At 45.4% G+C, this 57,671-nt stretch carries 37 protein-coding genes (1 of these 37 running past the window's edge); 28 read left to right on the top strand and 9 right to left on the bottom strand.

The window, feature by feature from the left end:
• Both GXO74_09990 and GXO74_09995 read right to left on the bottom strand, forming a co-directional pair.
• Nucleotides 1-374 (bottom strand): diphosphomevalonate decarboxylase (locus GXO74_09990; GenBank protein NOZ61998.1); only part of this gene is annotated, 374 nt, incomplete at its 3' end.
• Between the two features lie 180 nt (nucleotides 375-554).
• A complete protein-coding gene (locus GXO74_09995) occupies nucleotides 555-1,976 on the bottom strand; it encodes a sodium:solute symporter (GenBank protein ID NOZ61999.1) in 1,422 nt (473 codons plus the stop codon).
• Nucleotides 1,977-2,390: 414 nt separating this feature from the next.
• Here GXO74_09995 and rfbB point away from each other — a divergent pair, with 414 nt between their 5' ends.
• The 26 genes from rfbB to GXO74_10125 all read left to right on the top strand — a co-directional run bounded on the left by rfbB (nucleotide 2,391) and on the right by GXO74_10125 (nucleotide 42,789).
• On the top strand, nucleotides 2,391-3,395 hold the full coding sequence (rfbB, locus tag GXO74_10000) for a dTDP-glucose 4,6-dehydratase (GenBank protein NOZ62000.1): 1,005 nt from the start codon (nucleotides 2,391-2,393) through the stop codon (nucleotides 3,393-3,395).
• Between the two features lie 161 nt (nucleotides 3,396-3,556).
• A complete protein-coding gene (locus GXO74_10005) occupies nucleotides 3,557-4,900 on the top strand; it encodes a nucleotide sugar dehydrogenase (GenBank protein ID NOZ62001.1) in 1,344 nt (447 codons plus the stop codon).
• A 268-nt stretch (nucleotides 4,901-5,168) separates the two neighbouring features.
• Nucleotides 5,169-6,569, top strand: a complete 1,401-nt coding sequence (locus tag GXO74_10010) for an undecaprenyl-phosphate glucose phosphotransferase (GenBank protein NOZ62002.1) — start codon at nucleotides 5,169-5,171, stop codon at nucleotides 6,567-6,569.
• Nucleotides 6,570-6,668: 99 nt separating this feature from the next.
• Nucleotides 6,669-7,937 carry a serine--tRNA ligase gene (gene serS, locus GXO74_10015; protein ID NOZ62003.1) on the top strand — a complete coding sequence of 423 codons (1,269 nt, stop codon included), beginning with the start codon at nucleotides 6,669-6,671 and terminating at the stop codon, nucleotides 7,935-7,937.
• A gap of 116 nt (nucleotides 7,938-8,053) precedes the next feature.
• A complete protein-coding gene (locus tag GXO74_10020) occupies nucleotides 8,054-8,437 on the top strand; it encodes a cytochrome c maturation protein CcmE (protein NOZ62004.1) in 384 nt (127 codons plus the stop codon).
• A 94-nt stretch (nucleotides 8,438-8,531) separates the two neighbouring features.
• Nucleotides 8,532-10,541 carry a heme lyase CcmF/NrfE family subunit gene (locus tag GXO74_10025; GenBank protein ID NOZ62005.1) on the top strand — a complete coding sequence of 670 codons (2,010 nt, stop codon included), beginning with the start codon at nucleotides 8,532-8,534 and terminating at the stop codon, nucleotides 10,539-10,541.
• 29 nt (nucleotides 10,542-10,570) lie between these two features.
• On the top strand, nucleotides 10,571-11,542 hold the full coding sequence (locus GXO74_10030; GenBank protein NOZ62006.1) for a hypothetical protein: 972 nt from the start codon (nucleotides 10,571-10,573) through the stop codon (nucleotides 11,540-11,542).
• Between the two features lie 90 nt (nucleotides 11,543-11,632).
• Nucleotides 11,633-12,337 (top strand): heme ABC exporter ATP-binding protein CcmA, encoded by a 705-nt coding sequence (gene ccmA / locus GXO74_10035; protein NOZ62007.1) that lies wholly within the window; start codon nucleotides 11,633-11,635, stop codon nucleotides 12,335-12,337.
• Nucleotides 12,334-13,011 carry an ABC transporter permease gene (locus GXO74_10040; protein ID NOZ62008.1) on the top strand — a complete coding sequence of 226 codons (678 nt, stop codon included), beginning with the start codon at nucleotides 12,334-12,336 and terminating at the stop codon, nucleotides 13,009-13,011. Before ccmA ends, GXO74_10040 begins: the two co-directional genes overlap by 4 nt.
• 153 nt (nucleotides 13,012-13,164) lie before the next feature.
• Nucleotides 13,165-15,396 (top strand): PAS domain S-box protein, encoded by a 2,232-nt coding sequence (locus GXO74_10045; protein NOZ62009.1) that lies wholly within the window; start codon nucleotides 13,165-13,167, stop codon nucleotides 15,394-15,396.
• 39 nt (nucleotides 15,397-15,435) lie between these two features.
• Complete coding sequence (locus tag GXO74_10050) at nucleotides 15,436-16,362, top strand: diacylglycerol kinase family lipid kinase (GenBank protein NOZ62010.1); 927 nt, start codon at nucleotides 15,436-15,438, stop codon at nucleotides 16,360-16,362.
• A 17-nt stretch (nucleotides 16,363-16,379) separates the two neighbouring features.
• Nucleotides 16,380-18,542, top strand: coding sequence for a glycogen debranching protein GlgX (glgX, locus tag GXO74_10055; GenBank protein ID NOZ62011.1), 2,163 nt, complete (start codon nucleotides 16,380-16,382; stop codon nucleotides 18,540-18,542).
• A 288-nt stretch (nucleotides 18,543-18,830) separates the two neighbouring features.
• Complete coding sequence (locus tag GXO74_10060) at nucleotides 18,831-20,237, top strand: MBL fold metallo-hydrolase (protein NOZ62012.1); 1,407 nt, start codon at nucleotides 18,831-18,833, stop codon at nucleotides 20,235-20,237.
• A 244-nt stretch (nucleotides 20,238-20,481) separates the two neighbouring features.
• Nucleotides 20,482-21,546, top strand: coding sequence for a phosphoesterase (locus GXO74_10065; GenBank protein ID NOZ62013.1), 1,065 nt, complete (start codon nucleotides 20,482-20,484; stop codon nucleotides 21,544-21,546).
• Between the two features lie 219 nt (nucleotides 21,547-21,765).
• Nucleotides 21,766-23,457: an alpha-glucan family phosphorylase gene (gene glgP / locus GXO74_10070; protein ID NOZ62014.1), complete on the top strand. Its 1,692-nt coding sequence runs from the start codon at nucleotides 21,766-21,768 to the stop codon at nucleotides 23,455-23,457.
• A gap of 453 nt (nucleotides 23,458-23,910) precedes the next feature.
• On the top strand, nucleotides 23,911-25,200 hold the full coding sequence (locus GXO74_10075) for a PAS domain S-box protein (protein NOZ62015.1): 1,290 nt from the start codon (nucleotides 23,911-23,913) through the stop codon (nucleotides 25,198-25,200).
• Between the two features lie 243 nt (nucleotides 25,201-25,443).
• Nucleotides 25,444-30,561 carry a PAS domain S-box protein gene (locus GXO74_10080; protein NOZ62016.1) on the top strand — a complete coding sequence of 1,706 codons (5,118 nt, stop codon included), beginning with the start codon at nucleotides 25,444-25,446 and terminating at the stop codon, nucleotides 30,559-30,561.
• Nucleotides 30,558-30,995 carry a response regulator gene (locus GXO74_10085; protein NOZ62017.1) on the top strand — a complete coding sequence of 146 codons (438 nt, stop codon included), beginning with the start codon at nucleotides 30,558-30,560 and terminating at the stop codon, nucleotides 30,993-30,995. The genes GXO74_10080 and GXO74_10085 overlap by 4 nt, the downstream gene beginning before the upstream one ends.
• 217 nt (nucleotides 30,996-31,212) lie before the next feature.
• Nucleotides 31,213-32,625 (top strand): PAS domain S-box protein, encoded by a 1,413-nt coding sequence (locus tag GXO74_10090; protein NOZ62018.1) that lies wholly within the window; start codon nucleotides 31,213-31,215, stop codon nucleotides 32,623-32,625.
• Between the two features lie 346 nt (nucleotides 32,626-32,971).
• The gene (locus GXO74_10095) at nucleotides 32,972-34,522 is read left to right on the top strand and encodes a hypothetical protein (GenBank protein ID NOZ62019.1); all 1,551 of its coding nucleotides are present in this window, start codon (nucleotides 32,972-32,974) and stop codon (nucleotides 34,520-34,522) included.
• A 453-nt stretch (nucleotides 34,523-34,975) separates the two neighbouring features.
• Nucleotides 34,976-37,198, top strand: coding sequence for a BamA/TamA family outer membrane protein (locus tag GXO74_10100; GenBank protein NOZ62020.1), 2,223 nt, complete (start codon nucleotides 34,976-34,978; stop codon nucleotides 37,196-37,198).
• 123 nt (nucleotides 37,199-37,321) lie between these two features.
• Nucleotides 37,322-38,812, top strand: a complete 1,491-nt coding sequence (locus GXO74_10105) for an alpha-L-fucosidase (GenBank protein NOZ62021.1) — start codon at nucleotides 37,322-37,324, stop codon at nucleotides 38,810-38,812.
• 212 nt (nucleotides 38,813-39,024) lie between these two features.
• On the top strand, nucleotides 39,025-40,095 hold the full coding sequence (locus tag GXO74_10110; protein NOZ62022.1) for an NAD-dependent epimerase/dehydratase family protein: 1,071 nt from the start codon (nucleotides 39,025-39,027) through the stop codon (nucleotides 40,093-40,095).
• 32 nt (nucleotides 40,096-40,127) lie between these two features.
• Nucleotides 40,128-40,973 (top strand): DUF4097 family beta strand repeat protein, encoded by an 846-nt coding sequence (locus tag GXO74_10115; protein NOZ62023.1) that lies wholly within the window; start codon nucleotides 40,128-40,130, stop codon nucleotides 40,971-40,973.
• A gap of 18 nt (nucleotides 40,974-40,991) precedes the next feature.
• Entirely contained in the window at nucleotides 40,992-41,975 is a 984-nt protein-coding gene (locus GXO74_10120) for a DUF4097 domain-containing protein (GenBank protein ID NOZ62024.1), read from the top strand.
• 214 nt (nucleotides 41,976-42,189) lie between these two features.
• Entirely contained in the window at nucleotides 42,190-42,789 is a 600-nt protein-coding gene (locus GXO74_10125) for a hypothetical protein (protein ID NOZ62025.1), read from the top strand.
• A gap of 53 nt (nucleotides 42,790-42,842) precedes the next feature.
• On the opposite strand, the gene GXO74_10130 is transcribed toward GXO74_10125, so the two are convergent.
• The 3 genes from GXO74_10130 to lspA all read right to left on the bottom strand — a co-directional run bounded on the left by GXO74_10130 (nucleotide 42,843) and on the right by lspA (nucleotide 45,565).
• Complete coding sequence (locus GXO74_10130; GenBank protein NOZ62026.1) at nucleotides 42,843-44,177, bottom strand: amino acid permease; 1,335 nt, start codon at nucleotides 44,175-44,177, stop codon at nucleotides 42,843-42,845.
• Nucleotides 44,178-44,297: 120 nt separating this feature from the next.
• On the bottom strand, nucleotides 44,298-44,480 hold the full coding sequence (locus tag GXO74_10135; protein NOZ62027.1) for a hypothetical protein: 183 nt from the start codon (nucleotides 44,478-44,480) through the stop codon (nucleotides 44,298-44,300).
• A 542-nt stretch (nucleotides 44,481-45,022) separates the two neighbouring features.
• Nucleotides 45,023-45,565, bottom strand: coding sequence for a signal peptidase II (gene lspA, locus GXO74_10140; GenBank protein NOZ62028.1), 543 nt, complete (start codon nucleotides 45,563-45,565; stop codon nucleotides 45,023-45,025).
• A 293-nt stretch (nucleotides 45,566-45,858) separates the two neighbouring features.
• On the opposite strand from lspA, the gene GXO74_10145 reads away from it, so the two are divergent.
• The gene (locus GXO74_10145) at nucleotides 45,859-48,072 is read left to right on the top strand and encodes a prolyl oligopeptidase family serine peptidase (GenBank protein NOZ62029.1); all 2,214 of its coding nucleotides are present in this window, start codon (nucleotides 45,859-45,861) and stop codon (nucleotides 48,070-48,072) included.
• A gap of 108 nt (nucleotides 48,073-48,180) precedes the next feature.
• On the opposite strand, the gene GXO74_10150 is transcribed toward GXO74_10145, so the two are convergent.
• A complete protein-coding gene (locus GXO74_10150) occupies nucleotides 48,181-49,314 on the bottom strand; it encodes a xylose isomerase (protein NOZ62030.1) in 1,134 nt (377 codons plus the stop codon).
• 478 nt (nucleotides 49,315-49,792) lie between these two features.
• On the bottom strand, nucleotides 49,793-51,667 hold the full coding sequence (locus tag GXO74_10155) for a PAS domain-containing protein (protein ID NOZ62031.1): 1,875 nt from the start codon (nucleotides 51,665-51,667) through the stop codon (nucleotides 49,793-49,795).
• A 293-nt stretch (nucleotides 51,668-51,960) separates the two neighbouring features.
• Between GXO74_10155 and GXO74_10160 the strand changes: the two genes are divergently transcribed.
• On the top strand, nucleotides 51,961-55,248 hold the full coding sequence (locus tag GXO74_10160; GenBank protein ID NOZ62032.1) for a protease: 3,288 nt from the start codon (nucleotides 51,961-51,963) through the stop codon (nucleotides 55,246-55,248).
• 212 nt (nucleotides 55,249-55,460) lie between these two features.
• On the opposite strand, the gene GXO74_10165 is transcribed toward GXO74_10160, so the two are convergent.
• Nucleotides 55,461-56,573 carry an alanine racemase gene (locus tag GXO74_10165; protein NOZ62033.1) on the bottom strand — a complete coding sequence of 371 codons (1,113 nt, stop codon included), beginning with the start codon at nucleotides 56,571-56,573 and terminating at the stop codon, nucleotides 55,461-55,463.
• Nucleotides 56,574-56,666: 93 nt separating this feature from the next.
• On the bottom strand, nucleotides 56,667-57,671 hold the 3' portion of the coding sequence (locus GXO74_10170; GenBank protein ID NOZ62034.1) for an amino acid decarboxylase. The gene runs 456 nt beyond the window's last position; 1,005 of the gene's 1,461 nt are visible here — the last part of the coding sequence; its start codon lies off the right edge, out of view; the stop codon is at nucleotides 56,667-56,669.

A 57,671-nucleotide genomic window follows, 5' to 3' on the forward strand; every position in this document is an offset into this window, starting at 1 on the left:
GACATTTTCAAGTCAAGCGCTCCGTTCGCAGCAACTGCCAAAGCAGCAAATCCCGAAGCCGAAGATGCCAGCCCGGCGCCAGTGGGGAAATTGTTTTCGCTTTCTACCCGGGCGAAAATCTTCATTCCTGCACGCTCGCGGAAAATATCCAGCAAACGGGAAACGCGTTCCGCAGGTTTGCCGGTAACTTCTCTGGAATTAATGATTAGATGATCTCTGTCAAGATTCGGATCAAAATCAATCTTTGTCCGGGTGAACAGATTTTTTAACGTTACAGAAATCGACCCAACTGCCGGCAAATTGAGTTGGACGTCTCGCTTTCCCCAATATTTTACTAACGCGATATTTGCGTGAGCGATTGCTGTTGCTTGCATTTTTTTCTAATTTTATTTTAACCACCAAGGCTCAAAGACACGAAGATTTTTTCTCTGTTACAAGATATTTTTCCTTTGAGTCTTTGTGTCTTGGTGGTAATTTTTTTAGAGTTTGTTTGCGAACAAAAAACTATTGAAAAATAATAATGTTTCGCTTTAATTTTTATTTTCAAAAACCGATCAACCGATCGTAAACAAACCAATTACAACGTAAAATATCACCGCCAGACTCGCCGCTGTGAGCGCGTAAGGCAATTGAGTCCTGACATGATCTATCGGGTCACAGGCGGTTGCCATGGACGAAATTATTGTCGTATCCGAAATCGGAGAACTGTGATCGCCGAAAACGCCGCCGCCCATGACAGCGCTGACCATCATCGGCAGATTAAGCCCAAGATTCAGCGCCAGCGGCACAGCGATAGGCATCATAATGGCGAACGTGCCCCACGACGTGCCTGTGGCAAAAGAAATGATACACGCCACGATGAAAACCATGGGAATGACAAGCACCGGGTGAATCGCGGCAGTGGCAAGACCGGAAACGTAAGGACCTGTTCCCATGACTTTGCACGTGGCGCCCATGGAAAAGGCGAAAACCATCAGCAGTCCCATGGGAATCAAACCGCCCATGCCTTTCATCACCAGATCCAGCGACTCCTTCAAAGCAAAAATTCCCTGAATTTTGTAAATCACACCGCCGACAACAATGCCCGTCAACACTGCCCAGAAAACTGCCGTGGAACCGGAACCGTGAGTAATGTCGCCGTTGCCGGTGACGAGCAAGCCGATGGGAACCATGCTCACCATCGCTGCCAGCGGAAGAATCATGTTGACGGCGCGCGGTTTCACGCCTTCTTTGATCGGCATGGCAATAGTTTCTTCGGAAACGAGCAATTGTGCGTCGTCTCGGATGACTTTGCCGGTTTCTCGCGCACGTTTTTCCGCTGCTGCCATGGGCCCGAAATCTTTTTTAGTGATAATAATGAACAAAACCAACGCAATGGTAAACATAGCGTAAAAATTTGTGGGGACGGCTTTCAGCACCGTAAAAAATGCATTATCGACTTGCTGCGCTACCAAGAGTCCCGTGAGTACCGCGCCCCAGCCGTTAAACGGAATCATCACGCACACCGGCGCCGAAGTGGAATGGGCAATGTAAGCCAATTTTTCGCGCGGCGCTTTGAAGCCATCGAAAATCGGTCTGCCGATCGCGCCGATGACCAGATTAATCAAATTGCTCTCGATAAAAATAATCACGCCGACAACCCACAGCATCAAACTGGATGTGCGGCGATTTTTTGCCAGCCCTTTATTACGGATGAGATTAATAAATCCGGTCACGCCGCCGGAATGCTGCATCATGATGATCAACGCGCCGACCATCATGCTGAATAAAATGACTTTCGTATTTCCCGAATCTTTGAAAACGTCAATAATCGCCTCCAGAGCGTCGCGCAATCCGACAAGCGGATTGAAGCCGTTCATTGCCGTCCAGCCGAGCCAGATGCCTAAAAACAGAGAAGGGTAGACCTGTTTGGTTAAAATTGCTAGCAAGATCGCCAGTAACGGGGGGAGTACAGAAATCCAGCCATAGGTATCCAAAATCAGTCCCTCATTATGTTTTTCAGATTTTGCCGTTAAATTTTGATTTCATAATAACGAATTTATTGCAAAAATGCAAGAAAATTCCTGAATTTTCAGGAACGAACTTCTGCAATTTTTAGGAAGCGCAGGTATTATTAGTCCAATTTAGCGTAATAATTCAGCCGCAGTGGGACAGAGTTCACAGAGAAAACCAATTTTTTGATTTATTCCTCAATCAAATATTTTTAATAAGGCGCAACTAAAGCGGACATCTTTTTTTTAAATTAAAAAATATTCAGAACCCTTTGAAAGGTAGCAAGACGAATTATATCATTTTTTTGACAATTAAATCATTGACTTTTAATTATTTTTTTAATACATTCAGGCTTGTTTTTCAGCATGTTAACCCCATGAAAAATAAGGGAAAATATCATGGCAAAATTTTTGGTTACCGGTGGGGCGGGTTTCATTGGCAGTAATTTTATTCATTATTTATTTGAAAAATATCCTGACGCCGAGGTTGTCAATCTGGATAAATTAACTTACGCCGGGAACCTTGAGAATTTAAAAGACATTGAAAATAATCCGCGGTATCGATTTGTCAAGGGCGACATTTGTGATGCGAAAATTGTCGATCCCTTGATTGAAGAGGCGGATCTTGTGGTTAATTTTGCCGCTGAGAGTCATGTGGATCGCTCAATTGGCGCGCCGGACGATTTCATTAAAACGGACATTTACGGGACGTTTGTGCTGTTGGAAGCTGCCCGAAAATACGGCGTCAAAAAATTCATTCAGATTTCTACTGACGAGGTTTACGGCAGCATCGATGACGGCTCTTTCAAGGAAACTGACGCTTTGATGCCGTCCAGTCCCTATTCGGCGTCAAAAGCCGGTGCGGATCGGCTGGCATATTCCTATTTTGTCACTTACAAAGTGCCGGTAATTATCACGCGCTGTTCCAACAATTACGGTCCGTATCAGTACCCGGAGAAATTAATTCCGCTGTTTGTGACTAATGCCATTGAGGACAAAAAATTGCCTATTTATGGCGACGGGAAAAATGTGCGCGATTGGATTTACGTGATGGACCATTGCGATGCGATTGATTTTGTCATGTCCAACGGAAAAGACGGCGAAGTTTACAATATCGGCGCCGGCAATGAACGCAACAACCTGGAAATTACCGAGATCATTCTTTCCACGCTGGACAAACCAAAAGAACTGATGACTTTTGTCAAAGACAGGCCAGGCCACGACCGCCGCTATTCAGTGGATTGCAGCAAATTACACGCTGTGGGCTGGAAACCAAAACATTCGTTTCAGGAAGCGATGAAGCTCTCCATTGAATGGTACAAAAACAACCGTCCCTGGTGGGAAAAAATCAAGAGCGGCAAATATTTGGAATATTACAAAAAACATTATCAAATTGAAGAATGAAGTTTTAATTCATAGTTTAGAGCTTGTAGTTAGGAGTGAATGAAGCTGTTTAATTGAACATAAAATTTTGAACTCCAAACCCAAAACTCTGAACTACAAACTATAAACAATGAACTCTAACAAAAAAGTCATGATGTACTAAATTAAAATGTGGAGAAGCTATGGGATTACGAAAGAAAATTCAGGACAAAAGTGCAAAGATTGGCATCATCGGACTTGGTTATGTGGGATTACCTCTGGCAGTAGAATACGCCCTGAAAGGTTTTGACGTGACGGGCATCGATGTGGACGAGCGAAAGAAAAAATCAATCGATCAGGGCAAAAATTACATTGAAGACATTACTCCGGACAAGTGGGACGCAGTAATGAAGGGCGGGCACTTTTCAGCAACAACGAACTACAATGACATTCCCGATCTGGATGTCATTTACATTTGTGTGCCCACGCCATTTACTCCAAATAAAGATCCTAAAATTGATTATATCGTTGAATCAGCGGAAGGCGTTGCCAGCGGTCTGCGAAAAGATCAGTTGGTCATTTTAAAATCAACGACATTCCCGGAGACAACGGAGAAAGTTGTGCAGCCGATTTTGGAAAAGACCGGTTTGAAAGTCGGCGAAGATTTTTATCTGGCGTTTTCGCCGGAACGCATCGACCCGGGCAACAAAAATTTTACCACGGAAAATACGCCCATTGTCGTTGGCGGCGTCACTGAAAAATGTACTGAAATCGCAGAGTTTGCCATTTCCCGGATCGTCTCTCATGTGCACGTTGTCTCCAATCCCAGAGTCGCGGAAATGGAAAAATTGCTGGAAAATATTTTCCGCAGCGTGAACATTGCGCTGGTGAATGAAATGGCGCGTCTGTGCGACCGCATGGGTGGCATTGACATCTGGGAAGTGATCGACGCCGCGGCCACCAAGCCGTTTGGTTTTATGCCTTTTTACCCTGGCCCCGGAATTGGCGGACATTGCATTTTGGTCGATCCTTACTATTTGGCTTGGAAAGCGCGCGAGTATGATTTCCACACTAAATTTATCGAGCTGGCTGCCGAAACAAATGAAGAAATGCCGTTTTATGTGGTCGGTAATATTCGCCGCGCGTTGGGAAACGTCAATTCATCCATTCAACGCGGCAAAGTGTTGATGCTGGGAATTTCTTTCAAAAAAGATGTCGACGACACGCGTAATTCTCCGGCGCTGAGAATTATGGAATTACTCATGCAGCGCGGCGTGAAAGAATTGAATTACCACGATCCTTACGTTTCCGAAAAGAAAGTCGGAAATAAAGTTTTCAAATCAGTCCCGTTGACAAAAGAGACATTGCAGGGACACGACGTTGTTGTCATCACGGCTGACCATTCTGCTCTTGATCCCAAATTTATCGTGGAACACGCCCGGGCAATTGTGGACACGCGTAATTTGACAAAATTTACCAAAAATGAACTCCACAAAATTGTTAAACTGGGTTCGGGACGCGGATTTTACACGGACATTAGCAAATAAAATCTGTTCGTCAAATGTTAGGGAATTGATAATTTTTAGCGGCGACGTGTGCTGATGCGTCGCCGTTGAATTTTATTGCCGAGACAATTGAAGATTGTTGCAAGCCATAAAAAATTAAATAACTGGCTTGACAATTTGCCAGTTTGCCGTTGAACAAAAAGTTGTTGCATCAGTTAAATGTGAGGAAAAGCGGCTGTCAAAAGTCTGTTCTGGCAGGCGTTACGAAAATCTTTGAATCGAATTCACAGAAAAATTGTTCGTCTGATTTATGCCAAAACCTATTGAGAAAATTCTCCTTTTCCTGAGCGATTTCATTGCCATCAATTTGACCTATGTCATCTGGGTCGTCTTCCGTCAGAACCTTGGTTTTTATGTGGAAAATGAGCTGGGGCAGAACATCGTCATGATGTTTGTCCTTTTCATTTTCTGGGCGCTGTTGTTTTTCTTTTTCGGCATGTATCGCTCGTGGTACGCCCAGTCGCGCTTCGATGAAATGGTGACAGTTTTCAAAACAGTGACCATCGGCGCAGTTATCATTTTTCTGATCACTTTTGATCCCACCGTGGATCTGGAAAATCCGCCTTCGTGGAGTCGTATGATCATCATTTCTTATTGGGCTATTTTATTTGTAGCCGTCAGCGCCGGGAGAATTTTTCTGCGTACGGTACAGCGGAAATTGCTGGAAAATGGCATTGGTCGCCGCAACACGCTCATCGTTGGCTGGAATTCAAAATCGCACGAGCTTTATCAGAAGCTAAAAAATGCGCCGGCTCTTGGCTACGAAGTGGTTGGCTTCATCTGCCATTCAAAAAAACACGTGGAAGAAAAGTTTGAAGCCACGACGGTTCTCGGTACGCTCAAAGATTTGCCGCGATTAGTTCGGCAGCGAAAAGTGGAAGTGCTCATCATCGCGGTAAAATCTGCCACGCCCAAACAGGTGATTAACATCATTTCCCGTTGTGACAATTTGCCGGTCAGTTTGAAAATTGTGCCTGACCTGTACGACATCGTCATGGGTTACGGCAGAACCAATCAAATTTACGGCATTCCGCTCATCGAAATAATGCCCCAGTTCATGCCGGAATGGGAAAAACGCGTCAAACGCGCCATCGACGTCGCGGTATCGTTGTTTGTCATCTTCGGATTTTTGCCGTTGTGGATTTTAGTGGCCATCGCCATCAAACTTGACTCACGCGGACCTATTTTTTTCAAACAAAAACGCGTGGGGCAGTACGAAAAGATTTTTCAAATTTACAAATTTCGCTCCATGAAATACAAAGCGGAAAAAGAGACCGGCCCTGTCTGGGCGAGCGAAGACGACCCGCGCATTACTTTTGTCGGTCGAATTTTGCGTAAGACGCGCATCGACGAAATTCCCCAGTTCATTAACATTTTGTTCAATGACATGAGTCTCGTGGGCCCACGACCGGAGCGTCCCTATTTTGTCAAAAGATTAAAAAATGAAATTCCGCTTTATTCCAGAAGGCATCGCATGAAACCGGGGATTACCGGCTGGGCGCAAATCAAAGGCGGCTACGATGATTCCATCAAAAATGTGAAGAAAAAATTAGAATACGATCTTTATTACCTGGAAAATATGTCGCTGAGAATGGATTTGAAAATCATGATGCGAACCGTTTACACGATGATCGCCGTCAAAGGGCGATGAAATTGGCTTTTGAAAAAATTTACATTGACATTTTGAAAAATTTCATTTATTTTAGTGGATAATTTGAAAAGCTGAATTTACACACAAGAGGACGAATCGATGCTGGATCTAAAATTTATTCGCAACAATCCCGATAAAGTTAAACAAGCCATAGAATTGAAAAATGACTACGCTGACATTGACAAACTGCTTGAATTGGATCAAAAACGGCGGCAGATTTTGACTGAAGTGGAAGCGCTGAAACACAAGCGCAATAAAGTTTCCGACGACATCGCTCAACTGAAACGCCAAAAACAGGACGCCGCAGATCTCATTCAGGAGATGAAAACAGTCTCTGTAAAAATTAAAGAGCTGGACGAAGAAGTCCGGCAACTGGAAGGGCAAATTCATGAAATTTTGATTCGCATCCCCAACGTGCCTCACGAGTCCGTGCCCATTGGCAAAGATGAAACCGCAAATGTAGAAATCAAGCGCTGGGGCGAGCTGCCGGAGATGGATTTTCAGCCGCTGCCCCATTGGGAAATCGGAGAAAAGTTGGGGATTCTCGACTTTCCCGGCGGATCGAAAGTTTCCGCTTCTTTTTTCATTAATTACGTCGGGCTGGGTGCGCGGTTACAGCGAGCTTTGATCGCATTTATGCTGGATTTGCACACGCAAAAACATGGCTACACAGAAGTCTATCCGCCGTTCATCGTCAACCGCGACAGCATGTTTGGCACGGGTCAGTTGCCCAAAATGGAAGAGGACATGTACCATATTCCGGAAGATGATTTGTTTCTCATTCCCACTGCCGAAGTGCCAGTGACCAATTTGCTCCGCGATAAGACTTTGACGGCTGAACAACTACCGGTTTACTACACAGCTTACACGCCCTGTTTCCGCCGGGAAGCCGGGACTCACGGCAAAGATACGCGCGGGTTGATCAGAATTCACCAATTCGACAAAGTGGAAATGGTCAAATTTGTCAAGCCGGAAGATTCGTACGATGAATTGGAAAAATTGCTGGGTAATGCCGAGGAAGTGCTGCAATTGTTGGAATTGCCCTATCGCGTGTTGAGTCTGTCCACCGGCGATCTGAGTTTTGCAGCGGCAAAATGTTACGACATCGAGGTCTGGGCAGCGGGAATCGGCAAATGGCTGGAAGTTTCCTCGTGCAGCAATTTTGAAGATTTTCAGGCGCGGCGCATGAAGATTCGTTTCAAACGGGATGCGAGCGCAAAACCCGAATTTGTGCACACGCTGAACGGATCCGGTCTGGCGCTTCCGCGAACGGTCATTGCAATTCTGGAAAATTACCAGACTGATGAAGGCACGGTCATTGTCCCTGATGTATTACGAAAATATTTGGGAACCGAAGTCATTAAATGATGGTTAAAACATTTCATATTGTCAAATATTTGCAGCTAATATGTTACCTGAAATATGTTGCAAAATCAGCACGGTAAATAAAATAATTTTAAGATCAACAAAAAAGAAGGAATGCGATGAATAGGAGAATCTTAATCGGCACGATAATTGTCGTGATGGTCGTTGGCTATCTTTTTTGGTCCGGCATGAAAGACTCAGCGGTTTACTTTCACACCGTCGGTGAATTTTTTGACCGTCAGGAAGAATTAGCCGGAAAGGGCACGCGCGTCAACGGAGATCTGGTGCCTGATTCCATCAAATTTGACGCGGAAAATCTCATTCTCACCTTTCAAATTACCGATGGCGCAAAAGTTCTCAATGTTCGTTACCACGGAGTTGCGCCTGACACGTTTTCGGAGGCAGTCTCCGTTGTGGTCGCAGGGAAATACGTTGACGGCGTTTTTCAGGCGACGCAACTTATGACCAAATGCCCGTCAAAATACGAAGCGAAAAAAAATTAGCTCTTAAATTTGTTCAGACCCCGCATTTTCCATCAACGGGGTTAATTTATCTAATTTTGAACCATAGCGAATCTATTTAATTGGGAGAATTAATTTGCAGTTAGGATACATTTCTCTGCTGTTAGCTTTTGTGTCCACCGCTTTTACCCTTTGGGCATCAGCTACCGGAATTCGTTTGAAAGATGAGTCTCTTATCCGCAAAGCGCGTCTATCGGTTTACGGACAATTTTTCTTTGTTTCAATTGCGGTCATTTTACTCATTTACGCGCTGGTGACGCATAATTTCTCGCTGCGATATGTCGCGGAATACACAGATCGAAAGCTCCCGCTATTCTACGCATTTTCCGCATTGTGGGCGGGACAGGCAGGATCGCTGCTGTTTTGGACGTGGCTGTTGACTATTTTCAACGCTATTTTTGTCTTTAAAAATCGCCAGCGAAAGGAAGAATTACATCCCTACGTTTTTGCCATTACCAGCGTTGCAACTCTTTTCTTCCTCATTCTGGTAGTTTACTCGACAAATCCATTCGAGAAACTGCCGCACCCGCAAGCGGACGGTTTCGGGTTGAATCCGCTGCTGCAAAATTTTGCCATGATTTTTCATCCGCCGACGTTGTTTTTGGGTTTTGTTGGGTTCACAATTCCCTTTGCTTTTGCCTTGGCCGCGCTCATGAAAGGCGATCTTTCCAACAAGTGGCTCAATGAAAGCCGCAACTGGAGCCTTTTTGCCTGGATTTTTCTCACAGTGGGGAATTTGTTAGGCGCACAGTGGGCGTACGTTGAATTGGGCTGGGGCGGATACTGGGCGTGGGATCCGGTGGAAAATGCCTCACTGCTCCCCTGGCTCACGGGGACGGCATTGGTGCACTCCATCATGGCTCAACGCGCAAGAAATATGATGAAAGGCTGGAGCATTTCGTTGGCTGTGCTCACTTTTCTGCTGACTATTTTGGGCACCTTCATCACTCGTAGCGGAATTATTTCTTCAGTGCACGCTTTTGAAAAATCCAATCTGGGCATATTATTCATTATTTTTATGTCAATCATCCTCATTGTCTTTCTGGCGTTGGTGATTTACCGCCGATCGTCTCTGAAATCCGAGGAGAAAATCTCTAATTTCCTGAGCCGCGAATTCATATTTCTGCTGTTAAACAGCGTCATGATCATTCTGATGGTGACTATCCTTTGGGGAACGATGTATCCTGCTTTTACTGAGCTTTTTGTAGGACATCAAATCACGCTCGGCGAGCAATTTTTCAATAAAATTTCCATTCCCTTCGGCATCATTTTGCTTCTTTTGATTGCTATTTGCCCGCTGTTTCTCTGGCGCGAGACGCCCAAAAAGGCAATCCTTAAAAAATCGGCGTTTTTATCCGGGGCGACAATAATTTTCATGATACTGCTTTTTGTTTTAGGCATACGGCACATCGCTTCTCTGCTCACTCTTGGGGTGAGTTTTTTCGGCATCGTTGTTATTTTTACTGATTGGTTTCAAAATAGCGTCCGACTTCGAAATGACAAAAAAATCGGCTTCGCCAGGGCGCTGTGGGAACAATTAAGCCGGCACGTCCGCCGTTACGCTGCCTATCTCATTCACCTGGGCGTCATTTTGATTTTTATCGCCATCGTCGGCACCACTGCTTACAAGCAAGAAAAACAGGTCACGATGAAAAAAGGCGATAGCACGACAATCGGGAAATACACGCTCACTTATGAAAACATATCTCAGAGTCATGACAAGGCAAAAGATATTCTTCTGGCGCATCTATCTGTTTTCAAAAACGGGAAGAAACTCGGCGATTTGACTCCGCAAAGATTTTTTTATCGCTCCACCGTGCGCGAGACGCAAGTGAGCACCGAAGTGTCTCTCCGCTCCACTTTGCTGGAAGACCTTTACATTTCTCTGGCCAGTTTTCAGAAGGACGAATCAGCGACCTTTGTCATCATGATCAATCCCCTGCAAAACTGGATGTGGATCGGTGGCGGCTTGATGACGCTGGGAATCATTATCATTTTCATTGACATCCGCCGACGACGAAAATCCCAAACATCAACAGGAAAAAGCAAAAACAAAATCAACAAAAAGCAACTCAAGAAAAAATAAATCTCGAAATTAAATTAATGGAATCAGCCATGAAAACAAAATTAGCAATATTACTATCATTTTTTCTTTTCGTCTTTGCCCTGTCATCGTACGCGCAAACTGGAAAAATATGGGGTTATGTATTCAACGGAAGCGAAGACAGTTCCCGAGTCGCTAATGCCAAAGTGGAGGTTTTGGTTTACAAAGGCCATCAACTCATCGATGATTCGTCTCATGTGGCGCAGACCGGCAGATCGGGCAAATTCACATTCTCGAATTTGAAAATCGACACGACGCTCATTTATTATCCGCGCACGAATTTTCATGACGTCATCTATTACGGCAATGGCGTTCGGATAAGCAAAGAAAACACAAAACAGCAGACGGATATTGTTGTCTATGACAGCACAACAGATAAGAGCCACATCAGCATCCAGATGGATCATATTTTTATTGAAGAAAAGGAAAAAGTAATCACGGTGCGCGAAATTCTTCTTTTGCAAAATACCGGGACAAAAACTTTCACAGGCTCCCCCCTGACTGAAGGCGGTCACTTTCACGTCTTCGAGTTTCCTTTGCCGGAAAAATTTGAAAACGTACAAATTCTCACGCCGCAGTCTCAGGGAAGCATGACCGTCGAAGGCAATATGTTGATAGATACCGGACTTTTTCCGCCGGGAATGAGACAGTTGTCTTTTCAGTACGACGTTCCTAATCCGGGAAAATCCTGGCATTTTTCGCGCCCGATTACATTTCCGACGGGAAGCATAAATATTTTTCTGTCGCAGCCCGATTTGATCGTCGAAGGCCCGGGGATTGTTCCCATGGGTGATTTTCCCATTCGAGACGTCAGTTATCAGCGCTTTGCGGTGCAACACGTCATGCCTGGGATGCCGATGGAAATCACGCTGAAAAATTTATCCGCGAAATCAATAGACATTAAATGGATTGTGCTGGGAGCCGTTGTCCTGCTGCTTCTGATCGGATTCGGCTACACCATGTTTAAAGCAGCAAAAAAATAACGCAATAATGAGCAACGGGCGGCAAGAACGAATTGTTTTCTGCTGCCCATTTTTTATGAAGAATATTTTTCATTTTTTACTCAAAAATAAATGATTCGCATTGAAAAAATAACAAAAACTTTCGGTTCATTCTTTGCGCTGCGCGGAATTGATTGGGAAATTCGCCCAGGCGAATTCTGGGTTGTGGTCGGTCCTAACGGCGCTGGCAAAACCACGCTCATGAAAATTATCGCCACGCTGTCGCATCCCAGCAGTGGGAGTATTGCTCTGGGCGACACGGATTCGCGGAATAAAATTTCCACGCGGCGAAAAATCGGCTTTATCGGACATCAGAGTCTTTTGTACCCCAATCTAACGGCGGAAGAAAATTTGAAATTCTATGCCCGCATGTACCGATTGTCAGACGCGAACGAACGAATTCGCGCGCGGCTCACCCAGGTGGACCTGTCGGACAGAAAAGACGATCTGGTGCGAAATTTTTCCCGCGGCATGCAGCAGCGACTTACTATTGCCCGGGCGCTGCTTTCTGATCCGGAAATTATTTTGCTCGACGAGCCGTTCAGCGGATTGGATCAGCAGGGCATCGATTTGTTCAATGATTTACTGAAATCCCTCATCTCGCCGAAACGTATTATCATTTTGATCACACACAATCTGGCGCTCGGCTGGGAATTAGCCACACATTACGCAATGATGTCGCGCGGCAAAATTGTTGAAAAACAAATGCGCGGCGCCATTTCCTTCGCTGATTTCAAAGATAGGTACCGAAAACTGACCGGGGGGGGTGAGGCGTGAAATCACTTTTCCCCATTCTGACCATTGCCTGGAAAGACGTACTCTCAGAGTTCCGCAGCAAAGAAATCCTGTCGTCCATGCTCATTTTTTGCCTCATTGTGGTGATTATTTTTAATTTCATGCTGGAACCGGGAAGCGCCCTCATTAAAGAAATGGTCGCCGGAATTCTTTGGATCGCCATCACCTTCGCCGGCATTTTGGGGCTCAACCGTTCCTTCATTTACGAAGTTGATCAGGGATGCTTGCTCGGACTTCTGCTCTGTCCCGTGGATCATTTTGTCATTTATTTCGGCAAGATGCTGGGCAATTTCCTTTTTATGATAATAATGGAAATTATTTTGGTTCCGCTCATGGTAGTGCTTTTCAATTTGTCCATTTTGTCAATTATTGCGCCTTTGAGCTTGATTTTGCTGCTGGGAACGCTGGGGTTTTCTGCTGTCGGCACGTTGCTTTCCGCTGTTTCGGTCAATACACGCGCTCGGGAAATTTTGCTTCCCATTCTGCTGTTTCCCGTTTCCGTGCCCATTCTCATGGCAGCCGTCAAATCTACCAATCATCTCCTGCAAAGCGGAGCGCTCTCCGAAGCTATTCCCTGGATAAAATTACTCATCGGTTTCGACATCATTTTTCTGACTGTCTCCTCTCTGCTGTTCGAATATGTGGTCGAAGATTAGCGCACGAAAACTGGGTGTCACGAGCCATTTTCCCTCCATTTGAATTAATAACTTGACTAATTAGTTGGTTTTATTTATATTGATAAAAGAAAATGACAGTGTTTGAAATTTGGAGAATCAAATTTTCTAAAATGATTTGAAAGAGATCGTTGAATGAATAAAAAAGAAACAAAAACAATTTCCGACGAAGAGAAAAATTCACGTTTCGCTAAAATTGAAATTCACAAAAAAACAAGAACATCCCGCAGCACAACCCGCGCCGCTGAAATCGAAGAACGTTACCGACAATTTGTGGAAAATTCCCTTGAAGGTTTGTTCATCGTGCAAAATAATCGCATCCGTTTTTGTAACCAACGATTGGCGGAAATTTTCGGGTACGCGGACAGTGCCGAGCTAATCGGCGCCGATATCAAAAATCTGGTGGCGCCGCAGGATTGGGAATTAGTGCAAACGAAAATTCAAAACCGTCTCTCCGGTCAAACTCAGCTAGTACATTACGAATTTTTAGGCGTGAGAAAAGACGGCGGATTTATTTCGCTGGAGACATTGGGATCGCGCATCATCTACCACGGGAAAGCCGCAATTCAGGGGGTCATTCGCGATATGACTCAACACAAGCAATCTCAATTTGCCTTGCAGCAAAGCGAAAAAAAATTCCGCTACCTGTTTGAAAGCTCGCCGGACGCTATTTATGTGCTTAATGCGGAAGGCATTTTATTGGATGTAAACTTAGCTGCGTCTCTGCTGCACGAAATGGGCCGGTCTGAATTGCTCGATCGTCATTTTTTGGAATTTGTCCACCCGGAAGCTCGGGAACAGACACGCGAAGACTTTCCGGCTTTGCTCTCCGGCGAAATTAATTATTACGAAACATACGTTCGCACCGACAGCGAGCTGAAAGTGCCGGTTGAACTGCGCTCGCGTCGCGTTATTTTTTCCAGCGAAACTCACACCATGTTTTACGTTCGCGACATCAGCGACATCGTGAGCGTGGGCAGGAGCTTTATGGAGAGCCAGCGCGCTTTGTCCAATTTCATGAGCAATTTGCCCGGCATGGCGTATCGCTGTTTGAATGATAAAAAATACACTATGAAATTTGTCAGCAACGGCAGCGCCGGGGTCACTGGCTATCCGCCGGAAGATTTTCTCGGCAACAAGCGTGTCGCTTACGCCGATTTGATTCTGCCTGAGTTTCGAGATTATGTTTGGCAGGAAATTCAGACGGCGGTTGCACAGCGCAAGCCATACCAGTTGGAATATCAAATTTTAGCCGCCAACAATGGCAAAAAATGGGTCTGGGAACAGGGGAGAGGCGTATTTGACGGCGACAAATTGGTTGCGTTAGAGGGAATCATCCTTGACATCACGCAGCAAAAACAAGCGGCAATTGCGCTCCGCGAAAGCGAAAAACGGTTTCGGTCGTTGATTGAAAATGTGCCCAGTATTGCGGTCGTAGGCTACGACCCCGATCATCGCATTTTTTTCTGGAACAAAGCGGCGGAACAATTTTTCGGGTTCTCTGCCGACGAAATTTTCAATCGGCCGCTGGAAGATGTGATTTTTCCGGAGAGTAACCGCGAAGAAATGAGGAAATCGATAGACGAGTGGCTCAAACAGGGAAAGACAATTTTGCCGGGCGAAACCAGTCTGCTCCGCAAAAATGGCTCCACCTTCGAGGCGCATTCCAGCCATGTGATGCTGCGCAACAGTCGGAATACTCCTGAATTGTACTGTCTGAACGTCGATTTGACAGAGTTGAATAAAACAAAAAAAGACTTGCAGCAAAGTCTGCACAAACTCAAACAAGCGCTGGACGGCACTATTCGCGCGCTCACGGCAGCGGTCGAAATGCGCGATCCGTACACCGCCGGTCATCAGGTCGGCGTAGCCAAATTGGCGTGCGCTATTGCCCGGGAACTAGGCTTGCCCGACGAGCAAATCGAAGGATTGCGCGTTGCCAGTCTCCTGCACGACATCGGGAACCTCAATGTTCCGGCGGAAATTTTGAACAAACCAGGCCAACTGTCCGAAATCGAATACTCATTGCTCAAAACGCACCCAAAATTTGGCTATGAGATTCTTCGCACCATCAGTTTTCCCTGGCCCATTGCAAATACTGTGCTGCAGCACCACGAACGTCTCGACGGTTCCGGCTACCCGCAAGGCCTGAAATCTGACGACATCATGCTGGAAGCGAAGATTATCGCCGTCGCCGATGTCGTGGAGCCGATGTCCTCGCACAGGCCGTACAGACCCGCGCTGGGAATCGACAAAGCGATTGAAGAAATTGAGTCCGGAAAAGGAAAGCGGTACGATGCGAAAATTGTCGATGCCTGCGTGCGGTTGATCCGGGAAAAAGGGTTCCGTTTTGATAATAATCACTGATTTTAGCACAATTCGGTCTGACCAAAAGAAGGGAACATCATGGCAGAAAATGACAGATGGGGATTCATCATTAATCCGGTTGCCGGAAACGGGTTTGCCGGCGAATACGCTGCGACAGTTCAGGAAAAAATAAAACAGCGCTCGCTCGCGGCGCAAATTATTTTCACTGAAGGAAAAGGCCACGCCACAGAAATAGCCCAAAATTTTTTAAAACAAAATATCAACCACATCATTGCCGTGGGCGGAGATGGCACCTTCAACGAAACAATTCAACCGCTTGTCGGCAGAACCAACGTTATTTTCGGCGCGATCTCCGCCGGAACGGGCAACGACTTCATTCACATTCTTGGTTTTTCTGATCATTTTACCGACGAGGATTGGGAAGCTTTCTGGCGTAAAAACATTATCGCCATGGACGTCGGAAAATGCAACGACCGCTATTTTTTGAATGGCATGGGACTTGGATTTGACGCGCAAGTTGCTGTTGAAAATTACCAGCCGGAAGACGGCCAGTCTGCAAAAAAAGGAAGCAAAAACAAATATTTATGGCATATTTTGAAAACGCTGGTGACTTACCGCGAGCAAAAAATGACCATCCGGCACAATGGCGAAGAAAAAATCAGCCACACATTTCTGAACACTATCGCTAACGGTCGCCGTTTAGCCGGGGGATTTTATCTGACGCCGACCGCCGTCGCCAACGACAATTTTCTCGACGTCTGCCGCATGGAAAAACTTTCGTTACCCAAAAGATTGCAGAAACTCATCCGCGTGATGAAACAGACGCATCTGGACGATCCGGAAGTGGATTATTTTTTGACCAAAGAAATTTCCTTTGAATTTGAAAATGAAGCGCCGGCTCATCTCGACGGCGAACTCTATTTTAATTCGAAATTCAATGTCTCCATCAGACCTCAGACTTTGCGGGTAATTTACAATGCGAATGGGGCTCATTATTTTATGTAACAACAGAATCCTTTTTTATGCCTGAAAAAATACAAACTTTCACTGACAAAAAAATAGCGAACGGCTTTGCTGAACCTCAGGGAGCCACAATTACCGAACAGGGCGTTAATTTTGCTGTTTATTCTCAATACGCGGAGCAGATTTTTTTACTCCTGTTCGACAAAGCCGATGCGCCGCCCACAGATATTATTTCCATGCCTGGCAAAACAAGCAATGTCTGGCACGTGCTGGTTCACGGCGTCAAACCAGGCCAGCTTTATGCGTTCAAAGCCACGGGAAAATACGATCCGAAAAACGGCTTTCGTTTTAACCCGCACAAATGTTTGCTCGATCCTTACGCTCGTGCGATCACCGGAAAATTTGTCGATCAGCAGGGGTTGCTATTTGCTTTTGACACAGCATCCCACAAAAAAGATTTGCAAATGGACGAACGGGATAACACTTTGCTCGTCCCCAAAGCTATTGTCACCGACGAAAATTTCGACTGGCAGATGGACAAACCGCCAGCGATTCCGTTCGAGGAACTGATCATCTACGAAGCGCATCTCAAAGGATTTACCGCGCACAAATCTTCGCAGGTCTCGCATCCCGGCACTTATCTGGGTTTCATTGAAAAAATTCCCCATCTGCAAAAATTAGGCGTTAATGCTGTGGAATTACTGCCCATTTTTGAATCTCACACGCAACATTGGCTGCGTCAAAAAAAATTGGTCAACTACTGGGGCTACGACAGCATCGGTTTTTTCGCGCCGGAATCATCATATTCCACTGACGAATATCCGGGCTGCCAGACGCGCGAATTTAAAATGTTGGTGCGGGAGTTGCACAAAGCAGGCATCGAAGTGATTCTGGACGTGGTTTACAATCACACCGGCGAGGAAAACGAGTTGGGGCCAACGATTTGTTTCCGCGGCATCGACAACCAGACCTATTACGCGCTTGAAGGCCCTGCCAACGCACCCTATCGTTTTTACCGCAATAACGCCGGGACGGGGAATATTCTGAATATTGAAAATCCCCAGGCGCTGCGCTTTGTGCTTGATTCGTTGCGCTATTGGGTGAATGTAATGCACGTCGATGGCTTCCGCTTCGATCTGGCGACGATTCTGGGGTACCAAAAAGGGACTTTTCAGCCGCACAGTCCCTTTTTTGAGAAAATTAAATCCGACCCTGCACTGAAAAATGTCAAACTCATTGCCGAGCCGTGGGATTTGACGACCTACCAATTGGGGAATTTTCCGCCAAAATGGGCGGAATGGAACGATAAATTCCGCGACACAGTCCGGCGCTTTGTCCGGGGAGACGAAGATCAAGTTCGTGATTTAGCTTATCGCATTTCCGGCTCCGAAGATATTTTTGGCAAGAAAAATTCGCCCTGTCACAGCATCAATTTTATCACGGCTCATGATGGTTTTACGCTACGCGATCTTTTTAGCTACGAGAAGAAGCACAACGAAGCCAATGGCGAAAATAACCGCGACGGAATGGACGAAAATTTTTCCTGCAATTGCGGCGTCGAAGGCGTTGCTGACGATGCGGAAATTTTGGATCGGCGTAAACGCTTAGCGAAAAACGCTGTCTGTTGTCTGCTGTTTTCCATTGGCACGCCCATGATTTCCGGCGGCGATGAATTTTTTCGCACCCAGCGCGGCAACAATAACGCTTATTGTCAGGACAACGATTTGACTCATTTTGATTGGAATCTCTTGCAGCAATTTGCAGACATTTTTTCCTTCTTCCAAAAAGCCATTCGGTTTCGAAAACAAAATCCGATTTTCAGGAAAACGAATTTTTTCACCGGGCTGGATCACAACAAAAATCAGGTGCCGGACATCAAGTGGTACGATGAAAATCTGCACTCTCCCGATTGGAATGACCCGCAGCGGAAAATATTGTGCTATTTGATCGATGCCGGCGAAAGCAAATCAGCCACAGACGACTATCTGCTATTTTTTATTTTGAACAGCGACAAGAAGGATTACGATGTAAAGATTCCTAATCTGAAAAACCACATCTGGCGGCGAGTAATTGACACCGGCAAAAATCCGGACGAAGAAATTATTATTGAACCGGAAAAACAGTTGGAGTGGCAAGCACCCCAATATCCGGTCCGAGGCCAAAGTGTTGTTGTGCTAAAAACCCAGAAAACAGCGGTAGATTCGTCGTATTTTTTGGGTTGATCAGTGATTTGAAAATAGGGAAATGATCATTGGACTAAAGTCCAACTGTCGAGTGGAGAGATTTCTCCGGAGCTGAAATTTGTGGCACTGAAACTTGAATTTGAACAAACCCTTATGAATTAAAATAACTTCCACGAGAATCATATCCCCGGCCAGAACATATCCTAAATTTCGTCAGCACAAAATATTTTTCATATTGCAAATAACAAAATTTTTTCGTATTTTTAGGTTCGCATTTAATTTCGAGCGCGACAGACACAGAAAAGAATCAAAAGGAACGGAGTGATTATGTCTTTTAAAATCAGCTTTTTAGGTGCAGCAGAAAATGTCACGGGATCGCGTTATCTTGTCGAAGCGAACAGCAAACGCATACTTATTGATTGTGGCCTTTATCAGGAACGTGATTTGCGGAGCCGCAACTGGGACCCGTTTCCGGTAGCGCCGGAGTCGATTGACATGGTTCTATTGACGCACGCCCATCTGGATCACTGCGGTTATTTGCCCAAACTTGTCAAAGATGGATTTCAGGGAGATATTATTTCCACGCAAGCCAGCGCCGATATCGCAAAAATTGTGTTACTGGATTCGGCGCACATTCAAGTTGAAGATGCCAAATTCAAAGCCAAACGACACAAAAAAGAAGGCCGAAAAGGTCCGCATCCGGAAGTGCCGCTGTACAACACTGAAGACGCCGAGGCGACTCTTCCTCTTTTTCAGCCAGTGGAATTGGAAACGGCGGTGCATTTGGGCGACGGATTTGAAGCGGTTTTTCACGAGGCAGGCCATATTTTGGGCTCCACAAGCATCGAACTTCGCATTCGCCAAAACGGCGCCACGCGCAAAATTATCTTTTCCGGTGACATCGGACGTTGGGGAACCCCGATTCTTGAAGATCCGACGCTTTTCACTGAATCCGATTACATCATCATGGAATCCACTTACGGCAATCGTCTTCATGATGACCGATCGAGTATTACGAAATTGCTCGAAGACATCATCAATGACACTGACCGTCGCGGCGGGAATATCGTCATCCCCAGTTTTGCTGTGGAAAGATCACAGGAAGTGATTTACTATCTCAACAATTTGCTCATGGAGAACAAAATTCCCCATCTGCTCATATTTCTCGACAGCCCGATGGCGATCAAGGTCACAAAAATTTTCCGCGAGCATCCGGAGCTTTTCGACGATGAAATGCAAAAATTAATCAAAGAAGACGATTCGCCTTTCAATTTGCCGCGGCTGAAAATGACACGTACAGTCGACGAATCCAAGGCAATTAACCACGTCAAAGGAACGGTGATCATCATCGCGGGTTCCGGCATGTGTACCGGCGGCCGCATCAAACATCACCTCTTAGCAAATATTTCCCGGCGCGAAAGCACAATCTTATTTGTCGGGTACCAGGCGGTCGGCACGCTGGGCAGACGAATTGTGGACGGCGATCAGGAAGTGAGGGTTTTGGGACAGTACTCTCAGGTTCGGGCCAAAGTAGTTCAGTTGCACGGCTTTTCGGCTCATGCCGATAAAAACGAATTGCTGCACTGGCTTTCCGGGTTAAAAAATCCGCCAAAGCAGCTTTTCATCACCCACGGCGAAGCGGAAGCAGCCCATGAATTTGCAAAAACAGTTCGCGAACAAAAAGGCTGGAACGTCTCTGTTCCCAAATTTCAGGACGAAGTCATACTGGATTGACAGAAAATATGCGGGCGCGTTCATCCAAAATTGCTGTTTTTTAAAGATGTCAAGGGAGCGATTCCGAAAAGTTGGTAGATTGAGTAAGTAATAAATGTAAATCAAAACTGACGAAGCAGTTAACTCCTTATTTTTATGTTGTTAACACGACAACAAATTGTATTATTTTGCACTAAAACGTAATTTTATTTAAAGAATTGCACTTCCACTCAACAGCTCGTAACTCGAAACTCTTGTTTAGTTTATGAACCAAAACAATAAATCAGAAACCACTGCAACTCAGTTACAGCGGATTGAAGAAGTTTTGTCGGACAAAAAGCGCCTTCTGTGCGTTCTGCACAATTATCCCGATCCCGACGCTATGGCGTCGACGATGGCGCTGTGTTACTTTGCCCGGGAAAAATTTGGTCTGCAAACGACGATTGCTTACGGCGGCTTCATTGGCAGGGCTGAAAATCTCGCCATGATTCGCGAGCTGAAAATTCACCTCAAACAATTGAATCGGTTGCGCCTCGATCGCTACGACTGCATTGCCATGCTGGATACGCAGCCCGGCGCCGGGAATAATTCTTTTCCGCCAGGTCAATTGTGTCATCTCGTTTTCGACCATCATCCGCTGCGGCGCAATTCAAATATCATTTACGCCATTGTCGATAACAATATTGGTGCTTTGTCCACATTGTTTGTTGAATTGCTCACCGTCGCAGACATTCAAATTCCGACGAATCTGGCAACGGCGCTCTCTTACGCTATTCGCTCGGAGACGCAGGATTTGGGACGCGAAACCAGCCAGCGCGACATCGATTCGTATCTTGAGGTTTATCCCAGAGCAAATGTGCGTAAATTGGCAAAAATTTCCCGACCAAAACTGTCACGCTCCTACTTTGTGACGCTGGCGAAAACGCTGCACCGCACGATCAGTTACCGCCAGATTATTTGCGCTCACCTCGGCGAAATTAGCGCTCCCGAGATCGTCGGGGAAATGGCGGATTTGTTGCTGCGGCACAAGCGAATAAGTTGGAGTCTGTGCAGCGGACGTTTTCAGGGAGATTTGCATTTGTCGCTGCGGTCTTCAAACCCCAATGCCAGAGCCGGTAACATGATCCAGCGCATTGTCAACGATAAAAAAAATAGCGGAGGCCACGGCATGTTTGCCGGCGGGAAAATTTCTATCCAAAACATGACGGCCGAGGAGATTGTTGCCCTGGAAATGAAATTGTCCGACAAATTAGCGCGAAATTTGGGCTACAAAGCTGTTTCGTGGAATCCGGTTATTGGCGAGGATGAAGCCGAAAAATTATCTGAGTAGTTTTTGAAGTTAGAAGATGTACCTCACTTATAAAGTGGAGCACATCTTTTTTATTGGAAATTTTCTGAAAATTTTTATTGAACAAATCAATAAATTGTCGTATCTTTATGCGCTTGCGATGCGCCAGATGCCTGTTCGCAGCGCTAAATTTATTTTTCCAAATTTCATGTTCAGCAAAATAATAAAAAATTTAATAATAAAAAACCAGGAACCTATTTTATGAAGAAAGAAAAAAAAGTCGCTTACTTCACCATGGAAATCGCGCTGGATCCGGGAATGCCAACGTACAGCGGCGGACTTGGCGTGCTTGCCGGCGACACACTGCGATCCGCGGCGAATTTGAAAATTCCCATGGTGGCAGTCACTTTATTGCACCGGAAGGGTTATTTTTTTCAGAAACTCGACGAGAACGGAAATCAAATCGAAGAGCCTATTGACTGGCAAATCGACGATTATTTGGAAGAATTGCCTGTTCGCGCACTTGTGACAATCGAGAATCGCCAAGTGCACATTCGCGCCTGGCGCTACAACGTCCAGGGATTTGCCGATCACTCGATTCCGGTTCTTTTTTTGGATTCGGACTTGGCGGAAAATTCTGAATTTGACCGTACGCTGACTCATTATTTGTACGGCGGCGATGAATATTATCGATTGTGTCAGGAAATTATTTTGGGCATTGGCGGCGTACGCATCTTGCGTGCGTTGGGCTACGATGAAATTATCCGCTTTCACATGAATGAGGGCCACGCCAGTCTGTTGGCAGTTGAATTGGTGAAAGAGTATTTTGACAATGAAAAATGCGATACTATTACGCCCAAAATAATCAAAAACATTCGCAAGCAATGCGTCTTTACCACGCACACGCCGGTGCCGGCCGGTCACGACCAATTTCCGATTTCGTTAGTGGAGAAAGTTCTCAATCCGATAGAATTAAAAATTATCAAAGAACTTGATTGCTGCGATAACAAGCTGAACATGACCCATCTGGCGCTGACTTTGAGCCATTACGTCAACGGCGTCGCCAAAAAACACGGCGAAGTATCACGGGAAATGTTCCCCAATTACGTTATTGACTCCATTACCAATGGCGTGAATGTCGCTTCCTGGGCGTCGAAATCAATGCAAAAATTATTTGACAAATACATTGCCGGCTGGCGCGAAGACAATTTCAGTTTGCGTTCCGCGTTGAGTATCCCCAATGAGGAAATCTGGCGAGCGCATCGAGCAGCAAAAGAGGAGCTGTTTCTTCACATCAGCGAGGAAATGAATGTCAATTTCGATTTGGATGTCCTGACTATCGGCTTTGCGCGTCGCGCTGCGGCGTACAAACGCGCTGATTTGATTTTTTCCGATCTGGAACGCTTATTTCACATTCATCGCAATGTTGGCGCGATTCAATTAATTTTTGCCGGAAAAGCCCACCCCAAGGACGAGAACGGAAAACAGCTCATCCGGCAATTATTTCAGGCGATCTCGAAAATTGAACCTGAGATCAGAGTTGTCTATCTGCCAAATTACGATATTGAACTGGGCAGGTTAATCACTTCCGGCGTGGACATCTGGCTCAACAATCCGATTCCTCCGCTGGAAGCGTCCGGCACCAGCGGCATGAAAGCGGCGCTCAACGGAGTGCCGTCGCTGAGCGTTTTAGACGGCTGGTGGATCGAAGGCTGCATCGAAAACGTGACCGGCTGGGCAATCGGAGATTTGCAGGCGATTTCGGATGACCAACGTCGCGCCAGAGATGCGGCTTCGCTTTACGATAAATTGGAGCGCGTCGTCGTCCCGACATATTACAACGATCGCGACAAATTCATTAATATCATGCGTCATGCCATCGCATTAAACGGGTCATTTTTCACCACGCAGCGCATGATGATGCAGTATGTTTTGAAAGCATACTTCCTGTAAAATTTTTTGTCGGGGCGCAGTTTTTCACTGTTAATAGCGGCGCCCCGGTTTCTACAATGTGAGAATTCTCTTCTGACAAGAATGCAATCGCGGCGGCAAGGCATAACTCCCAAAAATTGCGAAGACCATCTTTTTTGCTATTTTTTCATAAAATTATTGACTTTTAAACGTTAATTTTCTATTTTGTGTTAAGGACAACGACAAAAAAGGGGCATTAAATTTTTCCGTCGTCTGAATTTAGCAAAAAAAGGCAAGAAGGTGCGTGTTCCGTAGCAATTGCCCCGATAAGCGGATGTATCGGGAATACGAAGAATCAGGGAGACAATTCTCCAAAGATCGTTCACTTTCAATCAAAAATGCAAATGAGCAACAAGTATGATTTGCAGCGATACTTCGTGTAGCGGCAATGACCGACCCATTTAATCCATCTCAACTACAAAACGGCGTCTTTTTATGAAAGAAACGGAAGAAAAAATATCAAAACGCGAGTCCGGCCTTTCCCGATATTTTTTAGTCGTATGGTTGATTTTATGGCTTTGTGCGGCATCTTTTTCTTTTCTTTTCGTATTTCACATGGTTAATTATGGCAACAAAAAAAATAGCGCTGCGTTTCAGCAAATTTTGCTACCTGAGATTAGGCACACGCTCGTATGGCACGATTTTAAGCAATTGCGCGCGTTGCTTGATCATTTGCAACAAATGGGCGTGATCGATTATTTCGCAGTTTCAGTGGACTACTCGAACTCGTCAATCAATTTTGCCTCCGAGCAAAACGCACCAGAAACGAAACAACTGCTTCAATTTCCGATTCGCTTTGTGCATAATGACGAGCAGGATCAAGCCATCATCAGCGTTGGTTTGCACAATTATTCGTGGAAAAATTATCTCAGTGAAAATTACCGCGTTGCAATTCCGATTTTATTAGTGATGGGTTTGTTTCTCGGAATCCTTGTGTATCGTTTCGTTCAATTGTCGCTAATCAATCCCATTTTTCACAGCGGAAATGTTATTAAACAATTAATAACCGAAGACGTCGAATTGCCGCCGAAAAAAATTTCCGGCAGAACCTTTCTTTTTTCCAATCCCCAGGCACGCCAACTATCTGATAATTTATCCCATTTAGCCGAACGCCTCAAAACGTACCGTCTTCGCGAACGAGCCGCTCAGCGTGAACTCGCTGAAACCGAGGAAAATTTTCGCTTACTGACAGAGACTGCGCTGGACATTATCCTCGTCCACGACGCGGAAGGGAATATCACCTACGTGAACGACGCCGGTCTCAAGCTCTGCGGCTACAGAAGGGAAGAAGCAATAACCAAAAAAATAACGGACTTCATTCCACAGAAATTTGTCAATGAAATTAATGAACGAAGCGAAAAAGGAATGAGAAGCAGCCGGCAAAAATACTTGTTCGAAATTGAATTTATCAATATCGACGGCGCGCGCATTCCCGTAGAAGTGAGTTCCTCTCCGATTTTTCGCGAGGGAAAACTTGACGGAGTCTTCATTGTGGCACGTGATATTTCAGAGCGTAAAAAAACGGAAAAAATGCTGGAAGCTTATCGGAATCACTTGCAGGAATTGGTGCAAAAACGTACCGCTGAATTAGAAGAAAAAAATAACGAACTGCAACGACTCAATAAATTGTTTGTGGGTAGGGAGTTTCGCATCAAAGAATTAAAAGAAAAAGTGGTAATTTTGACGGAACAAATTAAGCGACTAACGCAGAAGATTGAATCGTGAAGAAATAGCCATTACAAAAAAATAATTCCATTTTCGGCCGGCGATGTGAGGCGATACAAATCGCATTTCCCGGAAATTTTTTCTTTTTGGCAGAAAGTCAATTTTCGAACGGCAAATCAGGAATGTAATTCGCAACGAATTTAAATAGGCGCGACGGAAGCCGCACCCTTCAATGGAGCGCCAGCCAATGAGTTCGATCTTTGTGGATTTCTGAAATTTTGTCAAACTCTGAGAAAAAGAGCCATGAAATCATCCGTAAATGATTTGCTTTCCTTGTTTGTAAAATTATCGCAAATGGAGGATACTGAACGCGTCATTGCCGCGTTTGTTAGCACGATCAATTCTTTTCACTCTGATTTTTCAATCACGTTTTGCCAGGAAGCTGACGGGACAAAAATTGATTCGTTCATGCCCATCAAAACCGATCAGTCCTCTTTCGGATTTTTCCGAATTAACGGAGATGCCGCACAGATTTCCCCACAATTTCCCGCTTTGTTGAAAGACGCAGTACAGCTTCTCGCGAGCATTTTGCAAAAAATTGACGAGGAAAAATTGACAAAAAAGCGAACCAAACAAGTTCGCACCGATAAAATAAAATACAATCAATTGATTCAATTAACCCGGGAAGGCATCTGGGTCATCGACGGGGAGGCAAAAACGACATTCGTCAATCCCAGCATGGCTGAAATGCTCGGTTACAAGCAGGAAGAAATGATTGGCAAACGCCTTTTTGATTTTACGGATGACGAACACGCTGCAATTCTTCGGGAAAAACTGGAGCGGCGCAAAAAAGAAATCAAAGGCCGACATGATTTTGAATTTCAAAAAAAAGATGGCAGCAAGCTGTTGGTGACATTGGACTACGCGCCAATTTTAGACGAAAAGGGAAACTATCAGGGAGCGATTGCCAGCGTCATTGACATTACTGAAAGAAAAAATATTGAAAATTCCTTATGGCTATCTGAAATAAGATTTCGGTTGTTTTTTGAAAATCAGGCGAATTATTGTTACATGGTTTCGCCGGATGGAAAAATATTAGATGTCAATCAGACAGCTTGTCGGAGACTTGGTTACAGAAAAGAAGAGCTCGTCGGAAAACCGATTCTCTCGATTTATACTCCGAAAAGTAAACAAAAAGCCAGAGAGCTATTCGAAATATGGAGAAAAACCGGCGTTCTAAAAGATGAAGAGTTACAAATTCAAACAAAATCCGGAGAAAAAAGGTCTGTCATTCTAAACGTTAATTCGGTCACAGATGCAAATAACAAAATAATTCACTCCATTTCGGTACAGCAAGACATTACCGAGCAAACTCAAATTCACCGAAACTTATTGAAATTAACGGTGTTAGCAGACACACTCACTGATTTTCCGCCGGATCAGGATATTTATGATTTCCTCGGTGAAAACGTACATGACCTCATTCAGTCCGGCATTGTCGTGATCAATCTTTTTGATTCGGAAAGCGTCGCTTTGCGCGTTCACGGTATCTTTGGTCTGTCGCCGTCGCTTCGCAAAAAAACCGAGCAAATTTTTGGCAAAAAGCTATCGGATTTTAATTTTTCAGATTTTTCACCAAAAGTTCTCGACGGATTTCGAACAGGAAAATTAGTCACGCTCAAATGCGGCATGTACGATGCATTGATGAAACAAATTCCTGAAGAAGTGTGCAAAAAGGCAGAAGAGGTGTGCCAGATAACAGGCGCCCACGTGGTCGGCATCCGCAAAAAAGATGTCATTTACGGTAACGTGACAATTTTTTCTTTTGCCAATTCTCTTCTGCTTAACGACATCATCGAAACTTTCGTCAACCAGGTCGCGAATACCATCAGCCGTATCGAATCTGAAAAAGAGCTGAGAATTAGCCGACAGCGATTAGCATTGGCTCTGGAGAGTGCCGGAATTGGCCTCTGGGATCAGGATTTTGTGACCGGGAAAGTGTTTCGCAGTAAAGAATGGGCGGAAATGCTGGGTTATTCCCTCAAAGAAATCGAGAGCAGAATCGAGCCCTGGTACAACTTGATTCATCCTGATGATTTGAAAGAAGTGGAAAAAATCACTGAATTGCATGAATCAGGAAAAATACCGCACATTAAAATCGAACATCGCATGCGCGCCAAAGACGGTGAATGGCGCTGGATACAAAATTGGGGCAGAATTGTCGAGCGGGACAAAAAAGGGAGACCGCTGCGCGCAGTAGGAACTCATATTGACATCACAGAACGAAAACTCATCGAACTTGAGCTCCTGCAAAGCAAGACGCGGCTGGAGACTATTTTTGAAAATGCCCCGGTCGGAATTTGGTTCATGAATGCCGATAACAGCGGATTTCGAGCGAATAAAAAATTTTATGAAATCACCGGCGAAAAGCCGAGCGGTCAACCAGACAAATATCCTACCGGCAAAGTTCATCCGGAAGATTACGATGAAATACTTAAAATTTTTTACCAGTCCATTGAGGGCAAAGCCACTTTTCACCGCCAATTTCGCTTGTTGCGTCCTGACGGAGAAGTGCGTCATGTACTGGGGCAAATTCTCCCGCAACGCACGCCAGAAGGCGAAACGCTGGGATTCATTGCGACCATCACCGACATCACCGAGCAATTGCAGGCACAAGTTGCTTTGCAAGAACGAGAGGCGACTTTGAGCAGCATTTTCCGCTCTGCGCCAATCGGCATCGGCTTGGTCAGCGACAGAGTTTTTCTGCAGGTGAATGACCATTTTTGTGAAATGGTAGGCTACGCGCGGGACGAACTGATCGGACAAAACGCGCGCATGATCTATCCCTCGCAAGAAGAATTTGAAAGAGCCGGGAAAGAAAAATATGAGCAAATTCAACAGTCGGGGAAAGGTACCATTGAAACTCAGTTTCGAACCAAACAAGGGAAAATACTCGACGTGTTGATCAGTTCATCGGCGATTGACTTGTCCGATCTGGAAAAAGGCGTTACTTTTACTGTGATGGATATCACGGAAAGCAAGCGTGCGGAACGGGAATTAAGACAAAGCGAGCAACATTATCGGTCGCTTGTGGAAACTATTCCGGATATTGTGTTGATTTTTGATAAAAATTTCAGAATTCAGTTTGCCAGTCCTTCGCTGGAAAATCAGACCGGCTATTCGATCAGTGACATTGAAAAACATGACCGCGGATTAGAGTTTGTCTATTCCGATGATGCGCCGATAATAATAGAAAAAATGAAAAATTTCGTCAAAAGCCCGTTAGATATTTCACTTCCGATCGAATTTCGGATTAAGGATAAAAGAGGAAAAATTCATTGGTATTCCTCGGTAGTTGCTCGCACCGAATTTTACGGCGAGCTTGCCTTTTTGCTGATTGCGCGCGACATTTCTGTCAACAAAGAAATTGAGATGAAACTCCGCGAGAGTGAGCGCCAGTTTGCCACTTTTATGGACGAGTTACCGGCCGGAGTTTTCATCAAAGATAAAAATAGTGTCATTCTTTATGTGAATAAATATATGACCGATGTATTTGATGCCAGACATTGGCTCGGAAAAGACTGTTACAAATTATTTCCCAAGCCCGTGAGTAACAAAATGCGTGCAGATGATTTGAAGACTCTGGCACAAGGATTGCTTCAGACGATTGAAACTCTCCCTGATAAAGAAGGGACACCGCGAATTTTTGAAACAAGAAAATTTGTTATCCAAAGGGAAACGGAAGAGCCCCTGATAGGCGGCGTTTCTATGGATATTACTGACAGAGTTCAATCTGAAGAGGCGCTGATCGCCAGCGAGCGCAAATATCGCGCCTTGTTCAGTTCGCTCAATGAAGGAGTTGCTCTGCACGAAATTATTTACGACAAAAGCGGCAAGGCAGTGGACTATCGTATTTTAGATGTCAATCCGGCGTTCGAAAAACTCATCGGAATTCCTAGGGATCAGGCGAATGGGGAATTAGCTTCAAAACTTTATCAAATGGAGCCGCCGCCGTTTCTCGCTGTCTATGCCCGCGTCTCCGAGACAAGAAAACCGCTTATTTTCGAAAACTTTTTTGAAACAATGAGAAAACATTTCATCGTTGCTGTGTTTTCTCCGCAAAAAGGACAGTTTGCCACAGCATTTCTTGATATCACCGAGGCAAAAGAAGCGGAAAAGGCGCTGCGCGAAAACGAGGAGAGATTTCGTCTCATTGTGCAAAATATTCCGGTCATGGTGGATGCTTTCGATGAAAAGGAGAAAATCGTTTTTTGGAACAAGGAGTGTGAGCACGTGACAGGATTTTCCGCCAAGGAAATAGTTGGCAATCCCAATGCACTCAATCTGCTTTATCCTGACAAAAAATATCTCCATTCTTTGCTCAAAGAATGGAAAGAACGAAGAAACCAATTTTCTGGTTGGGAAATGACGCTCACAACTAAAAGTGGCGAAGAACGGGTCATTTCCTGGCATAATATTTCCGCAGAAGTTCCTATTCCTGGCTGGACTTCGTGGTCGATAGGTATTGATATTACTGAACAAAAACACGCCGAGGCTCAAGTAAAAAAATATACGGAAAATCTGGAAAAAATGGTCGCCGAGCGCACGCGCGAGTTGGAAGAAAAAACAAATAAATTAGAGGAATCCCAGAAAGCGCTGACTTATTTACTGGAAGATGTCAATGAATCCCGTAATCAGTTTGAGAATCTAAATGTACGGTTGCAAGAAGCAAATCAGGATCTGGAGTCTTTTGCCTATTCTGTCTCTCACGATTTGCGCGCTCCGCTGCGCCATATCGATGGTTTTTCCCGAATGCTGCTGGAGCAATTTAAAGACAATTTGGAACAACCCGCGCAGCATTATCTGGAAAACATCTCCGACGCGGCGCAGCAAATGGCACAATTAATAGAAAGTCTGTTGCAGTTCTCGCGCATGGGCCGCGTGAGCATGAATTTGAAAAAAGTGGCTATGAATGCGGTCATTAACAACGTTCTTGACAATTTGAAATTTGTAACGGAGCAACGAAAAATTAAATGGCAAATTGATCCATTGCCTGAACCAGAATGTGACGAAATGCTCATTCGTCAGGTCTGGGTAAATCTGATCAGCAATGCACTCAAGTTTACGCGACGCCGTCGCATTGCTAAAATCGAAATCTCCTGCCAGGAAGAAGCCGATCAATTTGTTTTTTCCATCAGAGATAACGGCGTTGGCTTTAACATGAAATTCGCGGACAAATTATTTGGCGTTTTTCAAAGACTCCACAGCAAAAAAGATTTTGAGGGTATCGGAATCGGCCTCGCCAACGTCAAACGAATCGTTCAGCGACACGGCGGAAAAATTTGGGCACAGGCAAAAGTCAACAAGGGGGCGACATTTTATTTCACATTACCAAAAACAGGGAAAGGAAGCAGCGAATGACAGACTCCCCGAAAATTCTCCTCGCAGAAGACGACCAAAATGACATTGAACTCACTCTCTCCGCTCTGGCGGAAGTGAGTGTGCCACGGCAAGAAATCGCTGTCGTTAATGATGGTGAAGAAGCTCTGCATTATCTTTTTCGTCGGGGGAAATTTAGCAAGCGGGATAAACAAAATCCGATTTTAATTTTGTTGGATATCAAAATGCCTAAAATTGATGGGCACGAAGTGCTGCGCGAAGTGAAAGCCCATCCCGAACTCAAACAAATACCGGTGGTTATGCTGACGTCTTCAGGAATGGAACGTGATATTAATAAAAGCTATTACTACGGCGTGAACGCTTACGTGGTTAAACCGGTCAATTTTTCCGAATTTCAACAGGCGGTAAGAATGCTGGGAGATTTTTGGATAAAGCTGAACAAAGTTTCCCAGTAGGATTCTGCGCCTTGGAATAAAAAATTAGTTGCATTTCTGCTGGTAAAGGTGCAAATTTATTTTTAATTTTGACGCTTCAGGGAAGGTAGCGCCGTAGCGCATCGTCGTCAGCATCAATCAATACTTTTTCGCGATTTTGCAATATTTTCATTGACTCTTTCATCTTTTTTTTAAATATTAGTGATTGAGATTAACAGAGAAACGGGACCATTGACAAATGAAAAAAAAAGTAAAAATCATTTATTTGGAAGATGAACTGAAAGATGTTGAATTAGTGGAGGCGCAATTTTTCAGCGAGAGATTTCCCTTTGCGCTCACTCACGTTGAAAATAAATCGGAACTGCTCGCCGGATTGAAGAAAAATGAGTACGATATTATTTTAATGGATTATTCGCTGCCGGCGTTTGACCCCTTTAAAACGATCACTGAATTGAAAAAATCCTATCCGGACACGCCGATCGTTATCATTTCCGGCACTATCGGAGAAGAACTGGCAATAGAAACGCTGAAATCCGGCGCCATTGACTATGTGCTCAAACATCGCCTTGCCAGATTAACGCCAGCCATTGAGCGGGCGCTGCAATTAGTCGAAGAAAGACAAAAACGCCGTCTGGCGCAGGAAAAGCTCCGCATCAGCGAAGAGAAATATCGCTTGTTAGCGGAAAATGCTTCCGACATTATTTCAAAGTGTACTCGATTAGGGGAGTATTTGTACGTTTCCCCGTCAGCAAAAGAGATTACTGGTTATCAGGCTCATGAATTATTCGGAAAAATTTGCTACGATTTTGTGCATCCGGATGATTTGAATGACGTCAAAAACTCACATCAATCAGTTTTGGAGAAGGATGTGATTTCCTCTGTGGAGTATCGTTTTCGCTGCAAAGACGGTTCGTTTACCTGGGTAGAGACAAAGAGCAAGCAATTAAAACCGAATTCCGATTCTGCCGAGTTCTCGATCCTGTCTGTCACCCGAGACATTCGCGAAAGAAAAGCCTTTGAAGAACAATTAAAAGCTTCACTCCGAGAAAAAGAGCTTTTGCTCAATGAAATTCATCATCGCGTGAAAAACAATCTGCAAATTATCTCCAGTCTGTTGAATTTGCAGGCGGCGAGAATTGACCAGCCAGAGGCAAAAGACGTCTTCCGGAAATCTGTTAGCCGAATTCGCACGTTAGCGCTCATTCACGAAAAATTGTACAAATCGGACAACCTAGCGGAAATCAAATTTGTCGATTACGCCAAAAGTTTGGCGCGCGGTCTGTTTCTTGCCTATCATTCGCCAGAATCACCGGTATCGCTCGTGGTTGAAGGCGGTGACGCGCGGCTGGGGATCGACAAAGCTATCCCCAGCGGTCTGCTCATCAACGAATTAGTGACAAACTCGTTGAAATATGCTTTTCCCGACAAAAGAGGCGGCACGATTCTGATTCGTTTCGAGGATTTGGGTGAATCCTATTCCCTCACCGTCGCCGATGACGGCGTGGGTTTGCCGGAAAATTTCCCTTTGGAAGAGACCATGGGTTCCCGTTTGCTCCGCGCTTTGACTGATCAATTGGAAGGAAAAATGGACATTGACCGCTCCCAAGGCGCGAAATTTGTCGTTACTTTTCCCAAAAAATTTCAGCGGTGAGAGTTGTCTTCATTCACAAATTTCTTTTCGGGTTGGGGGGCAATTCCGAAAAGTTGCTAAATTGAGTAAGTAATAAATGTAAATTAAAACTGACAGGGCAGTTAACTACTTATTCTTTATTTTGTTAACACCACAAAAATTGTGGTGGTGGTTCAATTTTCCTTTGAATAATCACTATGATTTGTCATGATGCTCAATTTTTGAAAATATTTTCCCTGACCATTTCGAATTCTGGCGGCTAATGAAACCCACAATTATTTCCAATCCAAATTAAACTTTCCCCATTCCAAAGGCGTTGAATGTATTAACTGTTCACTAATTTGCACTGACAACACCAGAGAGGAATATGGCTCAGCAAGTTTTGCGGCAAAATGAAGAAAACGCCCGCCAGAGAATTTTCGTCAGCGCCATTTTGTCTCTTGTCATTTTGTATTTGAGCCTGGTTTATTTGCTGACATTGTCGCCGTTTCGATTTTCCATGTTTTATTTCCAGCGGTACTTGCTTTTTCGCCGCGGCTATCTTTCCGCATTAGCGGGTACGACCAGTTTTCCAGACTTGACAATTAATTTGCTCATGCTCGCTCCCATCGGTTTTTGGGCGGCGCTGTTGTTCAAAAATTCCGGCGTTGCCAATCGCTTCGCCATCATCGCCGCGACAGCGATCAGCTTCCTCATCAGCGTGAGCGTCGAGACCTCACAGATGTTTTTGCCGCGCATAACGTCCACCATCGATGTCATCAACAATACCGTCGGCGGCTTTGGCGGCGCCATGTTGGCGATCCGTTTTCCCAGCGCGCCGATCAAAGATTTTGTGAGCCGTATCCGTACGCGTTCCCAAAAGTTTTTGCGAACGGGAGTTTTTTTGTACGCACTCATTCTGACAGCCATTTTCCTTTTGCCGTCTCTGCTGAATACTTTTCGCAATTGGGACGACCAGTTTTACCTGCTCCTCGGAAACGAAGCCACGCGCGACAGGCCCTGGAAAGGTTCGATTTACGAGCTACAGATTTTTAATCGGTGTCTCGAAAGCCGTGAAATTGATCGTTTGATTGAGCAAAATGCGAAAACTTCTCCTGCTCAAACCGTATCGCCGCAACCTGTTTGTTCTTTTGATTTCAGCAAATTTCCCGTTAACAATCTGGCTGATTCAACCGGCGCGAGCGATCTGGTTATCGCTTCGCATTCTGCGCTGCGTCTGAACGCGCAAAAAAAATTTATTTCCATTAAAAATAATTCTCTGCTGAAGTCGAGAAAACCGGCAAAAAATTTGATTGATCGGCTTCGTCGCGCCAATGAAATCACTGTGCTGATTACTTTTATGCCGACAACGCTCAATCAGTCAGGTCCGGCGCGAATTGTTTCTCTGTCCGCAGATCCGGTCAGCCGAAATTTCACGTTAGGTCAGGTCAAAAATCGGTTGAATTTTCGCGTGCGCACGCCGCTGACCGGGAAGAATGGCTCGTTAGTAAGTCTGTTCAGCTCGCCTGTTTTGTCAGCCAATCACCCGCAAACCTTTGCCGTGACTTTCAATCGCGGAGAAATTCGCTTGTTTCGAAAAGGGAAATTGATCCGCCCCATGATTTACGATACCAGTTTTTACCTGCCGCTGCTGTTTGGTGTAAAAAATACAGGCCACATGTTAGTCGAAATTTGTTTTTTTCTGCTATTCCCTTTTGCCTGGTTTAGCCGCGGACTGTGGCGCGGATTTTTTCGGAAATACACACTGCTGCCGGTGCTCATTTTTTTGCCTTTTTTTCTTTCAACGCTTTTGAAATATTTTCTTTTCCACCATTCGCCGGATGTGATTTTGCTTGTGATTCACATCATCATTGTGCTTTTTGCCACGATCAGCGGCATGGCGCATGATATTTTGCTGGTGGTTTTTTGTCGGAAATGACTATTAAATACCAATGACCAGTTAAATTTTACGATCAACTATTTTTGTTGAAATTAGGTTGTAGGGGACGCATATATGCATCCCCTACATTATTTTTAAACGTAATATTTACAAGAATATTTTTTAACTGGTCATTCATATTATTAAATAACTCACTAAAAGGACCAATTTTATCAATCCAAAAATTGAACTAATTCATTCAAAAGTTTTAAAGCTTTAAAAGGATCACGTTAAAAATACGAACAAGTTCTGTGTATTTTTGCAACACCTGTGACTTTTGCCCCTGTGTCAATTTACAACAATGCTTTTTTGCCTCACGTTAACCTCTTGTTTTTTAATGTCAATTACCACCAACTTTTTAGGCACATGATTTGCCTCAATGAAACTGAACATTACCAGGCAATGCCGAATTTCAAATGACAATGCCCAATGACAATAAATCAGGAGAAAATCATGCAATCGTCACAGACCAAACAGATCATTTTTTTGATTCTGCTTTTTTTCGCTTTTGTTTTGATTTTTGCGTTGCTCATTTATTCCTCAATCGCACAAGCGATGGCGATGGAGACTTTTTCTCACGGCAAAAAGAAACTGATTCATTACCAAAAAGACGAAATGGAAATTCAGCAAGACGAAGTCATCGAGGCGGACATTGTCGCTGAATCCAGCAACCTAATCATCGACGGCGCTCTGTATGGGGACATTGTCGCCATTCGCAGCGTGGTAAATTTGCAGCCCGGAGCAAAGATTTACGGTCACGTAATCTCTTTTGAGAGCGAAGTTGCCGCAGACAGCGGCGCTCAAATCGCCGGCGATCTTGTGCAGATCAAAAACGACAGCGCCAAAGTAATTGGCGGACGCACGCTTGTGGGTTACGGTTTCCCGCTAAATATTTTCATTTCAGACACGACCATCGCCGACACGGTGAACGTCAAAGGGGATATTTTGATCCTGAACCATGATCTGGAAATTGCCGGACGAACCGAGGGCGACGTGTACCAGTTTTCTGGCACGACAAAAATTGACTCCAGCGGCGCGGTGGACGGCCATGTCGTCAATTATCTGGGACGAATTGATCTGGCAGACGAAGCGCTGGTGACCGGTAATGTTTTACAATTGAGCGAAGAGACGAAAATTGCGCAAGAGAATGAGACAAAAAATGACGATGAATTGCGGGATAAAATTGAGAAACGCTATCTGGAGCGCGATGAAAAAAGCGACGTTTTTCGTTTCTGGGGCGACGTCTCCATTGAGCCCAATGAAATCATCCGCGGCGACGTGGTCACAATCCGCGGCACAATCAATGTGCAAGGCGAAGTCGACGGCGACGTTGTTTCAGTGTTGGGAAGCGTGGATTTGGATTCTACAGCCTTGGTTTCCGGCGATGTCGTGAGCGTTGGCGGCAAAATTCATCGCCACAAAAATGCTCGCGTGGGCGGCGACATTGTGCAGACCAATATCACCGGCGTCAAAGTTGACGACGGCGGTCAACATGTCAACGTCGGTGTCGGCGGCATTTCCGTCGGTCCCAAGCGCGGCTATGAGTGGGAGAAAAAATCGTGCAGGAAAAAACATCGCTATCGCTCTGAATTTGGAGATGAATCGTTCCTGTTTCGCTACAATCGCGTGGAGGGACTATTCTTGGGACTGAGAAAAGTGAAGAATCGCTACGAAGACAACCGGGCGCTGTTCGACTTGTACGGAGACATTGGCTACGGTTTTGCCGGAAAACGCGCTTGCTACCAGCTCGGTCTGGAAAGGCGATTTTTAGGCAAATACGGTCCCATCATTGGCGTGGAAACTCACGATTTCACCAAAACCGAAGACGAGTGGATCATGCCCACGTTTGAAAATTCGCTGGCGGCGATTTTGATTCGCGAAGATTTTCAGGATTTTTACCGCGAAGAGGGTTATTCTGTGTACGCGGATGTTGAAATTTCGGAAATTGCCACGCTGCACGCCGGCTATCATCACCAGAATCACATCGGGCTGGGAAAAAAGACCAACTGGTCGATTTTTGGCGGCGACAAGAAATTTCGACCCAATCCCGCCATCGACGAATTAGAATACAACAGCGTCCGGGCGAGTCTGAAAATCGACACCCGCGACAGCTACAAATATCCGAACAAAGGGTGGTTTGTCTCTCTTTTCGCTGAATTCGCCGGCCCGGATTTCAATGACGTGACTTCCGGCGTGGATTTCGACCGCTACATTGTGGATATCCGCCGCTACCAGCCGGTGACTTACGGCGAAAATTTGGATTTCCGCATTCGCGCCGGATCATCGCGCGGCGTTTTGCCGCGGCAATATTTGTTCGACGCTGGTGGTTTCTCTGCGCTGCGCGGCTATGAATTTAAAGAATTCGAAAATTGCAATCGCATGGTCGTCGCCAGTCTGGAATACCGACTTTACAACGACCACAATCCGATGAACGATGTGTTTGGGTTTACAGATTTCAATCTGATCCTTTTCGCGGATGCCGGATATTTGTGGAACGTGAGCGATTCGCTCGATTACCATCAGGGCTACGACGATCTCGGCTGGGACGATCTGTACACATCGCTGGGTTTCGCCATCAGCAATGAGGAAGGAAACGTGCGACTAAATTTTGCCAAACGCATGGACGAAAAAGGCAAGCCGATGGTGGTGACTTTTCGTATTAATCGGCCTTTTTAAGAATTAATCTGAGATAGAACGCGGATGCACACGGATTTTGCCGATAGTCGCGGATTTGCTTATTTTTATCTGTGATACTGGTCAAATCCGCGTGCCGTAAAAAAAATTAGAGGAAAAACCTACATGATCAAAACAATCATTTCCTTGCAATTGTGCACATTGTTTTTTGTTTTGATTTTTCCAGGGAAAGCAAAGTCCCAACACGAAAATCAATACAAATACTACCCAGTTTCAGACAAGCTGGTCGCGGAGAAACTCGAACAATGGCAGGATGCGAAATTTGGCTTGTTGATGCACTGGGGAACTTACAGCCAATGGGGAATAGTTGAGTCGTGGTCGATTTGTCCGGAAGATTACGGCTGGTGCGCAAGGAAAAAAGGCTCGAATCCGCAGAACTATTTTGAGTACAAAAAAGAATACGAAGCTTTGATCAAAACTTTTAATCCGACAAAATTCAATCCGGAAAAATGGGCGCAGGCTGCCAAAGACGCGGGCATGAAATATGTCGTTTTTACGACCAAACATCACGACGGGTTTTGTCTCTGGGACACAAAAGAGACAGATTACAAAATTACAGGAAAGGACTGTCCTTTTCACAACGATCCGCGCGCCGACGTGACAAAAGAAATTTTCAACGCTTTCCGCGACCAGGACTTTATGATCGGCGCATACTTTTCCAAACCGGACTGGCACAGTCCATTTTATTGGGCTCCCTATTTCCCGCCGCTGGATCGCAACGTAAATTATGACCCGGTGCTCTATCCTGAAAAATGGGAAAAATTTGTGCAATTCACGCACAACCAAATTTTGGAGTTGATGACAAACTACGGCAAAATCGATATTTTGTGGCTCGACGGCGGTTGGGTCGCGAAACAGAGCAAAGAGGAGATCAGAAAATATTACGAAAGAGCAGCCCAAAAAACAAAATCCGGTTTTTTAAAACAGCGCATCGTGAATCAGGATATTCGTATGGACGAGTTGGTGAAAAAAGCGCGCGAGAAACAGCCGGGACTGATTGTTGTTGACCGTGCCGTTCCTGGCCCCAATCAGAATTATTTGACACCGGAAAATGTCGTACCGCCCAAACCCATTCCTTATCCCTGGGAATCGTGCATCATCTCCGGCGGCGGCTGGTCTTACACTCCGAATGCAAAATATAAATCAGCCCGCGAACTTGTGCATTTACTGGTCGACATTGTCGCTAAGGGCGGAAATTTGCTGCTCAACATCGCTCCCGGTCCTGACGGAACTTGGCAGGCCGGCGCCTACAAAATGCTCGCAGGAATGAGCTCGTGGATGAAAGTGAACAGCGAAGCAATTTACGGAACGCGCGTCGTTGCGCCCTACAAGGACGGGAATGTCTGCTTCACAAAAAAGAAGAATAAAAACATCGTTTACGCGATTTATCTACCGAAAGATGACGAGTCTGCGCCGCCGGCAAGGATTCATATAAAAAATATTCATCCGGCGGACAAAGCGGCAATTTTTCTGCTCGGTGTTAGGGAAAAGCTGACCTGGAAAAAAGTCGGTACTGGCTTCGTCGTGGAAATTCCCCAGTCGATTCGAAAAAATCCGCCGTGCGAGCAGGCCTGGGTTTTGAAATTTAAAATCTGAAGGTGAGAAGTTGGGCGCCATTTCAAAGATAACGCACAGTTGCGAAAAAACATTCCCTGCAAAAGTAACTTTTTCCTGATTTCCTCGTTAATAATACTAACTCTCTGGCGATACAACAAAATTTCCTTGACATCCATCGAAAAAATTTGTTAATTACAAACGCTGGAATGTGAAAAATTTGTAATAATTAAAAAAAATAGAGGTGTGAAACGATGGATGTTTTGATTATCGGCGGGACGCGATTTTTGGGGAAATATTTGACGGAGGCTTTGCTCAAAGGAAATCAAAATGTAACTTTGCTTAATCGCGGCACGCGTCGCAACATTTTTCCTTTTTACGAGGACGTGGAATGGTTGATTTGCGACAGACAGGATGCGGATAAATTTCGTTCTTTGCTAAAAAATCGCCAGTTTGACGTGGTCATTGACACCAGCGCTTATTTTCCGTCAGATGCAGAACAGGTAGTAGAAATTTTTCGCGACAAGATCGCAAAATACATTTTTACCAGTTCCATGGCGGTTGCTCTGACAAAAGAATTTCGCGAACGCCAGCTCATGCCGATTCCCAATCGGAGACTTTTTGACACCGAACCGGGAAATAGCTACGCGTACAATAAAACGCTGATTGAAGAATACCTCACGGAACAATTTGACAAAAACGGATTTCCTTTTGTGTCGCTACGGCCGGCGGAAATTATGGGCCCCGGCGAAATGCGCGAATGGTATTACATCGACCGTCTCAAGCACGGCAGAGAAAAAATTCTCATTCCCGGTTCCGGCGAAAATCTTTTCCAGCCGGTTTACATCGATGATTTAGTACAGGCATTCTTGCTGGCGATTGTGAAAGAAAACGGCGTGGGAAAATGTTACAACATTGCCGGCGCAGAGGCTATCGGTCTCAATCAGTTCATTCGTTTGATTGCTGCGGCAATGGAAGAACGAGTAAAAATAATTAACATTCCTCATTCGATTTTTCGCGATTTGGTTTCGATAACATATTATTTTCCTTATGTTTACAAATACTCATTCGTAACCGACATCGAAAAAGCCAGACAGGAATTGGGCTATCAACCGGAAGTCGGGATTCGTCAGAGCATTCGGAAAATTTTAGCAAGCTGGCGTAAAGATTACACGCCAAAAGTGTCGCCGTTCAGCCCGAGAGGTGAATACGAATTGATGAGTTACGATCTGGAAGATATTTTCATCTCTGCCTGGGAATTGGAAACGAGTGAGTTGAAAGATCGGTTGCGTCAAAAATTGTTGGACAAAGGGTTGCTCATTTAATACAAATTTTTCCGCCAATTAAGGAGGATGCGATGCGCACAAAAATTATCTGCCTGATTGCGGTGTTGTTTTTTTCAACGCTACAGCTTTCAGCGCAGGACTTTCAATCCATTGAACGAAAAGTTGATGTCCCCAAAAATAAAACACTCAAACTGGTAATTCAAATCGACGCCGGAAAGGTTTTTGTCGAAAAACACAATCATTCGGCGCAGATAAGAATTGCCGGACGGATCAACAAAAAATTTGACGACCTGGAAATCGATTTTAATAAGAAAGACAATGAATTATCTGTTGCTCTCGATCATGACAAGTGGCTGAAATCGACTAAAGATGAACAGTCTTCCACAGTTAAAATTTACCTGCCGGATGATATCGCTATTGAATTTTCCAGCGAAATGAAAGCCGGCAAAATCGACCTTGACGTCGGCGGATTGTCTCTGAAAAATTTCGAATTGCAAACCACCGCCGGCGAAGTCAACGTCGATTTCGCTGAGGCAAATCGTATCGCCATGGAATTCCTCGACATTGACGTAAAAATCGGCTCCGCGAAATTGCAGCATCTGGGAAACGCGCGCTTTGAAGACGGTCGAATCAACGGCGGCATTGGCGAGTTGCAAATTGATTTTCGCGGTCAAGGAGGCAAATCCGCTCATGCGGACATCGACCTGGACATGGGCACCACCAAAGTCATTTTACCTCGCGACGTCGGGATCAAATTGCGCAGCACTACTTTTGGTTTTTTGACCAATCAAAACATCAGCCATGAGTTTGAAAAGCGCGGGCGCTATTATTTCAGTCAAAATTACGACGAGCAAACTCGGACGCTTTCGCTGGCAATTCACAGCGGCGTCGGCGAATTGAATGTTCTTTTTCGATAAATTATCGGGAGAAAAGCCATGAAGAAAATTATCATTCTGATCGCTGTTTCACTGCTGTCGACAGCAGTATTTGCCAGGGAAAAAGCGACACAAACCGAGCAAAAAACTTTTGCCATCGAGGCGGGTGCTGCCATTTCCATTTCCAACGAGGACGGGAATATCGAAGTCGATAGCTGGGACAAATCGGATATTCAAATTTCCTGGACAAAAATTGCCTACGGCAAAAGCAAGGAGATGGCTGAGAAAATACTCAAAGATACTGAGATCGACATTTTTCATTCGCTGCACACGCTGCGCGTAAAAGTCATCGAGCCCAGGCAGGAAAGGAATTTCAGCTTTTGGGATCTTTTCGACCCCGATACCTGGGCCAATTTCCCTCACTCGCCAGTGGTACATTTTCGTTTAATTGTTCCGCGGGATGTGAAATTAAACCTGACGACCGACGAAGGAAAAATCGCGGTGAAAAATTGCAGCGGCTCGCTAACCGCTCAAGTGGACGAGGGCGATATTGACTGCGAAAATATTTCCGCCGAAAACATAAAACTGGTTAGCGACGAAGGCCACGTCACCTGTTCCGGTCTGAAAGCGACCGACGGAAAAATCACAATACGCACCGACGAGGGCGATATTCGCCTTGAGAATTCCTTTTCCGATCGGGCGTCCATTAAATGCGACGAAGGCAAAATTTACTGCGCTGAATTTTACGCCCGCCGCGCCACGATGACAACGGACGAGGGAAATATCGAAATCTCGCTCGCTGAAAGAAAATTTGATTCCTACCGCCTGTACACAGACGAAGGAAATGTTACCATCTACTTTCCCGACGCTATTGGCTGTGAATTTGATATGAAAACGGAGGAAGGAAGAATCCGAAACGACTTCGGTTTAAAAATTTCCAAAATCGAAGACGGCCAACGGTGCCGACAAAGCATCGGCTCCCGACCAACGGCGCAAATGATTGTCAGCGTGTCGGAAGGGAATATTTATTTGCGGAAAAAGTGATTGCAACCGGTTGGTTTCTAATTTTCAAAGATAGGCATCAAAACTAAAAAATCTCTTTTTTGAATAAAAGTATCGGACAATTTTCATGGGAACACCAGATGTACCCACCTAAAAGGTGGACCACATCTCGCTGCGTTTCGGTCGTTTGAGTTTCGTGCCCGACGGGAATTTAGATACTGGCATTTGGAATTTTTGCAGAATTTGGAGGAAAATCATGAATACACCCACAAACAAAACAACCCCGGAAGTAACAGTCAATATCGCCAAATGGGTCAACGAAGGCTGGGACCTGGTTTTTGCAAATTTTTGGGAATTTATTATCATCACCATCATTTACGTGGTCGTCGTTCTCGCGGCCTCATCCACGCTGTTGCTGAAATTTCTTTTCGCCGGGCCTTTGACCGTAGGCATTTACTATGTCATTTTTCAAAAAATGCGCGGCAAGCCCATGCAAATCGGAGACATCAGCCGCGGATTCAATTTTTTTGTCGCCGCCGTTCTCGCTGATTTGTTAATTTCGGTTTTCGTCTCGGTGGGATTTATTTTTCTTATCATTCCCGGAATCGTGCTGTCGGCGCTGTACATGTTCGCTTTTCCGCTAATTCTTGAAAAAAATCTGGATTTCTGGCAGGCGATGGAGACCAGTCGCAAAACAGTGCAGGCAAATATTTTTGAATTCAGCGTGTTCATGTTTTTGCTGTACATTCTTTTGTTTGTCGGATTGCTGCTACTCGGCGTCGGTTTTTTGATTGCATTGCCGATTACTTTTGCCGCAACAGCGGCGGCTTATCGGGATGTTTTTGGGTTGGAGTAATTTCAGATGAAAGTTAATGCCCGCAATTGATTTTTCCTCTTTGCGGGCTTATTTTATTTCTCACTCAAAAAATTTAGTTTCTTGCCTCTCGCTTTCCAGAGGAAATAAACCGGAACACCCAGCGCTAAAAATCCCAGACCGACCAGCGATTCCAACGGCTTTTCTGCCACAATGACGAACAAAAACCACAATTCAATAACGATGAAAACCAATGGTGTGAACGGATACCCCGGCGTGCGGAATTTTGGCTTTTTGGATTTCATTTTTTTGCGGAACACAAAAATCGACACGGCAGTGAGCGCAAAAAAGATGGCATCGGTAAAGACAACGTAGGAAATCAGATTTTCAAAAGTTCCCCAGAACAAAATCAGCACAATCGCCCACACCGATTGGAAAATGATGGCAAAGGCGGGCGTGCGAAACCTCGGATGAACCTCGGCGACTTTGGGGAAGAAAATTCCGTCTCTCGCCATGGCAAAATAGATGCGCGGCGCCGTCAGCGTGTAAATTCCGGCAGTGCCAAAAGTGGAAATGAAAATGGCCAGTGCAATCAAGCCGCCGCCGGCATGGCCGAGCACGCGCTCGACAGCGTCGGCTGCCACATGTCCGGACGCAGCAATTTCAGCAGGCGAAAGCAAAAACAGGTAGGCGACGTTAGTCAATAAGTAAATTCCCGTGACCACGATGGCGCCGACAATCATCGCCCGGGCCACGTCACGGCGCGGATTTTTTGCTTCTCCGGCGGCAAAAGTGACATGCTGCCAGCCGCCGCAGGACCAGATCACTCCGACCATTGCTACCGCCAATGCAACGAATAGTTGCGATGGCGACTGTGTTGATATGAGAGAAAAATTTGTCGTGGACGCGGAGCCCATTCCGAAACCGACAGCGATCAATCCCACAATGCCGATAATTTTCAACACTGTAAATAAATCGGAAAAAATCGCCCCGGCTTTGACGCCGATGACATTGATTGTCGTGAGAAGAAAAATGCCGCCAATCGCGGCTAATTTCAGTCCTGTGCCATTCAGCGGTACGAAATAGCTGAAATAGGTGGAAAATGCGATACTCAACGCGGCGATTCCGCCGGTATTGACTACAAAAAAGTAAACCCAACCGTACAAAAATCCAAACAAACCTCCGTAAGCCTTGACAAGATAGACGTAAACGCCGCCTGCTTGCGGCATCATGCTCGCTAATTCTGCATAGGTCAGCGCACCCGTTAGCGCCATGACGCCGCCGAGTACCCAGGCGAAAAGTATCCACGCCGGAGAAGGAAGCGCTTTGGCGATGAGCGACGGCGTCAAAAAAATTCCGGACCCAATCACTGAACCAATGGCGATCATCGTCAGATCAAAGAACGTTAAATCTCGTTTCAGTCGCCCCATTCCATCCTCTCGACTTTTTTCAAAATAGCAAATTTTCGGCTCTGTCTTAAGTTGGCAAAAAAGAACAGGGGAAATTTACTATCTTGAAAGACGAAATATTTCGTGTTTTCATCGGAGCAGCTATAAATTTCTCCCACAGCATTTTTTGTATTTTTTTCCGCTGCCACAGGGACAGGGGTCGTTTCTGCCGACTTTAGGCGTTTCGCGGTGATAAGTTTCCACTTTTGTTAAGCCGGGAAGTCCGTCTGATGCGGACATTTCCGCCGGCGTTTTGCCATCGAACATCGGGCGAGGCGTTTGCATCCATTGCTGTTGCAATTCGTCGATTTTTTTCGGATCGTTTATCGCGGTCATGTCTATTCCCTGCTCCTGGCACCAGAGAGCAAAATCGCTCAAAATTTTGCCCTGATCGCCCTGCAACATCGTTTCCATCTGTTTGAGCATGCCGGAGTCCAGTTTTTCACCGGTCATCTGTTCCAGCGCCGGAGCGATTTCCTTCAAGTCGATGTCGCCGAAGTCGATTTTCTCCTGAGGAGTAGACTGGTCAATGGCAGAGACGCTGGGCTCGCTAATTACTTCAACTTCTTCGGCTGTTTCTTCTGGCTCTTCTTCAGGGGCGACGTATTCACGAATTCCGGACAGAATTTTCACGGCTTTTTCGCGATCGAGATCAGCATCGTCCCGCTGCAACTGTTCGACAATCCAACTCACTTCTTCGCCGTCTTCCAACAGTTCCACAATATCGTCGGCTTCGAATTTTTTAATGGAAAATTGGTTGCAAAATTGCGCGAGGTCGGATTTTAACTGTTCCAGAGTTGGCTTCGCTTCCGGCAAATTCTGCAGGTTCATAATTTTTCCTCTTCAATAATTCCCAATTCCGGTGATTCATCTTCATCATTTTTGAGCATAAAAATGCCCAGCAAAATAGCGCCGATGGTGATTAAAATATCCGCCACGTTGAACACCGGCCAGCTCCATTTGTTAAAATAGTGCAAATGAATAAAATCGATCACATAGCCGCGCATGATGCGTTCAGAAATATTTCCGATGGCGCCCGAGAGAATGAACATCAACGCAATCAGCGGGAACAAAGTTCCTTTGCGAAATTTCCAGATAAGAGAAATAAGAAAAATCATGGCGATTGAAGAAAGTCCGTAAATCAACCATTGCCGTATGCCAGTGTCCACAGATTGTAACATGCTGAAAGCGATAGCGGTATTTTCCGTGTAGTGCAATTCCAGATAGTTTTTGACGAGCTGAATCGGCGGCGCGTGATGCAGGTGAGATTTGGCTAACCATTTGGAGGACAAATCACAACTGGCTAAAAAGATTACAAACAGACTTAATATCAATATTCTCAGCTTGGGTCGAATCCTTGTTTGAATCATGTTTTTTCCCTGTTCTATAACATTTAATGCAAATTAATGATCTAAATTACTAAAAATTTTCCCAAAAATCAAGAGTTCATTTTGCCATTTTTCCTTTGTTAATGAAACCCTTTTCCCGATCGTTCAATTTTGAATTGCAATTCATGAGCCTGATTCATGCTCCCTTATTCGACCTGAAGAAAGCCCATCATGTCATTTTTTTTACCGAATTTCCTGCAAATCAATTTTTGACTTGCAAAAAACATTTGTTTTTCTTATGTTCTATGTGTTAAAAAATTTGAGGAGGAGTCGGAATGCGTAAACGTTTTCTGTTATTTTTCAGTGTTATTCTTTCTATTTCTTTTCTTTTCAATTTCCAAAATCTCTGGGGTCAAAAAAAGAAGCTCACTTATCAGCAGGTTTATCAACGCGGCGAGCCGCGATTGTTGGGATCGTTGCCGAGTATTCGCGGATGGGCGGACGATGCGCATTATTTGAAATACGATCGCGCCGATCGCAAAAAAGGTGTCTCCGCACGATTGGTGAAAGTCGATGTCAAAACGGGCAAGGACTCAGTCTTTTTCGATTACGGAAAATATAAAGACAAACTGCCGCGGGGATATTCCTTGCAAGGGGCTTCAGTGCACACAGATGATTACACTGGTTTTATTTTTCAACGGAAAAATGATTTGTACTATTTTTCAACAAAAACTGGCAAATTTCGTCAGTTGACTGACAATCCGGCAGCGGAGAAAAATCCGAAATTGTCGCCGGACGGAAAATGGGTCGCTTTCACGAGAGAGCACAATTTGTTCGCCATCGATTTGGAGACCGGGCTGGAACATCAGCTTACCGCCGACGGCTCGGATGTGGTTTACAATGGCTGGTCTTCCTGGGTTTATTACGAAGAAATTTTGGGACGCCCGACGCGCTATGCCGCTTTTTGGTGGTCGCCGAACAGCGAAATGATCGCTTTTTTGCGTTTTGACGACAGTCCTGTGCCGGAGTTTCCGCTGTTCCGCGCCGATGGCGTTCACGGCTCGCTGGAAATGGAGCATTATCCCAAGGCCGGCGATCCCAATCCTGATGTGAAATTGGGCATTGTTAATTTGAAAGACAAAAAAACAGTTTGGGTTGACTCGCGCGGAGATTCGGAGCAGTACATTGCTTGGCCTTTCTGGACGCCGAACAGCAAGAAGTTGTTTTTTCAGTGGATGAATCGGGGGCAGAATGAGATTCGAATTTATTCGGCAAATCCGGAAAGCGGGAAAATCACGCCAATTTATTCGGAAAAGCAATCGACGTGGGTAGAGTGGTTTGAAAATATTTATTTTTTCAAGGACAACAGCGGCTTTTTGCTCAGAACGGCAAAGGACGGCTGGTCTCATCTTTACTATTTTGACATGCTCGGACATTTGAAAAGGCGTCTCACAAAAGGGGAATTTACTGTCACGAGAATTTCTTTGGTGGACGAGGCAAACAAACGAATATTTTTCACCAGGACGCTCGGGAATAATCTGGAAACGCATCTTTATTGCGTTGGTTTGAACGGCAAAAATTTAAAACGGCTCACGAAGGCAAAGGGGACGCACCGCGTGAATGTTTCTCCGGGCGGGAGCTATTTCATTGACACGTACAGCAATATTGCCCAGCCGTCAAAAATGGAACTGTTTGATACCAACGGCAACTCGCTGAAACTTTTCGGGGATCGAAAATTGCCGATCATGGATGAGTACGATTTGGCAAAAACCGAACTGTTCACCATTCCCTCCGGCGATGGCTACGATTTGCCGGCGATGTGGTATTTGCCGCCTGATTTTGATAAAAATAAAAAATATCCTGTAATCATCAGCATTTACGGCGGGCCTGGCATGGGAACGGTCGCTGACAGATTTCCCTATTGGCTGGGCAACTATTTTCTCGCGCAAAACGGCATCATTGTCATGGCGGTAGATCACCGCGGTTCGGGACATTTTGGCAAAAAAGGCGAGTGGCTCATGTACAGAAATTTAGGCAAATGGGAAATGCACGACTACATTGCTGCTGTGAAATGGCTGCGCCAGAAATCTTTCATCGATTCGACGCGCATCGGAATCACCGGCGGCAGTTACGGCGGCTACGTCACGTGCATGGCACTGACTTACGGCGCGGATTATTTCACTCACGGAGTCGCACAATATTCTGTGACGGACTGGCGGCTGTACGATTCCATTTACACGGAGCGGTACATGGACACGCCCGAGGAAAATCCCGAAGGTTACAAATTCGGCTCTGTGCTCACGCACGCGGACAAATACAAAGGACATTTGCTGATCACGCACGGCACTATGGATGACAACGTACACATGCAGAACACTATTCAGTTCATTAATTTGCTGGAAAATATGAACAAAGATTTTGAGTTGATGATTTATCCCGGCGCCAGACACGGAGTTGGCGGAATGAAGCGCAATCACGCCAGTAGGGAAGCGTTGCAGTTTTGGTTTCGGAATTTTTTGGGGAAAGAATTGGAGATCCCTGCGGAGTAATTACGCAAGCTGTGTTCCACCTTTAGGGTGGGGTACAGCTTTGATTTTGACGATTTTATCCTGACGAATAAGCTGTACTCCACTTGATAGGTGGAGCACAGCTTTGGTTTAATACATATCATTAAACGCTAACTGCGCTTCGACGACAGCGTTGCGCATCAAATCTTCGGCTTTGGCAGTTTCTCTGTTTTGCAAGTAATTCATCAGTTCCGGATAATCCATTTCCTGTGCTGCTTTTTCGCAGGCTTCCCAGCTTAAAATACTCCGCACGACGCGGTCAACCGCCTGATCCGCGTTATCGTAAGCGCGAGGCTGCATATCGTGGCCTTTCCAGCGCGCGTAGCCGGCTTGCTGAATGAGCCCGGCGATGGTGATATTCATGCCGTTGATTCGGGCGCCGTGATCGATGTCGTATTTTCCCGGTCCGCCTAAAATGATGCCGTCGTTGTAGCCCTGACTGTTGAGATGCATGTGTACCATGGCATCATTGTCCAATTCTTCGACGGTGTCATAAATATGATCCAGCCCGATCATTTCCGAATGTCCAAATTCTTTGTTGACGCCTTTTTTCTTGCGGCTGGTGCCGAACTCTTCTTCCAATTTTCGCCAGAATAAGATCGCGCTCGCCACTGTGGGAATGAGCATCGCCGGATGGCCTTCGTTGGGTTTGGGTTCGAATCCAATGTACAATTTTCCGCCTTTTTTCTCTTCCCATTGACACAGGGAGGCGACGCTCTGTTTGAGATTGTTGTACATTTCGCGAATGCCGACAGTGGCAATGTCGTAGCCGTAGGATCCGTTCCATAGCACAAGTGTCGGGGCCAATTCTTCGTTCGGATGCCAGGCTTTTTTCAATGGCCCGTAGGCAATTTCCACGGTTTTCTGACCCAACTTTTCGGTCGCTTTTCTTTCTTTTTTGTCCAGCGAGGCGATGCCGCCGTAGGCAAAATGTGTGTGCGCACCGGGAGTAATCATTGCCAAATAGATGCCTGTCTCGCTCAGGGCATCGGCGACCGCTGCTGCATTTTCTTCATTGACTTCGGCGTCGTAATGCACTTCAAATCCCAACACGACGTGTTCCGGCAATCGCGGCACAATTTTGCTTTTTATCAAGCGAATAACTTCTTCAGTGGGAAGATTGGCCGCCGACCATTCGGGTCTGATGTCGGCTGGGACAAATCCGCCTTTTCCCGCATTAAATGTCCAACGACAAATACTGTGAAATGATTTCTCTTCTGCCATGTCTTTCTCCAACAGTTTTAATCCGTGACTCGAAAAAAATATATGCTTCTCCCATTAAATTTTTCGAATATCGTGAGCACAAAAATAACCAGTAAAATGAATAAAAGCAAGTAAATTTATCATTAATTTGAAAAATCTGCCCGAATTTTAATACGCGCAGCGAGGGTAATTTGATGAATTTTGCAAGATCATTTTATTTTTGTTTTGCGTTTTGAATTCAGATTTTGGAAGATTGTACAATTTATTCTTTTGATTTAATTTGAGACTTTGCCCTTGAAATTTTCCAATACTTCAAAGACGGATAAGTCAAAATTTTATTTTCTTGAGATTGCTTTTGGAAAATCAAAAAATTGGCAGTCTGACGAATCGGAACGGCGGACATCGTCGCGTGGAAAGGCAAAATAATTTTCAAAGTTGTCATTTCTCAAAATAGACACGCGCGGCTAATCGAAAGCTTGTGTGCCTGCTCGGGACGAAATTAGCTTGTCGGGAAAGAGATGATAAATTTTGTGCCGTCTTCCCGCTTTATTTCTATCTTTCCTTGAATCTGGTCGACGAGCGTGTGAATGAGCGACATGCCCAGAGAATCAGATTCCTCGCCCTTAATATCATCCGGCAAACCGACTCCGTCGTCTTTGACGGACAACGTGACCATGTTCGTTTTTACGTCCAATGTCGCTGAAATGTGAAGGTTGCCGTTGTCTTTGTTTGGAAATGCGTGCTTCAAAGAATTCGACACGATTTCATTCAACAACAGCCCGAGAGAAATCGCGCGGTCGATCTCTAAATGGATCTTATCAGCTTGAATATGTGGAGTGACTTTTTCTGTTTGAGAATAGCTGTTAATCAATTCCCTGACGATTGTATGAATGTATTCGTGAAAGTCAATTTTAGCAAAATTTTTAGATTTGTACAGCCGCTCATGTACCAGGGCCATGGAACGAATGCGATTGCGATTGAGGCGAAAAATTTCCGCGGTTTTGCGGTCAGATATTTTTTTCGATTGCAGATAAAGCAAACTCATAACGACCTGGAGGTTGTTTTTTACGCGGTGGTGAATTTCTTTTAGCAAAAGTTCTTTCTCTTCAACGGAGCGCCGCAGTTGCATCTCTGCTTTGCGGCGTTGCGTCACGTCCCAAACAATGCCGCCGGTAATGGAAGTCGTCTCGTCTAATTGAATGGGAAACTGAATGGTGTGGTAAATGCGCTCGTTGCCATTTTTGTCAGGAAGAGTTATCTCTTTCTCGGAGGTATCTGTGTTTGCGGCGGCATCGGGAGCGGATTGAAAAGATTTGGCAAAGGAGTCATTTTTCAGCGCCTCCGGCGATTGGTTCAACCATTGATCTGCGCCAAAATTGCGGATCAGAAATTGATTGGCGAAAGTAAAAAGGCCGTCCTGATTTTTGATGAAAACGCCCGCCGGCAGATGCGCCATGAAGGCTTGAAAACGGGTTTCGCTTTTTTTGATGTCGCGTCTGCTTTTGAGAGCGTATCGCAGAATATAACCGGTCGCCAACGCTAAAACTAATCCCCAAAAAAGCGCGATGAAATTGGCGCGGTAATAGCCAGGATTCAGGATTTTAGCCGATGGCGAGACGCACAATTTCCATGTTTTGTCCACAATGCGCAGAGGAGTCTCGGCGCGAAATTTTTCTGACATTTTTTCGAGATCGGGTGGATGGCGATAAATGAGCAGGCCGCTGTTTTCGTAAATGGAAAAGCGGAATTTGTCACGCAGCGATTTCTCGCTGAAACATTGGTTGACAAGCGTGTCGATCACAAAAACGCCGTTGATGAATCCGGCTAAATTTTTTTGTGAATCGTAAATGGGGAAATAGGCGGCAAATCCGCGCCCCCCTTGCAGCAAATCAATCGCCGGCGTGCGAATCAATTTTCCGGTGTGCGCTGCTTTAAGGATCGCATCGGACACTCCCGGACTGGGGTGGTGGAGAAGGTTTTTATCGAGCGCCGCTTCGTTTCCTTTCACAGGAACGATTCGGCGAATGGTGTAATCTCTGTCAACCCAGTTGATCGCCTGGAATCCGGGATAGAGATCAATGAATTTTTTTACGTCGGCGGCATATTTTTGAGGATTGTCTTTATATTCAAAATACCATTTCCCTCCTAAATGGTGCACGACCGAAAGTCTGGTGTTGATCCATGATTCCAATCGGGTTTTCATTTGTTCAGCAGTTACACGTGTCATTGCGCGAAGGCGATTATCTTCGGAGTTTCTGGCAAGCAGCCATAAAGTGACAATGATCGCAGCGATGAAAATGGTCAGTACAGAGGCAAAAGCTGTTTCGCGGCTCAGCTTTATTTTTTGTTTTGATTTTAGCTGACTTTCATTCATAAGTGGACCCTGTGTTGTTTAAAAATTCCAGTCGGGAAATTTATTGCATTGAAAAAAACATGCTGATAACTTTCAAAATATTAAAGGGCAAAAAGAATATTAGTCATTATTATAAAAAAGTAAATTGAAAATGTCAATATTAAAATGAAAAATTTTAAAAACGTCATAATTTGAAAAAATGAACACGCTTGTGGCGTTTAATGTTTCTTTGAAACAATATGTGTTTGGAATCGTTAATATTGCTGTAAGTTTTTCAATTAAAAGATAACCGTAAATAAAAATTCGGAGGATTTATGAAACAAAGAACCGTTCTGTTGTTGTTCGTTTTGCTTTTTGTTCCTCTGCTTCTATTTGCAACGGATGAAGCCAGGCTGCTCCGTTTTCCGGCAATTCACGGCAATCAAATCGTTTTCACTTACGCTGGTGATTTGTACACTGTTCCCGCAGACGGCGGAATAGCTCGAAAGCTCACCACGCATGTGGGCATGGAACTTTTTCCACGATTTTCTCCTGACGGCAAATACATTGCTTTTACGGGACAGTACGACGGAAACACAGAAGTTTATCTCATGCCCGCGGAAGGCGGCGTACCCAAAAGATTGACTTACACGGCAACACTGGGACGCGATGATGTTTCTGATCGCATGGGGCCCAATAATATCGTGATGGGCTGGAAACGTAACGGCAAAGAGATTGTTTTTCGTTCCCGCATGAAATCCTGGAACTCGTTCAACGGCGAGCTTTTTCTCGTATCGACCGACGGGTCGATGCCGGAGCAAATTCCTGTCATTCGTGGCGGTTTTTGCTCATTTTCGCCTGATGATCAAAAAATGGCCTATAATAGAATATTTCGTGAATTCCGCACCTGGAAACGTTACCGCGGTGGCATGGCCGACGATGTCTGGATTTTTGATTTTAACACGAAAAAAATCGAAAACGTCACGAACAACAAGGCGCAGGACATCATTCCCATGTGGTACGGAAATAAGATTTACTTCCTTTCCGACCGTGGCGACTACCAGCGTATGAATCTCTACGTTTACGATTTGACCACGAAACAAACGAAACAATTAACCAATTTCACTGATTTTGATATTAAGTTTCCTTCTCTCGGAGACAATGCCATTGTTTTTGAATATGGCGGTTACATTTACAAATTTGATCTGGCGACAGAAAAAGCAAAAAAAGTACCTGTTTTCATTGATGAAGATATGGCGAAGAGCCGCACCGAATTGAAGAACGTGAGTAAAAATATCACGAATTACGAAATTTCTCCGGACGGAAAACGCGCTCTTTTCGGCGCGCGCGGCGATGTTTTTACTGTTCCTGCCGAACATGGCCCGACAAGAAATTTGACGCAGACGCCGGGAATTCACGACCGCGATTCCAAATGGTCGCCCGACGGCAAGTGGATCGCCTACATTTCCGATGCGACCGGCGAGGACGAAATTTACATTGTTCCGCAAGACGGCAGCGGGAAAGCCACTCAGGTGACAACTGGCGGTGAAACTTACAAATATTCAATTTACTGGTCTCCGGACAGCAAAAAAATTCTCTGGTCGGATCGCCGGCAACGGCTGCGCTACGTGGATATTAGCTCGAAAACAATTTCGGAAGTGGCGCATTCGCCGGTGTGGGAAATTCGCGAGTACGCTTGGTCTCCGGACAGCAAGTGGATCACCTACACGCTTCCCGAAGAAAAAACTATGAATCGCATTTACATTTATTCGCTGAAGACAAAAAAATCTGTTCCGGTAACCGACGGCTGGTACAGTTCAGGCGCTCCGGCATTCAGCTCTGACGGCAAATATTTGTTTTTCACTTCAAATCGCGACTTCAATCCAACTTACAGTTGGACGGAGTGGAACCACATTTACCAGGACATGGCGCGCGTCTATTTTCTCACGTTGAATAAGTCAGTGGAAAATCCTTTCAAGCCGAAAAGCGATGAAGTAACCATCAAGAAAGAAACTTCCAAAACAAAAAAATCTGACAAAGCAAAGAAAAATGACAAGAAAAAACCCGAATCTGTGACGGTGAAAATCGATTTTGACGGCATCATGGAGCGGATTATTGCGTTGCCGATCAAGCCGGCTGGCTACAGATCGATTGCTGCCATTGGCAATAAAGTTTATTACATGCGCCACGGCAGCAAAGATAACGGCAGCTTGCTGATGTTGTACGATCTGGAAAAACAGAAAGAAACGCAACTGGGAAAAATCGGCGGTTACGAAATTTCCGCGGATCACAAAAAAATGATCGTTTCTCAGAATCGCTCTTACGCAATCATTAATTTGCCGACGGGGAAAATCAAAATCGACAAAAAACTCAACCTGTCTGACATGCAGGTGAAATTGAACAAGAAAAAAGAATGGGTGCAAATTTTCAACGAATGCTGGCGCCAGATGCGCGAGTATTTTTACGCGCCAAACATGAATGGTGTGGATTGGAAAGGCATTCATGACAAATACCGACCGCTGGTCGATCACGTCAATCATCGCGTGGATTTGACGTACATCATCGGCGAAATGATCGGAGAGTTGAGTTCCGGGCATACGTACGTTGGCGGCGGAGATTACACCAAAGCCAAACGCGTGAAAATGGGCCTCCTTGGCGCGCAGATTGTCCGCGATGAGAAATCCGGATTTTACCAGATTAAGAAAATTTTGCGCGGTCAAAATTGGGACCGTTCGCTGCGATCTCCGCTGACAGAAGTCGGCGTCGATGTGTCCGACGGCGATTTTATCCTCGCCGTGAATGGCAAGTCAACAAAGGAAATGAATAATTTTTACACCTCGTTAGTGAATACCGTCGGCAAGCAAGTGACGTTGACGGTGAACAGCAAGCCAACTGTCACTGGCAGCAAAAAGATCGTGGTGAAACCGATTGGCAATGAGCTGGAATTGTACTATTTCAACTGGGTGCAAAATAATATCGAAAAAGTGAACAAAGCGACTGGCGGAAAAGTAGGCTACATCCACGTTCCCGACATGGGCGTGCACGGCTTGAACGAGTTTGTCAAATATTACTACCCGCAACTGAAGAAAAAAGCCCTGATCATCGACGTCCGCGGCAACGGCGGCGGCAATGTGTCGCCGATGTTGATCGAGCGGTTGCGTCGGGAAATTGTCATGATCGATATTGCGCGCAACGGCGTTCCGGAAGTCGATCCCTCCGGCATGTTGTGGGGACCGAAGGTGTGTCTGATCGACGAATTTTCCGCTTCGGACGGCGATCTTTTCTCTTATCGTTTCAAAAAGCACAAATTGGGCAAACTGATCGGAAAACGCACCTGGGGCGGTGTCGTTGGTATTCGCGGCACTTTACCGTTACTCGACGGCGGGACGTTGAATAAGCCGGAATTTTCGCGTTACGGTCTGGACGGAAAAACCTGGATCATCGAGGGCCACGGAGTTGATCCGGACATTTACGTGGACAATGATCCGTATCAGGAATTCATGGGCAACGACGCTCAACTCAATCGGGCGATCGAGGAAATCAAGAATGAACTGAAAACGCAGGAAAAAACCATCCCGCCAAAGCCGCCTTATCCGGACAAAGCGCCGAAAAAGGTGAGATAGCTTTAGTTCGCTGGAGGTTGAAAACAAAAACGCGCATTTCCAATCATATCCAAGCGCGCGGTTTTTCAATAAACAAGATTTTGCTCAAAAAAAAAGAGCTCCCATTGCGTTCAATTTTTCGCTGGGAGTTCTTTTTTGCTAAAGGATATCGCCAGAGCGTTCGGATTAAGGATCCGTCCTCTGCAAAGAATCCTTTTCTCGCTCAAGCCTGCTTATCTGCTCATTACGCGGATTTCTTTTCCGTCAAGCGTAATGAACTGTTTCATCAAATTTACCGTCAAACAAGAATGCGTCGGCAACACGGCTACCAAATCGCCGATGTTGGTTTTTTGGAAGAAATCATCATTGGTTTTGACGATGCCGTGTTCTTGTGACAGTGACGACACATAGCGGTCAGGATTAATTTTTCCCCAGCCATCCTTGTTCAATTCGACGACGTATCCGAAAATTCTTCGCCCTGAATTGTCGAAGACGTTTTCTTTGGAAAGATGAATTCCGCCGCCGAATATCACTAATTCTCCGCGATCCTCATGTTTGGCGACGACGGGACACGCCAGCGCCACGGCAATTTGTTCTTCAGAGCAGGAGCCCAATAGCCATTGGCTGACGTCGAAAAACACAAAATTTCCCGGACGAATTTCATCCACGCCGAAAAAGGCTTCCGCAATGCTGCAGCCTGGCGTATCGCCGACGGAAATTTGCACTTTCTCGAAAGCAAAGCGTCTCAGTAAATCAGCGCAAGCCTGCATTCGTTCCTTTGTCTCTTGAAAAATTTTCCGGATTTCATCTCGGGAGCGAGCATGGTAAGTATGCCCGGCGTGAGTCAGCAATCCGGCAAATTTCAATTTTTCGCTGGTGCGGATTTGCTCGGCTAAATTCTTCAAGCGCCGATGGCTGTCCCAGGGAATGCCGGTGCGATGGTAACCGACGTCGATTTTGATCCAGACTGAGACCGAGGATTGCAATTTTTGTTGAAGAAATGCCACCGTTTCCGGCGACTCGACGAGCAAATTCAGTTTGATTTGAGGCGCCAGTTCATTGAAGCCAGCGATCTCGCGAATATTGGCCGGGAAAGCAATAGTGATATCATCCCAGCCATGTGCGGCAAAATATTGCGCCATCTCCACCGACGACACTGTGATTTCTTTTGTCCCATGTTGTCGAAACCACTCGCCAACTTCTGCGGATTGATGCGTTTTGAAATGAGGACGAAATCTGACACCGCTTTTTTTTGCCTTCTCCGCCATTTGACGAATGTTTGCCGCGGCTCTTATTTGATCCAGAAGAAGAGTTGGTTTGTGAATGCGCTGAAAAATTTCTCTCATAAGCTCTCCGTCTTTGAAATGAAATACTTTTCGCTGCGAACGTCTTTGTTTTTACGAACGGCAAAAGGGATAACCGCGAAAACCCATTGGTGGCTACAATGCGCGCGCTTGCCGTTGAATAATCTGCCAGGCCAGAAAGATGTCATCGCGCGTTGTTTTCAAATTCCCAATAGCCAACCGCAGCACAAATTTTCCTCTCAACTTTGTGTGCGACAGGAAAACTTCACCCGTGGCGTTGATTTTTTCCAATAATTTTTCATTCAACTCATTCAACTGATCTTCTGCGAAAGACTGGGGATGAAAACGAAATGCGAGTGTGCTGAACGGCGTCGGCGCCGTCATTTCAAAATCAGGGTGATTGCTGATCGCTTTTGCCAGTTCCTGCGCCCACGCAATGTGTCGCTGAATAACCTGCTGAATTTTTTGCGTTCCGTACGCGCGAATGATCATCCACAATTTCAGGGCGCGAAACCTTCTGCCCAGCGCCACGCCGTAATCCATGTAATTTTTCACGTCAGCATCTTCTGCGGTGCGCAAATATTCCGGCACCAGGCTGAACGCCTGTTTGAGTATTTTCGGTTTCCGGCAAAAAAGCACGCTGCAATCAATAGGCGTGAAAAGCCACTTGTGCGGATTGACGATAATGGAATCCGCAAATTCCCAGCCGCGAAATTTTTCCTGATATTCCGGCAAAACCGCCGCCGCGCCGCCATAAGCCGCATCCACGTGAAACCAAATATCGTGACGCTGACAAATTTCCGCAATTTTCCCCACCGGATCAATGCTCGTCGTCGATGTCGTGCCAATCGTTGCGACTGCGCAAATTGGTTTTTTCCCTGCGGCAATATCTTGTTTTATTTTCTGCTCTAATTCTTGCACGTCCATTTCAAATCGCTCATTTGAACGAATTTTGCGCACGTTTTCCTGGCCGATACCAAGAATAATCGCCCCTTTTTCAATGGAAGAATGCGCCTGGTCAGAAGTGTAAACGGTTAGTGGCAGCAAATCTGTTCTGCCAGCCATGCCCTTTTCGCGAATGCGCAAATTAGCGTATTCCCGCGCCGCCGCCATGGCGCACATGCTGCCCACAGATGCCGT

The organism is Calditrichota bacterium, from assembly GCA_013152715.1.
Classification (GTDB): Bacteria; Zhuqueibacterota; Zhuqueibacteria; order Thermofontimicrobiales; family Thermofontimicrobiaceae; genus 4484-87.

Excerpts from the sequence above, each read along its gene's own strand:
- rfbB (NOZ62000.1), top strand. The coding sequence starts at position 2,391 with ATGGCAAAATTTTTGGTTACCGGTGGGGCGGGTTTCATTGGCAGTAAT.
- GXO74_10005 (NOZ62001.1), top strand. The coding sequence starts at position 3,557 with ATGGGATTACGAAAGAAAATTCAGGACAAAAGTGCAAAGATTGGCATC.
- GXO74_10010 (NOZ62002.1), top strand. The coding sequence starts at position 5,169 with ATGCCAAAACCTATTGAGAAAATTCTCCTTTTCCTGAGCGATTTCATT.
- serS (NOZ62003.1), top strand. The coding sequence starts at position 6,669 with ATGCTGGATCTAAAATTTATTCGCAACAATCCCGATAAAGTTAAACAA.
- GXO74_10020 (NOZ62004.1), top strand. The coding sequence starts at position 8,054 with ATGAATAGGAGAATCTTAATCGGCACGATAATTGTCGTGATGGTCGTT.
- GXO74_10030 (NOZ62006.1), top strand. The coding sequence starts at position 10,571 with ATGAAAACAAAATTAGCAATATTACTATCATTTTTTCTTTTCGTCTTT.
- ccmA (NOZ62007.1), top strand. The coding sequence starts at position 11,633 with ATGATTCGCATTGAAAAAATAACAAAAACTTTCGGTTCATTCTTTGCG.
- GXO74_10045 (NOZ62009.1), top strand. The coding sequence starts at position 13,165 with ATGAATAAAAAAGAAACAAAAACAATTTCCGACGAAGAGAAAAATTCA.
- GXO74_10050 (NOZ62010.1), top strand. The coding sequence starts at position 15,436 with ATGGCAGAAAATGACAGATGGGGATTCATCATTAATCCGGTTGCCGGA.
- glgX (NOZ62011.1), top strand. The coding sequence starts at position 16,380 with ATGCCTGAAAAAATACAAACTTTCACTGACAAAAAAATAGCGAACGGC.
- GXO74_10060 (NOZ62012.1), top strand. The coding sequence starts at position 18,831 with ATGTCTTTTAAAATCAGCTTTTTAGGTGCAGCAGAAAATGTCACGGGA.
- GXO74_10065 (NOZ62013.1), top strand. The coding sequence starts at position 20,482 with ATGAACCAAAACAATAAATCAGAAACCACTGCAACTCAGTTACAGCGG.
- glgP (NOZ62014.1), top strand. The coding sequence starts at position 21,766 with ATGAAGAAAGAAAAAAAAGTCGCTTACTTCACCATGGAAATCGCGCTG.
- GXO74_10075 (NOZ62015.1), top strand. The coding sequence starts at position 23,911 with ATGAAAGAAACGGAAGAAAAAATATCAAAACGCGAGTCCGGCCTTTCC.
- GXO74_10080 (NOZ62016.1), top strand. The coding sequence starts at position 25,444 with ATGAAATCATCCGTAAATGATTTGCTTTCCTTGTTTGTAAAATTATCG.
- GXO74_10085 (NOZ62017.1), top strand. The coding sequence starts at position 30,558 with ATGACAGACTCCCCGAAAATTCTCCTCGCAGAAGACGACCAAAATGAC.
- GXO74_10090 (NOZ62018.1), top strand. The coding sequence starts at position 31,213 with ATGAAAAAAAAAGTAAAAATCATTTATTTGGAAGATGAACTGAAAGAT.
- GXO74_10095 (NOZ62019.1), top strand. The coding sequence starts at position 32,972 with ATGGCTCAGCAAGTTTTGCGGCAAAATGAAGAAAACGCCCGCCAGAGA.
- GXO74_10100 (NOZ62020.1), top strand. The coding sequence starts at position 34,976 with ATGCAATCGTCACAGACCAAACAGATCATTTTTTTGATTCTGCTTTTT.
- GXO74_10105 (NOZ62021.1), top strand. The coding sequence starts at position 37,322 with ATGATCAAAACAATCATTTCCTTGCAATTGTGCACATTGTTTTTTGTT.
- GXO74_10110 (NOZ62022.1), top strand. The coding sequence starts at position 39,025 with ATGGATGTTTTGATTATCGGCGGGACGCGATTTTTGGGGAAATATTTG.
- GXO74_10115 (NOZ62023.1), top strand. The coding sequence starts at position 40,128 with ATGCGCACAAAAATTATCTGCCTGATTGCGGTGTTGTTTTTTTCAACG.
- GXO74_10120 (NOZ62024.1), top strand. The coding sequence starts at position 40,992 with ATGAAGAAAATTATCATTCTGATCGCTGTTTCACTGCTGTCGACAGCA.
- GXO74_10125 (NOZ62025.1), top strand. The coding sequence starts at position 42,190 with ATGAATACACCCACAAACAAAACAACCCCGGAAGTAACAGTCAATATC.
- GXO74_10130 (NOZ62026.1), bottom strand. The coding sequence starts at position 44,177 with ATGGGGCGACTGAAACGAGATTTAACGTTCTTTGATCTGACGATGATC.
- GXO74_10135 (NOZ62027.1), bottom strand. The coding sequence starts at position 44,480 with ATGCAAACGCCTCGCCCGATGTTCGATGGCAAAACGCCGGCGGAAATG.
- lspA (NOZ62028.1), bottom strand. The coding sequence starts at position 45,565 with ATGATTCAAACAAGGATTCGACCCAAGCTGAGAATATTGATATTAAGT.
- GXO74_10145 (NOZ62029.1), top strand. The coding sequence starts at position 45,859 with ATGCGTAAACGTTTTCTGTTATTTTTCAGTGTTATTCTTTCTATTTCT.
- GXO74_10150 (NOZ62030.1), bottom strand. The coding sequence starts at position 49,314 with ATGGCAGAAGAGAAATCATTTCACAGTATTTGTCGTTGGACATTTAAT.
- GXO74_10155 (NOZ62031.1), bottom strand. The coding sequence starts at position 51,667 with ATGAATGAAAGTCAGCTAAAATCAAAACAAAAAATAAAGCTGAGCCGC.
- GXO74_10160 (NOZ62032.1), top strand. The coding sequence starts at position 51,961 with ATGAAACAAAGAACCGTTCTGTTGTTGTTCGTTTTGCTTTTTGTTCCT.
- GXO74_10165 (NOZ62033.1), bottom strand. The coding sequence starts at position 56,573 with ATGAGAGAAATTTTTCAGCGCATTCACAAACCAACTCTTCTTCTGGAT.